The organism is Streptomyces sp. NPDC030991, assembly GCF_055571235.1.
The window spans coordinates 1-47,757 of sequence record NZ_JBVIFR010000037.1 but is presented as its reverse complement, the minus strand read 5'-3'; the positions used below and the strand labels follow the sequence as shown (position 1 = coordinate 47,757).

Sequence of the window (47,757 nt, the reverse complement as noted above, 5' to 3'; positions counted from 1 at the left end):
GGGGGGAGGAGGAGGGGGGGCGCAAAAAGGGGGGAGGGCGAACCGGTGGAGAAAACACAACAGGCGCCAGGGGGGGGGGGGGGGGGGGGGCGGAACGGGGGGGGCCCCCCCCCACCGGCCTTTCCGCTCCCCCCGAAGGTGCCCTCCGGCCCCCTTGACTTGACCTTGAACTGTCATGAGTCTGGCGGCTGTTCGCTTCTGTGGCAGCACGCCACGACCGCGGCAGACAACTGCAAGGGGGGCTCATGAGACGAAGAGCGAGATCGATCCTCGCTGTCGGAGCACTTGTCCTGGGGCTGGGAGGGGCCGTACTCGCGCCCGTCGCCCAGGCGCAGGACGGAAGTTCAGCGAGCCAGGACCCCGGCGCGGACGCCGTCAAGGTGTTCCGCGCCGAGGTGTCGAAGGAGCAGGTGCCCCTGCTTCTCCAGGCGGGCCAGGACGCCCATGAACTCAGCGAACAGGTGCCCGCGAAGGGCACCGCGGAAGTCGAGGTCTACTTCACCGACCGGCAGGCCGACGCGCTGCGCGGCAAGGGCGTGAAGGTCACCGAGCACCGGCTGCCGGCCTCGGCGCGGGCCCGGGTCGCGGCGGCGGGCGACGGCGTCTTCCGCCCGTACAGCGGCAAGGGAAATCTCCAGGAGGAGATCGTCCGCACCGGCCAGGAGCACCCCGGCCTCACCAAGGTCGTCTCCATCGGCAAGACCGTCCAGGGCCAGGACATCCTCGCGCTGAAACTCAGCAAGGGCGCCAAGAAGGTCAAGGACGGCGCCAAACCCTCCGTGCTCTACATGTCCAACCAGCACGCGCGCGAGTGGATCACCCCGGAGATGACCCGCCGCCTCATGCACTACTACGTGGACAACTACGCCAAGGACCGGCGCGTCAAGAAGATCGTCGACTCCACGGAGCTGTGGTTCGTCCTCTCGGCCAACCCCGACGGCTACGACTGGACGCACAAGGCCGCCGCCAACCGCCAGTGGCGCAAGAACATGCGGGACAACAACGGCGACGGCGCCTACACCACCGGCGACGGCGTCGACCTCAACCGCAACTTCGCCTACAAGTGGGGCTACGACGACGAGGGCTCCTCCCCGCGCCCGGCCAGTGAGACCTACCGCGGTACGGGACCGAACTCCGAGCCCGAGACCGGGGCGGTCGACGCGTTCGAGAAGCGGATCGGCTTCGACTACGCCATCAACTACCACTCCGCCGCCGAACTGCTGCTCTACGGAGTGGGCTGGCAGGTCGCCACACCGACCCCGGACGACGTGCTCTACAAGGCGCTCGCCGGCACCCCGGAGAACTCCGCGATACCCGGCTACCACCCGCAGGTCTCCTCCGAGCTCTACACCACCAACGGCGAGGCCGACGGGCACGCGGCCAACGTGAACGGCGTCTCGATGTTCACCCCCGAGATGAGCACGTGCCAGACGGCCTCGAACGTCGACCCGAACGATGCCTGGCGACCCCAGGACTGCGCGTCGATCTTCACGTTCCCGGACGACGAGAAGCTCATCCAGGACGAGTTCGCGAAGAACGTTCCCTTCGCCCTCTCCGTCGCGGAGACCGCGTCCCACCCGGACCAGCCGTCGTCCTCGGTCGGCCTGGAGGCGCCCGACTTCACCCCGGCGACCTTCTCCACCTCGTACGCGCGCGGTGGGGACCAGGAAGTCTCCGTCGTCGCCCGTAAGTCCGTACGTGACAAGGAGCTGAACTACCGCATCAATGGCGGTCGTTCGCAGGACGAGGAATTGCGCGCCTGGAAGGGCGGTGAGACCTACGGGGGCGAGGACAATCTCCACTTCGACGCCTATAGGGCGAAGGTCGAGGGCGCCGATGTCGGCGACAAGGTAGAGGTGTGGTTCACCGGTCGCACGAAATCCGGAAAGCGCGCTTCCAGTGACCACTTCACGTACACCGTCGCCGCGCGCCCCAAGGCGGACACTCTCGTCGTGGCGGAGAACGACGCCACCGGTCGGCGAACAGCGGCCTATGTGGACGCGCTCAAGGCGGACGGCCGCAAGGCCGCCGTCTGGAACGTCGCCACGCAGGGCGTACCGGACGCGCTCGGAATCCTCGGACACTTCAAGACGGTCGTGCACTACACGGACGCCGACCGCCCGGGACTCGCCACGCAACTGGCCCTGCGCGACTACCTCAACGAGGGCGGCAAGCTGATCGAGGCGGGCGAGAAGGCGGGCGGCTCCGTCGCCATCGGCTCCACCACGACCAACGACTTCAGCCAGTACTACCTGGGCGCCTACTCCCGCACCGCGGCACCGGTCGCCAGCCGCTTCGACGGTTCCGGCGAGCTCGCCGGGGTCGCGGCGGCCCTCGGCGACGCGCCGGGCAACCCGCTCGACGGCGCCGGTCTGTTCGAGGCCACGTCGGCCACCCTGCCGCAGTTCGAGAGCGCCGGGGCCGGCCAGTACGAGGGCGCGGGCATGGCCGCCGCCGTGCACACCGACGACGCCTACAAGCGGCTGACCCGCACCATCGACCTCAGCGGCGTCTCCGCGGCCGACGGACCGTCCCTGCGGACGCAGTTGTTCTGGGACACCGAGACCGGCTACGACCACGTGATCCTGGAGGCGCACACGGTCGGCGCCGAGGACTGGACGACCCTGCCGGACACGGGGGGCCTGACCACGAACGCCGTACCCGCCGAGTGCGAGGCCGGCTTCCTGATCGAGGACCACCCGGCCCTCAGGCGCTACCTGACGCCCGACGGGGCGGCCTGCGCGAACACCGGCACCTCCGGGGCCTGGAACAGCCTCACGGGCTCCTCGGAGGACTGGAAGACGGTCACCTACGACCTGAGCGCCTACGCCGGCAAGTCCGTCGAGGTCTCCCTCAGCTACGTCTCCGACCCCGGCAGCGGCGGCGAGGGCGTACGGGCGGACAACCTCTCCGTCGTCATCGGCGGCCAGGCCACCGGGACCGAGGGCTTCGAGACGTCCCTGGGCGTCTGGCAGGTCCCCGGGCCTCCGCAGGGCAGCCCCGCCGCCGTGGAGGACTGGGCGCTCGCCAAGGACCTGTTCACGACATACGGGGCGATCAGCACCCCGGACACGGTTCTCCTCGGATTCGGACTGGAACACGTCACGACGCCCGCCGATCGAAATGCGCTCATCAGAAAGGCGCTGCGCTCAATTAGCGACTGATCGGCTCTGAAATACCCGGGAAATATGCGGCGGCCCGTACGTTACTGGCGAGTACGGGCCGCTGTGTCCTGCATAGGGCCGCTCGATGTCACCCCAAGCCCTTATGGGAGGTAGGGTCGGGAGCGGTCGGGGACATCCCAATACATCTCGCCGGCGTCGAATCCGGCGTACCAACGAGGAGATCGGTTCGTGACGATCCGCGTAGGCATCAACGGCTTTGGCCGCATCGGTCGTAACTACTTCCGCGCGCTGCTGGAGCAGGGTGCGGACATCGAGATCGTGGCTGTCAACGACCTGGGTGACACCGCGACCACCGCGCATCTTCTGAAGTACGACACCATCCTGGGCCGTCTCAAGGCCGAGGTGTCGCACACCGAGGACACCATCACCGTCGACGGCCACACCATCAAGGTGCTCTCCGAGCGCAACCCCGCCGACATCCCGTGGGGTCAGCTGGGGGTCGACATCGTCATCGAGTCGACCGGCATCTTCACCAAGAAGGCCGACGCCGAGAAGCACATCGCCGGTGGCGCCAAGAAGGTCCTCATCTCGGCTCCGGCCAAGGACGAGGACATCACGATCGTGATGGGCGTCAACCAGGACAAGTACGACGCGGCCAACCACCACGTCATCTCCAACGCCTCCTGCACCACCAACTGCGTGGCGCCGATGGCCAAGGTTCTCGACGAGAACTTCGGCATCGTCAAGGGCCTGATGACGACGGTCCACGCGTACACGAACGACCAGCGCATCCTGGACTTCCCGCACTCGGACCTGCGCCGCGCCCGCGCCGCCGCCGAGAACATCATCCCGACCACGACGGGTGCCGCCAAGGCCACCGCCCTGGTCCTGCCGCAGCTCAAGGGCAAGCTCGACGGCATCGCGATGCGCGTCCCGGTCCCGACCGGCTCCGCCACCGACCTCGTCGTCGAGCTGCAGCGCGAGGTCACCAAGGACGAGGTCAACGCCGCGTTCAAGAAGGCCGCCGACGACGGCGACCTCAAGGGCTTCCTGACCTACACCGAGGACCCGATCGTCTCCTCGGACATCGTCGGCGACCCGTCCTCCTGCACCTTCGACTCCTCCCTGACGATGGTTCAGGAAGGCAAGACGGTGAAGATCCTCGGCTGGTACGACAACGAGTGGGGCTACTCGAACCGCCTCGTGGACCTGACGGTCTTCGTCGGTGGTCAGCTCTAAGGTTCCAGAGCAACAAGGCAGCTCGATGTGAGCGAAGGTCCGGACCCGCGCGCAGCCGCGCGTCGGTCCGGGCCTTTCGCGCGTCAGCCTCACAGCCTCACTAGGAGTCCAGTCATGAAGACCATCGAGGAACTTCTCGCCGAAGGGGTCGACGGCAAGCGGGTGTTCGTCCGCGCCGACCTCAACGTGCCGCTGGCCGACGGCCTGATCACCGACGACGGCCGCATCCGCGCCGTCCTGCCCACCGTCGAGGCCCTGGCCGGCGCGGGCGCCAAGGTGATCGTCGCCTCCCACCTGGGCCGCCCCAAGGGCGCCCCGGACCCCGCGTTCTCCCTGCTGCCCGCCGCCGAGCGCCTCGGTGAACTCCTGGGCAAGCCGGTCGCGTTCGCCCAGGACACGGTCGGCCCCGCCGCCCACGACGCGGTGAACGGCCTGGAGCCGGGCCAGGTCGCCGTCATCGAGAACCTGCGGTTCAACGCGGGCGAGACGAGCAAGGACGACACCGAGCGCGGCGAGTTCGCCGACCAGCTCGCAGCCCTGGCCGACATCTACGTGGGCGACGGCTTCGGCGCCGTGCACCGTAAGCACGCCTCCGTGTACGACCTCGCGAAGAAGCTGCCGCACTACGCCGGCTACCTCATCGCCACCGAGGTCGGCGTCCTGAAGAAGCTCACCGACGACGTCAAGCGCCCCTACGTGGTCGCGCTCGGCGGCGCCAAGGTCTCCGACAAGCTCGCCGTCATCGACCAGCTGCTCGGCAAGGCCGACCGGCTGCTCATCGGCGGCGGCATGGCGTACACGTTCCTCAAGGCCAAGGGGTACGAGGTCGGCATCTCCCTCCTCCAGGAGGACCAGATCCCGGTCGTCACCGAGTACATGAAGCGCGCCGAGCAGAACGGCGTGGAGATCGTGCTCCCGGTCGACGTCCTGGTCTCCACGGAGTTCCCCGACCTCAAGACCAAGGCCCCGGCCAACCCCACCACCGTCGCCGCGGACGCCATCCCCGCCGACCAGGAGGGCCTGGACATCGGCCCGGAGACCCGCAAGCTGTACGCCTCGAAGCTCGCCGACGCGCAGACCGTCTTCTGGAACGGCCCGATGGGCGTCTTCGAGCACCCCGACTACGCCGAGGGCACCAAAGCGGTCGCCCAGGCCCTCCTCGACTCCCCGGGCTTCACCGTGGTGGGCGGCGGCGACTCCGCCGCGGCCGTCCGTACCCTGGGCTTCGACGAGAAGGCATTCGGCCACATCTCGACCGGTGGCGGCGCCTCCCTCGAGTACCTCGAGGGCAAGACGCTGCCCGGTCTCGCCGCACTGGAGGACTGACCCTTAATGAGCACGCGCACGCCGCTGATGGCGGGCAACTGGAAGATGAACCTCAACCACCTCGAGGCCATCGCCCACGTCCAGAAGCTCGCCTTCGCCCTCGCGGACAAGGACTACGAGGCCGTCGAGGTCGCCGTCCTGCCGCCCTTCACCGACCTGCGCTCCGTCCAGACGCTGGTCGACGGCGACAAGCTCAAGATCAAGTACGGTGCCCAGGACCTCTCGGCGCACGACTCCGGTGCGTACACCGGTGAGATCTCGGGCCAGATGCTGGCCAAGCTCAAGTGCACGTTCGTGGCGATCGGCCACTCCGAGCGCCGGCAGTACCACGACGAGACCGACGAGATCGTCAACAGCAAGGTGAAGGCCGCCTACAAGCACGGCCTGACCCCCATCCTGTGCGTCGGCGAGGAGCTGGACGTGCGCGAGGCGGGCGACCACGTCTCCCACACGCTCGCCCAGGTCGAGGGCGGCCTCAAGGACCTGCCCGCCGAGCAGGCCGAGACCGTCGTCATCGCCTACGAGCCCGTCTGGGCCATCGGTACCGGCAAGGTGTGCGGCGCCGACGACGCGCAGGAGGTCTGCGCGGCGATCCGTGCCAAGCTCGCCGAGCTGTACTCGCAGGACGTGGCCGACAAGGTCCGCATCCAGTACGGCGGTTCGGTGAAGTCCGGCAACGTCGCCGAGATCATGGGCAAGCCGGACATCGACGGAGCCCTGATCGGCGGCGCCTCCCTGGACGCCGAGGAGTTCGTCAAGATCGTCCGGTTCCACGAGCAGTGATTCCCGAGTGGCGCGACCTGTGAGTATGCGCTAGCGGTGATACGTCGTACCCTTGCGGGGCCGAAGCTCTTCTCCATCATGGGCTTCGGCCCCGTCGTCCGAAAAGTTCCGAGGAAGTTGGTCCAGCCGTGGTTATGGGGTTCTCGATCGCCCTGATCGTCTTCAGCCTGCTGCTGATGCTCCTGGTGCTCATGCACAAGGGAAAGGGCGGCGGCCTTTCCGACATGTTCGGTGGCGGCATGCAGTCCTCCGTCGGCGGCTCGTCGGTCGCCGAGCGGAACCTGGACCGGATCACGATCGTGCTCGGTCTGCTCTGGTTCGCGTGCATCGTCGTGCTCGGCATCCTGATGAAGATCAACAACTGACTTCGCCGGCCGGGCCCTGGGCTCGACCCGTCACAACTGCACAGAGCTCACGTAAAGCCCCATGTCCGGTACGCGCCCAACAGCGCCGCCTATCATGGGGCTTGCGTCTAGGGGAGGGCAGGTAACTCCAATCACTGGACGCGCGTTGGGCCTTACGTAGACTGAGGCGCTCCGCGGCGAAGCGAGACGCCGACACGCTTCGCGGCACCATCACGCAGGGAGTTACGACCGTGGCAAGTGGCAACGCGATCCGAGGAAGTCGGGTCGGGGCGGGGCCGATGGGCGAGGCCGAGCGCGGCGAGTCCGCGCCGCGCCTGCGCATCTCCTTCTGGTGCTCGAACGGGCACGAGACGCAGCCGAGCTTCGCCTCCGACGCGCAGGTGCCGGAGACCTGGGACTGTCCGCGCTGCGGCTTCCCCGCCGGGCAGGACCGGGACAGTCCGCCGGACCCGCCGCGCACAGAGCCGTACAAGACGCACCTCGCCTACGTACGCGAGCGGCGCAGCGACGCGGACGGCGAGGCGATCCTCGCGGAGGCCCTCGCCAAACTGCGGGGTGAGATCTAGATTTCGGACCGGCCGGGTGCCCCTCAGGGCGCCCGGCCGGTGCCGTTGGCCGGGCTTCAGGAGCGGCGGCGTGGACGCGCCGCGTGCTCCTCGGAGATGTGTGCCGTGAGCGCGATCGAGGCGGTCGCCCGCTCATAGGTCAGCTGCGCCACGCGCGCGTAGAGGCAGTCGAGGATCAGCAGCGCCGAGTGGCGGGCGCCGAAACTGCCGCGCCGGAAGCTGGTCTCCGCCGCCGTCCAGGTCAGATGCACCGCGGCCGCCTGCGCGACGGGCGAGCGCGGGTCGCCGGTGACCGCGACGGTCGTGGCACCCCGCTCGGCGGCGAGCCGCAGCGGGGCCAGCACCTCGCGGGTGCGCCCCGAGTGGGAGAGAGCGACGGCCGCGTCCGCCGGTGTCAGCAGCGCCGCCGAGGTCTGCGCGGCGTGCACCTCCGTCCAGCCGCGGGCCGGCATGCCGATGCCGAACAGGCGGGCCTCCGTCTCGCGCGCCAGGATGCCCGAGCCGCCCACTCCGTAGACGTCGATGCGGCGCGCCTTGGCGAGTGCCTGGGCCGCCGCCTCCAGGGCGCCGCGGTCCAGCTGGTCGCGGGTGCTGCGCAGCGCCTGGAGGTCCGCGTGGGCGACGACGGAGATCAGGTGCTCCAGATCGTCGTCCGGGCCGATGTCGGGGCCGAGGGGCCGGTCGTGCCCCGTGTGATCGTCCTCGTGGTCCTTCTCGCCCTGCTCCTTGGCGAGTTCGAGCAGCAGCCGCTGGTACGTCTCCAGGCCGAGGGCCTGGCAGAACCGGGTGACGGTGGCCTGCGAGGTGCCGGTGCGACGCCCCAGGTCGGCCGCCGAGATCCCCGCGACCGCGGCGGGGTCGGCCAGCACATATGCGCCGACCTTGCGCAACGATCCGCTGAGCGTGGGCAGTTCGGAGCGGATCCGGGCTGTGATCATGGGGGTCTCTCGGTGCCGGTGGTGTGGGTCTGGGGTGGTGCCAGGGTTCCGGCCGGGCCAGGTCCGGTGGTGCCCGGCGGTATCGGGGTGTTGTCCCGTGCTGAATCTATCAATCATCATGCGGTGTGCTGACTGAATCCATCGTTCGATACGTCGCTCCGCTCACCGTTGGCATCGACGCCGGAGGCACCCGGGTGCGGGCGCGCTGCGTCGACGCGGACGGCCGCGTCGTCGGCATCGGACACGGCGGCCCGGGCAACGCGCTCGGCGTCGAACGCCCCTCACTCGTCCGGCACTTGGCGCAGGCGCTGGAGGCTGCCGTCCCGGTGGGAGTGCGCGGCGCGGTGGCCGGGATCGTCGGCGGCTTCGCCGGCGCGGGGGAGGGCGGCGGCTCGGTGCGCGGGCGCGGCGTCGCCGAGGAGTGCCTGGTCGAAGCGCTGGCCCTGCTGGGCATCGCCGGTGCGGCGCTGCGCGTGTACGGCGATGTGGAGGTGGCCTGCGCCTCCGGTCCGGGCGCCCCGGCCGACGGGCTGGTGCTGGTCGCGGGGACCGGCGCGGCGGCGGCGCGGGTGGCCGGGCGGCGCACGGTGCGCGTCGTGGACGGGGACGGGTGGCTGCTCGGCGACACGGGCAGCGGCTTCTGGCTCGGGCAGCAGGCGTTGCGCGGCGCGCTGCGGGCGGTGGACGGCCGCGCGGAGTGGGGGCCGCTGGTGACGCTGGTGCTCGACCGCGTGGTGCCGGGGCGGGCGGACCCCGCACTCGACTGGGGCGGGCGGCACCGCCTCAAGCAGGCGATAGCGAGCTGGGCCTACGCGCAACGACCGGTCGTACTGGCCGAGTTGAGCCCCCTGGTGGCGTCGGCGGCGGAAGGCGGCGACGCCTGGGCGCGAGCGCTGCTCGACGAGGCCGCCGCACAACTCGGCGACACCGTAAGGACGTTAGACCCCGAGCCCGGGGAATCGCTGGTCGTCACGGGCGGACTCCTCGGCCCTGGTGGCCCCTTGCGGGAGCGGTTGCGCGCGGCCGTGGAGCCGCTGGGACTGCGCTGCACCTCCGTGCCGGACGGGACCGGGGGCGCCGTGGCCCTGGCGCGATTGCTGCTCTCCGAATCGCCGGGGATGCCTTGACGGGAGTCACCCGCCTGGTTCAACCTTTCGCTTCGTAGGGCTTCAATTGAATCAATGAACCGAAGGTGGTCGGGGTCATGACGGAACAGCTGCTCGGCGCGGCCGAGTTGGCGGACCAGGTGCGCGCGCACGTCGAGCGCGCCGTCGCCACGAACAAGGACGGCGTCACCGCCGCGGCCCGCCTCATCGCGGACTGCGTCGCCGCCGACGGCGTCGTGCACGCCTTCGGCACCGGCCACTCGCAGGCGACCGCCCTGGAGATCTCCGGGCGCGCGGGCGGCCTCATCCCCACCACCCGCGTCGCCCTGCACGACCTCGTCCTGCGCGGCGGCGAGGACCGCTCGGTCCTCGCCGACCCGCTCCTGGAGCGGCGCCCCGGGCTCGCCGCCCGCCTCTACGAACTGAGCACCCCGCGCCCACAGGACCTGTTCGTGATCATCTCCAACTCGGGCGTCAACAACTCCATCGTCGACATGGCGCTCCTGGTCAAGGAGAAGGGGCACCCGCTGATCGCCCTCACCTCGCTGGAGCACACCCGCGCGGTCCCCGCCCTGCACACGAGCGGCAGCCGCCTCGCCGACCACGCCGACGCCGTCCTCGACAACTGCGCGCCCACCGGCGACGCGATCCTGCCGCTGCCCGACGGGGCCAGGCTCTGCGGCGTCTCCACGATCACCTCCGCGCTGCTCGTGCAGATGGTCGTGGCCGAAGCCGTGGCCCTGCTGCTCGCCGAGGGCCACGAGCCGCCCGTCTACGTCTCCGCCAACCTGCCCGGCGGCTTCGAGCGCAACGGCCGCCTGGAGGACCACTACGCGGGACGCCTGCACCGCGGCGGCCACTGACCCGCACGGCCGTGCCCCGCCCGGACAGACCGCTCATACCGACCGCTGATCGATTAGGTTGGTCGGAGCAGCGGGGCAAGGCACGTACGCACGTACGAGAGGCGGCTGGAGTCCGAGATGAACGCGTTCGAAGCAGGCACAGAGGGCCGCACGCGGCTCACCCGGACGGCCGAATGGCAGGCGCTGGCCGAGCACCGGAAGCGGCTGGGCGACGTGCAACTGCGCGAGCTGTTCGCCGCGGACCCGGCGCGCGGCTCCGGCCTGGTGCTCGACGTCGGTGACCTGCACCTCGACTACTCCAAGCACCTGGTCACCGAGGAGACGCTGCGGCTGCTGCGCGAGCTGGCCGCCGCGACCGACGTCTTCGGCCTCCGCGACGCCATGTTCCGCGGCGAGAAGATCAACACGACCGAGGACCGGGCCGTGCTCCACACCGCGCTGCGCGCCCCGCGTGACGCGGTGATCGAGGTCGACGGCGAGAACGTCGTGCCGGCGGTGCACGCGGTCCTCGACAAGATGGCCGTCTTCGCCGACAAGGTCCGCTCCGGCGAGTGGACAGGACACACCGGCAAGCGCATCAGGAACATCGTCAACGTCGGCATCGGCGGCTCCGACCTCGGCCCCGCGATGGCCTACGAGGTGCTGCGCTCCTTCACCGACCGCGACCTCACCGTCCGCTTCGTCTCCAACGTCGACGGCGCCGACCTGCACGAGGCCGTCCGCGACCTCGACCCCGCCGAGACGCTGTTCGTGATCGCCTCGAAGACCTTCACCACCATCGAGACGATCACCAACGCGACCTCCGCGCGCACCTGGCTGCTGTCCGAGCTGAAAGCCGGTCAGGAGGCCGTCGCCAAGCACTTCGTGGCGCTGTCGACGAATACCGGGAAGGTGGCGGAGTTCGGCATCGACACGGCCAACATGTTCGAGTTCTGGGACTGGGTCGGCGGCCGGTACTCGTACGACTCCGCCATCGGTCTGTCTCTGATGATCGCCATCGGACCCGACGCCTTCCGCGAGATGCTCGACGGCTTCCACCTCGTCGACGAGCACTTCCGCACCGCCCCCGCCGAGACCAACGTGCCGCTCCTCATGGGCCTGTTGGGCATCTGGTACGGCAACTTCCACGACGCCCAGTCGCACGCCGTACTGCCCTACAGTCACTACCTGTCGAAGTTCACCGCCTACTTGCAGCAGCTCGACATGGAGTCCAACGGCAAGTACGTGCAGCGCGACGGCGACGAGGTCGGCTGGCAGACCGGCCCCGTGGTGTGGGGCACCCCGGGCACCAACGGCCAGCACGCCTACTACCAACTCATCCACCAGGGCACCAAGTTGATCCCGGCGGACTTCATCGGGTTCGCCGAGCCCGTCGCCGACCTCCGGCCGGGGCTCGCGCCCCAGCACGATCTGCTGATGGCCAACTTCTTCGCGCAGACGCAGGCGCTGGCCTTCGGCAAGACGCCGGACGAGGTGCGCGCCGAGGGCGTGCCCGACGAGCTGGTGCCGCACAAGACGTTCAAGGGCAACCACCCCACGACGACGATCCTCGCGAAGTCCCTCACGCCGTCCGTGCTCGGGCAGTTGGTCGCCCTCTACGAGCACAAGGTGTTCGTGCAGGGCGCCGTGTGGAACATCGACTCCTTCGACCAGTGGGGCGTCGAGCTCGGCAAGGTGCTCGCCAAGCGCCTTGAACCCGCCCTGACGGAGGGCGCGGACGTGCCAGGACTCGATACGTCGACCAAGGCGCTCGTAGCCACGTACCGGCAGTTGCGGGGCCGTTCCGGTTAAACGGGTGCGGGGGCGGCGCCCGGCGGGTGAGACTGCCCGTTCGTGACCCAGCCGGGAGGCACCCCTGTGGATCAGCTCATGTCGGCCCTCGCCGACCCCGAACGACTCAAGCTGTACGCGCGCATAGTGCTCGACGAGCTGTCACCGCGCGAGGCCGACTCCCCGGCCGCGCGCAAGCATCTGGGCAGGCTGGTCGCCGCCGGGCTCGTCGAGCGGCTCGACGACGGGTCGCTGCGCGCCGGGCCCGAGGTGTTCCGCCGCGCCCGGACCGCCGAATCCGCCACGGGCGTCCCGCGCCACCTCACCGGCTTCTTCGCCCGCGGCCGGCTGACCGCGATCCCGGTCCGCCCCGCGGTGCGCCACGAACTCCTCGTCCATCTCACGGACACCCTCTTCGACACCGGCCGCACCTACAGCGAGGGCGAGATCAACGCGGCGCTGCTCACGGTCCACGACGACACCGCCGCCCTGCGCCGCTACTGCGTCAGCGACGGCCTGCTCGTCCGGGAGGAGGACGGCACCGACTACCGGGTCCCGCAGCACGCGTAAGGCCCCGCATCCGGGCGGATGCGGGGCCTTACGCGTGTGTCGCCCTAGAGCCGGGCCGGAACTTACGCGACGGCCGGCGGGTACAGCTCCGGCGGCAACTGCGACGCGGCGGCCGCGTCGAGCAGCCACAGCGTGCGCGAGCGACCGTACGCACCCGCCGCGGGGGCCTGGATCTCGCCCGCGCCGGACAGGGCGATCGCGGCCGCCTTCGCCTTGTCCTCGCCGGCCGCGAGCAGCCACACCTCGCGGGCGGCCCGGATCGCCGGGAGGGTGAGCGTGATCCGGGTGGGCGGGGGCTTGGGGGCGCCCCGCACACCGACCACCGTGCGCTCCGTCTCACGGACGGCGGGCAGCTCGGGGAAGAGCGACGCGACGTGCGTGTCCGGGCCGACACCGAGCATCAGGACGTCGAAGGTCGGCACGGGGCCGTGGTCCTCGGGCCCCGCCGCCGTGGCGAGCTCGGCCGCGTACACCTCGGCCGCGGCGTCCGGCTCGTACGGGCCGTCCGACGCGGGCATGGGGTGCACGCGGTCGGGGTCGAGCGGCACCGAGTCGAGCAGTGCCTCCTTCGCCTGCGTGTAGTTGCGCTCCGGGTCGCCGTCCGGCAGGAACCGCTCGTCGCCCCACCACAGGTCGAGGCGGCTCCAGTCGATGGCGTCCCGGGCGGGCGCCGCCGCGAGCGCCGCCAGCAGGCCGTTGCCGTTGCGGCCGCCGGTGAGGACGACGGAGGCGTAGCCGCGGGCCGCCTGGGCGTCGACGATCTTGGTGATCAGCCGGGCCGCGGCGGCCTGCGCCATCAGCTCCTTGTCGCGGTGGACGACGAGCTGGGGTGCCGCGCTCACTTCGCCGCCGCCTTCTTGGCCGGAGCCCTCTTGGCCGGAGCCTTCTTCGCGGGCGCCTTCTTGGTGGCCGCCTTCTTGGCAGGCACCTGTTTGGCGGGCGCCTCCTCCTCGGGGGCTGCCTTCTCCTCCGGGGCCGCCTTCTCCTGCGGGGCAGGAGCCGCCTCCGTCGGAGTCTCCGCGGTCGTCCGCGTCCGCTCGGTGGACTCGGCCAGCCGGTCCACGCCGAACCGCAGCGAGGACGCGTACGTGTCGTCCGGGTCGAGGCGGCGCAGCTCCTCCGCGATCAGCTCGGACGTCTCACGGCGCTTCAGCGCGACCGCCCGGTCCGGCTGGCCCTCGATGGAGAGCGTGGCCAGGATGCCGTCGGCCCGGTCGAGGACGATCGGGCCGCAGGTGGACTCCATACGGACACCGGTCAGGCCGGGACCCGGCGAGAGGGTGCGCCGCACGGGCACGTCGAGCCGGTCCGCGAGCCACATCGCGAGCAGCTCGCAGCTCGGGTTGAACTCCTCGCCCTCGACCTCGACCGACGTGACGTCGCACGCCACCTGGTCCAGGGCGGCGGCCAGCATGGAGCGCCACGGCGTGATCCTGGTCCAGGACAGATCCGTGTCGCCCGGCGCGTAGGACGCCGCGCGGGCCTCCAGCTCGTGGATCGGCTGCTCGGCCGCGTACGTGTCCGTGACGCGGCGCTGGGCCAGCGCGCCCAGCGGATCCTGCGCGGGGTCGAGCGGCGCGTCCACGGGCCACCACACGACCGTCGGGGCGTCGGGGAGCAGCAGCGGCAGGACGACCGACTGGGCGTGGTTGATGACCTCGCCGTAGAGGCGGAGCACGACCGTCTCGCCGGTGCCGGCCTCGACCCCGACCCGCACCTCCGCGTCGAGCCGCGACTTCGTGCGGTCGCGCGGGGAGCGGGCGGCGCGCTTGATGACGACGAGCGTGCGCGAGGGGTGCTCGCGCGACGCGTCGTTGGCCGCCTTCAGCGCGTCGTAGGCGTTCTCCTCGTCGGTGACGATGACGAGGGTCAGGACCATGCCGACGGCCGGGGTGCCGACGGCGCGGCGGCCCTTCACCAGCGCCTTGTTGATCTTGCTGGAGGTGGTGTCCGTGAGGTCGATCTTCATGGCCGGCGCCAGCTCCGTCCGTCTCGTGCGAGCATTTCGTCCGCCTCTGCGGGCCCCCACGTGCCGGACGGGTACTGCGCGGGCTTGCCGTGCGTGTCCCAGTACTTCTCGATCGGGTCGAGGATGTTCCAGGACAGCTCGACCTCCTCCGTGCGCGGGAAGAGGTTGGAGTCGCCCAGGAGGACGTCCAGGATGAGCCGCTCGTACGCCTCCGGGCTGGACTCGGTGAAGGACTCGCCGTAGGCGAAGTCCATCGACACGTCCCGGATCTCCATGGACGTGCCCGGCACCTTCGAGCCGAAGCGGACCGTGATGCCCTCGTCCGGCTGGACGCGGATCACGATGGCGTTCTGGCCCAGCTCCTCCGTCGCCGTGTGGTCGAAGGGGGAGTGCGGGGCGCGCTGGAAGACGACCGCGATCTCGGTGACACGACGGCCCAGACGCTTGCCGGTGCGCAGGTAGAAGGGGACGCCCGCCCAGCGGCGGTTGTCGACCTCCAGCTTCACGGCCGCGTAGGTGTCGGTCTTCGACTTGGGGTCGATGCCCTCTTCCTGGAGGTAGCCGACGGCCTTCTCGCCGCCCTGCCACCCGGCCGCGTACTGGCCGCGGACCGTGTTCTCGCCCAGGTCCTTCGGCAACCGGATGGCGCCGAGCACCTTGGCCTTCTCGGCGACGAGCGCGTCCGCGTCGAAGGAGGCGGGCTCCTCCATCGCGGTGAGCGCCATCAGCTGGAGCAGGTGGTTCTGGATGACGTCACGGGCCGCGCCGATGCCGTCGTAGTAGCCGGCGCGGCCGCCGATGCCGATGTCCTCGGCCATCGTGATCTGCACGTGGTCGACGTAACTCCGGTTCCAGATCGGCTCGAACATCTGGTTGGCGAAGCGCAGCGCCAGGATGTTCTGGACGGTCTCCTTGCCGAGGTAGTGGTCGATCCGGAAGACCTGGTCCGGGTCGAACACCTCGTGCACGATCGCGTTCAGGTCCTTCGCCGAGGCGAGGTCGTGACCGAACGGCTTCTCGATGACGGCGCGCCGCCAGGAGCCCTCGGGCGCGTCCGCCAGGCCGTGCTCCTTCAGCTGCTGCACGACCAGGGGGAAGAACTTGGGGGGGACGGAGAGGTAGAACGCGAAGTTCCCGCCCGTCCCCTGCGACTTGTCGAGGTCCTGGATCGTCGACTTCAGGGTCTCGAAGGCCTCGTCGTCGTCGAAGTTGCCCTGGACGAAGCGCATGCCCTGGATGAGCTGCTGCCAGACCTCCTCGCGAAAGGGGGTGCGGGAGTGCTGCTTGACCGCGTCGTGCACGACCTGGGCGAAGTCCTCGTCCTCCCAGTCGCGGCGGGCGAACCCGATCAGCGAGAAGCCCGGCGGCAACAGACCCCGGTTGGCAAGGTCGTACACAGCGGGCATCAGCTTTTTACGTGACAAATCGCCCGTGACGCCGAAGATCACCAGCCCCGACGGCCCCGCGATACGCGGGAGCCGTCGGTCTGCGGCGTCACGGAGCGGGTTGGCTCCGTGTGCGGTCAAGGTTTCAGCCCTCCGAAGGGGCGAGGCGCTTGAGCTCCGCCTCGGTCGACTTGAGCAGGTCGTTCCAGGACGCCTCGAACTTGTCGATGCCCTCGTCCTCGAGGAGCTGCACGACCTCGTCGTAGGAGATGCCGAGCTTCTCGACTGCCTCGATCTCCTTGCGGGCCTGGTCGTACGTGCCCGCGATCGTGTTCCCGGTGATCTGGCCGTGGTCGCCCGCGGCCTCCAGCGTGGCCTCCGGCATGGTGTTCACCGTGCCCGGGGCGACCAGGTCGTCGACGTACAGGGTGTCCTTGTACGCCTTGTCCTTCACGCCGGTCGAGGCCCACAGCGGACGCTGCTTGTTGGCCTGCGCCTTGTCGAGCGGGGCCCAGCGGTCGGAGGAGAAGACCTCCTCGAACGCCTCGTACGCGAGCCGGGCGTTGGCGAGGCCGACCTTGCCGCGCGCCGCCTTGGCCTCCTCCGTGCCGAGGGCGTCGATCCGCTTGTCGATCTCGGTGTCCACACGGGAGACGAAGAAGGACGCGACCGAGTGGATCTTGGACAGGTCCAGGCCCGCGGCCTTCGCCTTCTCCAGACCGGCCAGGTAGGCGTCCATGACCTCGCGGTACCGCTCCAGGGAGAAGATCAGCGTCACGTTCACGCTGATGCCCCGGCCGATGACCTCGGTGATCGCGGGCAGGCCCGCACGGGTCGCCGGAATCTTGATGAGCGTGTTCGGCCGGTCCACCAGCCACGCCAGCTGCTTGGCCTCGGCGACCGTGGCGTGCTCGTTGTGCGCGAGCCGCGGGTCGACCTCGATCGAGACCCGGCCGTCCTGGCCGCCGGTCGCGTCGAAGACCGGGCGCAGGATGTCGGCGGCGTCGCGGACGTCCGCCGTCGTGATCATGCGGATGGCCTCTTCGACGGTGACCCGTCGGGCGGCGAGGTCGGAGAGCTGCTGGTCGTAACCGTCACCCTCCGAGATCGCCTTCTGGAAGATCGACGGATTGGTCGTGACGCCCACGACGTGCTGCTGGTCGATCAGCTCGGCGAGGTTGCCGGACGTGATCCGCTTGCGCGACAGGTCGTCCAGCCAGATCGCGACGCCCTCCTCGGAGAGGCGCTTCAGTGCGTCTGTCATGGAAATTGCATCTCCTACGTGTCTGGGGGTCCGGGGTTCTCCCCCGGAAGAACCCCGTCGGGCGTCAGCGCTGGACCGCGGCGAGGGATTCCCGGGCCTTGGCCACCACGTTCTCGGCAGTGAAACCGAACTCCTGGAAGAGGACCTTGCCGTCGGCCGAAGCACCGTAGTGCTCCAGCGAAACAATGCGCCCCGCGTCACCGACGTACTTGTGCCACGTCAGACCGATGCCGGCCTCGACCGCGACCCGGGCCTTGACCGACGGCGGCAGGACGCTTTCCCGGTACCCCTGGTCCTGCTCCTCGAACCACTCGACCGAGGGCATCGACACCACACGAGTGGCGACACCCTCCGCCTCCAGGGTCTCGCGCGCCTCGACGGCGAGCTGCACCTCGGAGCCGGTGGCGATGAGAATGAGGTCCGGCGTGGCCTTCGACGCCTCGACCCGAACGTAGCCACCCTTGACGGTGTCCTCGTTCGCGTCGTACGTCGGCACACCCTGGCGGGTCAGGACCAGGCCGTGCGGGGCGCTCTTGCCATAGTCCTTCTTGCCGCGCTTGAGGATTTCGCGCCAGGCGATGGCCGTCTCGTTGGCGTCGGCCGGGCGGACCACGTTCAGGCCCGGGATGGCGCGCAGCGAGGCGATGTGCTCGACCGGCTGGTGCGTCGGGCCGTCCTCGCCGAGGCCGATGGAGTCGTGCGTCCACACGTACGTCACCGGCAGGTGCATCAGGGCCGACAGGCGCACGGCGTTGCGCATGTAGTCGGAGAACGTCAGGAACGTGCCGCCGTAGATGCGGGTGTGGCCGTGCAGCGCGATGCCGTTCATCTCCGCGGCCATGGAGTGCTCGCGGATACCGAAGTGGATCGTACGGCCGTACGGGTCAGCCTCCGGCAGCGTGTTCCCTTCCGGAAGGAAGGACGACGTCTTGTCGATCGTCGTGTTGTTCGAACCGGCGAGGTCGGCGGAGCCGCCCCACAGCTCGGGGATGACCGGGCCGAGCGCCTGGAGGACCTTGCCGGACGCGGCGCGCGTGGCGACACCCTTGCCCGTCTCGAAGGCCGGCAGCTTCTCCTCCCAGCCCTGCGGCAGCTCACCCGCGTTGATGCGGTCGAACTCCGCGGCGCGCTCGGGGTTGGCGGAACGCCACTCCTGGAACGACTTCTCCCACTCGGCCTTGGCCTGGGCGCCGCGGTCGAGGGCCTTGCGGGTGTGGCCGATGACCTCGTCGGAGACCTCGAAGGTCTTCTCGGGGTCGAAGCCCAGCACACGCTTGGTGGCGGCCACCTCGTCGTCGCCCAGCGCCGAGCCGTGCGCGGCCTCGGTGTTCTGCGCGTTCGGGGCGGGCCAGGCGATGATCGAGCGCATCGCGATGAAGGACGGCTTGTCCGTGACCTTCTTGGCTTCCTCGATGGCGTTGTAGATCGCCTCGTGGTCGAGGTCGCCGTCCGGCTTCGCGGCGACCCGCTGGACGTGCCAGCCGTACGCCTCGTACCGCTTGCAGGTGTCCTCGGAGACCGCCGTCTCGGTGTCGCCCTCGATCGAGATGTGGTTGTCGTCCCACAGCAGGACCAGGTTGCCGAGCTTCTGGTGGCCCGCGAGCGAGGACGCCTCGGAGGAGATGCCCTCCTGGAGGCAGCCGTCACCGGCGATCGCGTAGATGAAGTGGTCGAACGGGGAGGTGCCGGGGGCCGCCTCCGGGTCGAAGAGGCCGCGCTCGTAGCGGGCGGCCATCGCCATGCCCACCGCGTTGGCGACACCCTGGCCCAGCGGGCCCGTGGTCGTCTCGACGCCGGTGGTGTGGCCGTACTCCGGGTGGCCGGGGGTCTTGGAGCCCCAGGTCCGGAACGACTTCAGGTCATCCAGCTCCAGGCCGAACCCGGCCAGGTACAGCTGGATGTAGAGGGTCAGGGACGAGTGGCCCGCGGACAGGACGAAACGGTCCCGGCCGACCCAGTCGGCGTCCGCCGGGTCGTGCCGCATCACCTTCTGGAAGAGGGTGTACGCGGCCGGGGCCAGGCTCATCGCCGTACCGGGATGGCCGTTGCCGACCTTCTGTACGGCGTCGGCGGCCAGGACGCGCGCGGTGTCTACGGCCCGCTGGTCCACATCGGTCCACTCGAGGTCAGTGGTGGTCGGCTTGGTGCTCACCCTGGGTCAGGGCTCCTCTCCACATGTCTTGTACCGGTGACGTCGGTCTCACCGGCTGTTGTCGAGCCTACCCCTGCTGGAACAAGCATTCTTTCGAGTCATTCCAGACTGCCGGGACTCCGTGCAATCCGCCTCCTGACAGGGATGGACGCCCTTCCTCACCTGATTACGGAGCCGCTCATCCGGGGGCTCGTCCGAGGCTTCGCGGGCTCATCCGCAGGAGCCTTTCAACACGACCCACCCCCGCGAAGGGCGAGGTATAGGCAACGTCTAGAGTGGCGTGGTACGCGCGAGCCTTTACCGGGACTTCACATCAAGTGGACTGCTTGGGGCTCGCTGGAGTCTTTGTCAGGGGTGTGCGTGACGGCCGTCGAATCCCGTCCAGCGGGAGCGCTGACGAGCAGCAGCAACCAAGGCCGGAGGCCGTTCGGTGCTCGCGTCAAGGCGTTCGTGGCGCTGACCAAGCCGCGGATCATCGAGCTGCTGCTGATCACCACGGTGCCGGTGATGTTCCTCGCCGAGCAGGGTGTGCCCGATCTGAAGCTGGTGCTGATCACCTGCCTCGGCGGCTACCTCTCCGCGGGCGGCGCCAACGCGCTGAACATGTGGTACGACCGCGACATCGACGCCCTCATGGACCGCACGTCGCAGCGGCCGCTGGTCACCGGCATGGTGAGCCCGATCGAGTGCCTGGTCTTCGGCATCACCCTCGCGGTGATCTCCACGCTTCTCTTCGGCTTCGCGGTCAACTGGCTGTCGGCCTGGCTGTCGCTGGGCGCGCTCCTCTTCTACGTGATCGTCTACACGATGATCCTGAAGCGGCGCACGTCGCAGAACATCGTGTGGGGTGGGATCGCGGGCTGCCTGCCCGTCCTCATCGGCTGGTCGTCGGTGACCGACTCCATGTCGTGGGCGCCGGTCATCCTCTTCCTGGTCATGTTCTTCTGGACGCCGCCGCACTACTGGCCGCTGTCCATGAAGGTGAAGGAGGACTACGCGCGCGTGGGCGTGCCGATGCTTCCGGTCATCGCCTCCAACAAGGTGGTGGCGCGCCAGATCGTCCTCTACAGCTGGGTGATGGTCGCCGTCTCGCTGCTGCTGACGCCGCTCGGCTACACGGGCTGGTTCTACACGGTGGTCGCGCTCCTGGCGGGCGGCTTCTGGCTGTGGGAGGCGCACGGGCTGCAGAACCGCGCCAAGGCCGAGGTCACGGGCGGAAAGCTCAAGGAGATGCGGCTGTTCCACTGGTCCATCACCTACGTCTCGCTGCTCTTCGTGGCGGTGGCGGTGGACCCCTTCCTGCGCTGACCGCTCGCAAGCGCCTGCCGATGGGTGGGGTGCGTGGCCCAGGCCACGCACCCCACCCATCGCTTGTTTCGCTACTCGTCGGTAGCATCCTGCTCATGGCAGAGACTCAAGCGGTGGAGACGCCCCGTCGGGCGGCGAAGGACGAGCGCCGGGCGGCCCGGCTGGCCAAGGACATCGGCGCTTTCGCCAAGGCGCACGGCGGCGCCGAGGGGCAGCTGGCGTACCTCGGCGAGCGCGGCACACGCATCGTCCTCGTCGGCGAGGACGGCGGCTGGGGCGACCTCGTGGCCGGCACGTACGAGGTCGCGCAGAAGGCGGTGGAGAAGGCCGGCATCACGGTCCACGAGGACTTCGACGGCGAGTTCGCCGCGAAGGTCGAGACCGGCCCGTACGAGTGGAAGCGCATGGCGGGCATCCAGCTCGGCGGCTGACGGCTGACGGCTGACGGCTGACGGCGGACAGCGGGCGGCGGTCGTTCGGTGGGCATGGGCGCAGGTGTACGACGCGTGGTCGAGCAACACCAGGCGCCCGTTCACCCGTTAGGACTGTAGGAGCACGGTCCATCAACGGGAGCCCCGGATGATCGAAACGCCCTCCCTGGTGGATCAGTACTGCCACGGGGTGCTGCGTACGGAGCTGGGCCTCGGTACTTTCGAGGCCCACCTCGGCCGGGGCGAGGGGCCGCCCGCCTCCGGCACCACCTTCTTCGACACCCAGACCGGCTTCGCGGTCCGCCGCTGGTGCCCGCCCCTGCTCGGTCTGGAGCCGCACTGCGGACCCGCCCGCTATCTGGCCAGGCGCCGCGAACTCGGGGTCATGGAAGCGGGCCGGCGGCTCCTGCGCGGCAGCGGCATCACCACGTACCTGATGGACACGGGGCTGCCCGGCGACCTGACCGGGCCGGCCGAGATGGCCCGGGCCACGGCGGCGGACGCCCACGAGATCGTCCGCCTCGAACTGCTGGCCGAGCAGGTCGCGGACACCTCCGGAACCGTGGAGTCCTTCCTCGCCAACCTCGCCGAGTCGGTGCACGCCGCGGCCGCCGGCGCGGTGGCTTTCACCTCGCTCGCGGGCGTCCGCCACGGACTCGCGCTGGTACCGCAGCCGCCGGGTCCTGGCGAGGTACGGGGCGCGGCGGGCCGCTGGCTCGCGGGGCGCACGGTGGGCGGCCCGCTGACGGACCCGGTCCTGCTGCGCCACCTGCTCTGGATCGCGGTGGCCTCGGGGCGGCCGCTGCAACTGCACGCCGGGCTCGGCGAACCGGGCCTGCGGATCGACCGCACGGACCCGGTGCTGCTGACGGACTTCGCGCGGGCCACGGCGGGTCTGGGCACCGACCTGATCCTGCTGCACGGCTACCCGTACCACCGGCACGCCGCTCATCTGGCCGGGATCTTCCCGCACGTCTACGCCGACCTGGGCCCGGCCCTCGCCCGCACCGGGGCCCGGGCCCCGGCGGTCCTCGCGGAGATCCTCGAACTGGCGCCGTTCGGCAAGCTGCTGTTCTCCAGCGGCGCCCACGGCATCCCCGAGCTGCACGTGGTCGGCGCCCGCCTGTTCCGCGACGCGCTGGCCCGGGTCCTCGGCGCCTGGGTCTCCGAAGGCGCGTGGTCCCTGGGCGACGCGCAGCGGGTGGCGTCGATGATCGCGGCGGGGACGGCGGCCCGGGTCTACGGCCTCGACATCGAGAACGCGGTCGGCTGACCGGCACCCCGTGTGCACCCCGCGTGCCTACGCGGCTCGGCCGACCGAGGCCCTGGGCGCCTCGCGCGCCGCCCGCCGTGCTTCTCGCGCTTCCCGGTGCGTCAGACGGTCGAGAGCGTCGAGTCCGCCTGCGCCGGGACGTCCGCCGCCGACAGCGGGCGCTCCCGCAGCGACAGGACGACGCGTAGGACGCCGATCCAGACCAGCGCCGAGCCGAGCATGTGCACGCCGACGAGGATCTCGGGCAGGTCCGTGAAGTACTGGACGTACCCGATGACGCCCTGGGCGAGCAGGATCAGGAACAGGTCACGGGTGCGGTGCAGCGGACCCTTGGGGGCGTCGACCGCCTTCAGGACGAACCAGAGGGCGAAGGTCAGCGTCACCACGATCCAGGCCAGGACCGCGTGCCCCTTGGCCACCGTCTCCCAGTCGAGCGGCATCCGATGGACGTCGCTGGAGTCACCGGCGTGCGGGCCCGCGCCGGTGACGACCGTGCCGACCGCGATGAGGAGAGCCGAGGCGACGACCAGGAACCAGACGAGCTGCTTGATCGACGTGCCGACCAGCGGGCGAGGCTCCGTGTCGCCCTCGCGGGTGCGCTGCCACATCACCACGGCGACCGTGAGGAGGGCGGTGGTCAGGATGAAGTGGGCCGCGACCGTGTACGGGTTGAGGCCGACCAGGACGACGATGCCACCGAGCACCGCGTTGCCCATGACGATCCAGAACTGGAGCCAGCCGAGCCGGGTCAGCGAGCGCCGCCACGGCTTCTGGGAGCGGGCGGCGATGATGGCCCAGCCGACCGCCGCGCACAGCACGTACGTGAGCATGCGGTTGCCGAACTCGATGGCTCCGTGGAAGCCCATCTCGCTCGTCGCCGCCAGCGACTCGTCGGTGCACTTGGGCCAGGTCGGGCAGCCGAGGCCCGACCCGGTCAGGCGCACCGCGCCGCCGGTCATGACGATGACCACCGTCATGACGACGGCGGAGAGGGCCGCACGCTGGACGGTCCGCTGCGTGGGGGTCCAGTGCTCGGCGATGAAGGCGAGCGGGTTGCGGAGCGCTCGGACGGCGTCGGCGCGGGTCACGTTGGGCACGCGCCCCATCGTAGGGGGCCGCTTGTGCACGCCTTCACGAGGGGGACGTAAGTGGGCCATCTGTGACGCCTGTTACAAGCGCGGCGCTCATTCCCAGCGGAAGAAGCGCCCCGCCGCGCCGAGCCCCACGACCGCCCACACGGCGAGGATGCCCAGGTCGCCCCAGGGCATCGAGGCACCGTCCTGGAGGACGTCGCGCAGGCCGTCGGAGAGCGCCGAGATGGGCAGCAGGTCGAGCACCGACCGGGCGGCGTCGGGGAACTTGTCGAGCGGCACGATGACGCCGCCGCCGACGAGCAGGAGCAGGAAGACCAGGTTGGCCGCGGCGAGCGTGGCCTCCGCCTTGAGCGTGCCGGCCATGAGCAGGCCGAGCCCGGAGAAGGCGGCGGTGCCGAGGACCAGCAGGAGCAGCACGGCGAAGGGGTTGCCGTGCGGGGACCAGCCCAGGGCGAAGGCGATGACCGTGAGCAGGACGATCTGCAGGACCTCGGTGACCAGCACCGAGAGGGTCTTGGCCGCCATCAGGCCCCAGCGGGGCAGCGGCGAGGCGCCGAGCCGCTTGAGGACGCCGTAGCGGCGCTCGAAGCCCGTCGCGATGGCCTGCCCGGTGAAGGCCGTCGACATCACGGCGAGCGCGAGGACGCCCGGCGTCAGGAAGTCGACCGCCTTGCCGGAGCCGGTGTCCACGATGTCGACCGAGGAGAACAGCACCAGCAGGAGGGTGGGGATGACGACGGTGAGAAGGAGCTGCTCGCCGTTGCGGAGCAGCATCTTCGTCTCGAGCGCGGCCTGCGCGGCGATCATGCGGGGCAGCGGAGCCGCTCCGGGCTTCGGGACGTACGTACCGGCGCTCATCCGCGCAGCTCCTTTCCGGTCAGTTCCAGACTGTGTCTTCCCGGGGGCAACCCCCGGACCCCCGGCCGGGGAGGCCGGATCAGTGGCACTCATCCGCGCAGCTCCTTGCCGGTCAGTTCCAGGAAGACGTCTTCGAGAGTGTGCCGCTCGACGGAGATCTTCTCCGGCATCACGCCGTGCTGGGCGCACCAGGAGGTGACCGTCGCGAGCAGCTGCGGGTCGACCTTGCCGGCCACGCGGTAGGAGCCGGCGGTGAGTTCGACGGCGGCGGAGTCGGCGGGCAGGGCCTTGAGGAGGGAGGCCACGTCGAGGCCGGGGCGGCCGGTGAAGCGCAGCGTGTTCTCGGCGCCGCCGCGGCAGAGCTGCTCGGGGGAGCCCTGGGCGATGACCCGGCCGGCGTCGACGATCGCCACGTCGTCGGCGAGCTGCTCGGCCTCGTCCATGTAGTGCGTGGTCAGGATCGTCGAGACACCGTCGGTGCGCAGGTCCCTGACCAGGTCCCAGGTGGCGCGGCGGGCCTGCGGGTCGAGGCCCGCGGTCGGCTCGTCGAGGAAGACCAGCTCGGGGCGGCCGACCACGGCCATCGCGAGGGCGAGGCGCTGCTGCTGCCCGCCGGACAGCCGCCGGTACGTCGTACGGCCGCAGCTGCCGAGCCCCAGGCGCTCGATGAGGGCGTCCACGTCGAGCGGGTCGGCGTGCAGCTTGGCGATGTGGCGCAGCATCTCGTCGGCCCGGGCCCCCGGGTAGACGCCGCCGGACTGGAGCATCACGCCGATCCGGGGGCGGAGCCGGCCGGCTTCCCTGGCCGGGTCGAGGCCGAGGACGCGGACGGTGCCGGAGTCCGGCCGGCGATAGCCCTCGCAGATCTCGATGGTGCTGGTCTTGCCCGCGCCGTTGGGGCCGAGGACGGCCGTGACGCCGGGGCCGGTCTCCAGGTCGAGGCCGTCGACCGCGGTCTTGCCTCCGTACCGCTTCACCAGACTCGTGATCCGGACGACGGGATCGCTTCGCATGGTGGGCAAGTCTAGGGAGGGGCCGCGGGCCCGGGGCGGCCGGGTCGACACCGCCCCGCCCCGCCGTCCCTCTTCCGCGCCGCTCTAGCGGTACGGACGGTGGACGGGGAGCCAGGTCCGCGCGTACGCCACCGCGTCGGCCAGCGGGAACAGGCGCGTCTGCGCGGCGCCGGTCCGGCCGACGACGATCGGGGTGTCCCGCTCGAAGGCGGCGCCGAGCTCGTCGAAGCGGTCCGCGCTGATCGCCACCTCGGTGACGTGCTCCCAGCCCGCGAGGCCCGGCCGCCCCGCGTCCACCAGGTCGTGGGGGACCCGGTACTCGGCCAGGTGGAAGCCGGTGCACGTGCCGTACCCCGTGCCGAGCATCAGCACGCGCGCCCCGCGTTCCTCCAGACGGCCCAGTGGGCTGCGCTCTCCCAGGCGGCAGTTCTCGGCGTGCCCCCCGACGATCTCCGCGGCGCCGGGGCCGAGTGCGGCGAACGAGGTCAGGGGGTGCGCGCTGCGCAGGGCGCCGGGCCAGGTGCGGACGGTCTCGGGGAGCACGCCGACGGAGCGGGAGGGCGTGGTCAGCGGGTCGTAGACGGGCATGGTCGCCCGGACCGTCTCCCACCACTCCACCGGCACCGGCGGGTCGCACCAGAGCGCCGGGTCGGAGAGGTCCCCGGACTCGGTGGGCACGACCAGCGTGCCGTTCTCGCCGAGCGCGTCCAGGAGGGCGTGGACGACGGCGACCGGGCCGCCGTTGACCCAGCCGAGGCTGCTGAGCGAGGAGTGCACGAGCAGGGTCTCGCCGGGCTCGACACCGAGCGCGCGCAGGTCGCACGCGAGCGAGGCGCGGGTGACGAGTGGGCCGGTCGGAAGGGGTGCGGGCATGGTCGGCAGTGTCCCGGCGGGGCTCTCCGGGCGCCAGGCAATTACCGGCCCGACCGGCGGGGCGCCGACCGATCGGAGATCGTTTCCGCAGGTCACGCCAGGTATTTACTTAGGTCTGCCTAAGTGATGTACGGCACCGACACCGATCACCGCTGCGCTTGTCAGGCTCTGAGGAATTACGCAACAATGGCGTTGTGAAAAACGTCGGCGAGGCTCAGGAGGCACCCATGGGGGCCCCTCAGGAAGAGCTCGCGACCGGTGAGCGTTCGACACGCAACCGCGTCGCGCGCTCCATCCTGGACCACGGCCCGTCCACCGTCGCCGATCTGGCCGGACGCCTCGGCCTCACCCAGGCCGCCGTCCGCCGCCACCTCGACGCCCTCGTGGCCGACGACGTGGTGCAGGCGCGGGAACAGCGGATCTACGGAGCGCGTACGCGCGGCAGGCCCGCCAAGGTGTTCGCCCTGACCGACTGCGGCCGCGACGCCTTCGACCAGTCCTACGACAAGCTCGCCGCGGACGCGATCCGCTGGATCCAGGAGCAGGCCGGCGGGGACGAGGCGATCGTCGCCTTCGCCCGGGCCCGGCTCGCCGCGCAGGCCGCCGAGTACCGCGAGGCCGTCGAGGGCGCACCGCCCGGCGGCCGGACCGCAGCGCTGGCCAAGGCGCTGAGCGCGGACGGGTACGCTGCTACGGCGCGCAGCGCGCCCCTCCCGCAACAGGGCGAGCAGCTCTGCCAGCACCACTGCCCGGTCGCCCACGTCGCCGAGCAGTTCCCGCAGCTGTGCGAGGCCGAGACGGAGATGTTCTCGCAGCTCCTCGGCACGCACGTGCAGCGGCTGGCCACCATCGCTCACGGCGACGGCGTCTGCACGACGTTCATCCCGCAGAGCAGCCTCAAGAACACCCCGAAGACCGATACCAACGCATCTGCAAGCACCGCCGGGAGGAACCCCGCATGACGCTCCCCATCGAGGAGACTGCCCACCCCGAGCTCGAGGGTCTGGGCAAGTACGAATACGGCTGGGCGGACTCGGACACGGCTGGTGCCTCTGCCAGGCGCGGTATCAACGAGGACGTCGTCAAGGACATCTCGTCCAAGAAGTCCGAGCCGGAGTGGATGACCAAGCTCCGCCTCAAGGGCCTCAAGCTGTTCGGCAAGAAGCCCATGCCGAACTGGGGCTCGGACCTCTCCGGGATCGACTTCGACAACATCAAGTACTTCGTGCGCTCCACGGAGAAGCAGGCGGAGTCCTGGGAGGACCTGCCCGAGGACATCAAGAACACGTACGACAAGCTCGGCATCCCCGAGGCGGAGAAGCAGCGCCTCGTCGCCGGTGTCGCGGCCCAGTACGAGTCCGAGGTCGTCTACCACCAGATCCGCGAGGACCTGGAGGAGCAGGGCGTCATCTTCCTCGACACCGACACCGCCCTGAAGCAGCACCCGGAGCTCTTCAAGGAGTACTTCGGGACCGTCATCCCGGCCGGCGACAACAAGTTCGCCGCGCTGAACACCGCCGTGTGGTCGGGTGGCTCCTTCATCTACGTGCCCAAGGGCGTGCAGGTCGAGATCCCGCTCCAGGCCTACTTCCGTATCAACACGGAGAACATGGGCCAGTTCGAGCGGACGCTGATCATCGTCGACGAGGGCGCCTACGTCCACTACGTCGAGGGCTGCACCGCGCCGATCTACAAGTCGGACTCGCTGCACTCCGCGGTCGTCGAGATCATCGTCAAGAAGGGCGCCCGCTGCCGTTACACGACCATCCAGAACTGGTCGAACAACGTCTACAACCTGGTCACCAAGCGCGCCGTGGCGTACGAGGGCGCGACCATGGAGTGGATCGACGGCAACATCGGCTCCAAGGTCACCATGAAGTACCCGGCCGTCTACCTGATGGGCGAGCACGCCAAGGGCGAGACGCTCTCCATCGCCTTCGCGGGCGAGGGCCAGCACCAGGACGCCGGTTCCAAGATGGTCCACATGGCGCCGAACACGTCGTCGAACATCGTGTCGAAGTCCGTGGCGCGCGGCGGTGGCCGCACCTCCTACCGCGGTCTCGTCGAGATCGGCGAGGGCGCCCACGGCTCCAAGTCGAACGTGCTGTGCGACGCGCTGCTCGTCGATACGATCTCCCGCTCCGACACGTACCCCTACGTCGACGTCCGCGAGGACGACGTCTCCATGGGCCACGAGGCGACCGTCTCCAAGGTCTCCGAGGACCAGCTCTTCTACCTGATGAGCCGCGGCCTCAGCGAGTTCGAGGCCATGGCGATGATCGTGCGCGGCTTCGTCGAGCCGATCGCCAAGGAACTGCCCATGGAGTACGCGCTCGAGCTCAACCGGCTGATCGAGCTGCAGATGGAGGGCTCGGTCGGCTGATCCAGCCACCCGAACCACCCGTCAAGCCACTTACGTAAGAAAGCGAGCGCTACGACAGCCATGGCTGAGGCTCAGAATCTCCCGGCCGGATCCACGACCGCCGGAACCATCGCGGTGGCCGCCGAGTCGACCGTCGCCACGCGCATGAGCGCGCCCCCCTCCGTCGACGTGCGGGACTTCCCCGTCCCGCACGGCCGTGAGGAGGAGTGGCGGTTCACGCCGCTGGAGCGGCTGCGCGGGCTGCACGACGGCACCGCCGTCGCCACCGGCACCGGCGTCAAGATCGACGTGGAGGCGCCGGCCGGCGTCACCGTCGAGGCCGTCGGCCGGGACGACGCCCGGATCGGCAAGGCCGGCAAGCCCGTCGACCGCGTCGCCGCCCAGGCGTACTCGGCGTTCGAGCAGGCCTCCGTCATCTCCGTGCCCAAGGAGACGGTGCTCACCGAGCCCATCCGGATCCGCGTGCACGGCGAGGGCGGTGTGGCCTACGGCCACCAGGTCATCGAGCTGGGCGCGTTCGCCGAGGCCGTCGTCGTCATCGACCACACCGGTGACGCGGTGCTCGCCGCCAACGTCGACTACCTGCTCGGCGACGGCGCCAAGCTCACCGTCGTCTCCGTCCAGGACTGGGACGACAAGGCCGTCCACGTCGCCCAGCACAACGCGCTGGTCGGCCGCGACGCCTCCTTCAAGTCCGTCGTCGTCACCTTCGGCGGCGACGTGGTCCGTCTGCACCCGCGCGTGCGGTACGCGGCCACCGGTGGCGAGGCCGAGCTGTTCGGCCTCTACTTCACCAACGCGGGCCAGCACCAGGAGCACCGCCTCCTGGTCGACCACAACACGCCGCACTGCAAGTCGAACGTCGTCTACAAGGGCGCGCTCCAGGGCGACGACGCGCACGCCGTGTGGATCGGTGACGTCCTCATCGAGGCCACCGCCGAGGGCACGGACACGTACGAGATGAACCGGAACCTGGTTCTGACCGACGGCGCCCGCGTCGACTCCGTGCCCAACCTGGAGATCGAGACCGGCGAGATCGTCGGCGCCGGTCACGCCTCCGCCACCGGCCGCTTCGACGACGAGCAGCTCTTCTACCTGATGGCCCGCGGCATCCCCGCCGACGAGGCGCGCCGCCTCGTCGTGCGCGGCTTCTTCGCCGAGCTGGTCCAGCAGATCGGTGTCCCGGACATCGAGGAGCGCCTGCTCGCGAAGATCGCGACCGAGCTGGAGGCCACCGTCTGATGTCGGCCTTCGTACGCGTCTGTGGGCTGAGCGAGCTGGAGGACTCCACCCCCAAGCGGGTGGAGATCGACGGCACGCCGGTCTCGGTCGTGCGCACCGAGGGCGAGGTGTTCGCGATCAACGACATCTGCAGCCATGCGAACGTGTCGCTCTCCGAAGGCGAGGTGGAGGACTGCCAGATCGAATGCTGGCTGCACGGCAGCGCCTTCGACCTCCGTACCGGCAAGCCGTCCGGCCTTCCCGCGACGCGCCCCGTCCCCGTATACCCCGTACAGATCGAAGGGGACGACGTGCTCGTCTCCCTCTCCCAGGAGTCCTGAGGCACCCATGGCAACGCTTGAAATCCGAGACCTGCACGTCACCGTCGAGGCCGACAACGCCACGAAGGAGATCCTCAAGGGCGTCGATCTCACCGTGAAGCAGGGCGAGACGCACGCCATCATGGGCCCGAACGGCTCCGGCAAGTCGACCCTCGCCTACTCCATCGCGGGTCACCCCAAGTACACGATCACGCAGGGCACCGTCACCCTCGACGGCGAGGACGTCCTGGAGATGTCCGTCGACGAGCGCGCCCGCGCCGGCATGTTCCTCGCCATGCAGTACCCGGTCGAGGTCCCCGGCGTCTCCGTCTCCAACTTCCTGCGCTCCTCGGCCACCGCGATCCGCGGCGAGGCACCCAAGCTGCGTACCTGGGTGAAGGAGGTCAAGGCCGCGATGGAGACGCTCCAGATGGACCCGGCCTTCGCCGAGCGCAACGTGAACGAGGGCTTCTCCGGCGGTGAGAAGAAGCGCCACGAGATCCTCCAGATGGAGCTCCTCAAGCCGAAGATCGCGATCCTCGACGAGACCGACTCCGGCCTCGACGTCGACGCGCTGCGCCAGGTCTCGGACGGCGTCAACCGCGTCCGGGAGACCGGCGAGGTCGGCACCCTGCTGATCACGCACTACACGCGCATCCTGCGCTACATCACGCCGGACTTCGTGCACGTCTTCTCGGCGGGCAGGATCGTCGAGTCCGGCGGCCCCGAGCTGGCCGACACCCTCGAGGCCGAGGGCTACGAGAAGTACACGAAGGGTGGCGTATCCGCGTGACAGTGGCCCACCAGGGGCTTTCCGGCCTCCTCGACACCGAGGCGATCCGCAAGGACTTCCCGATCCTGGATCGCACGATCCACGACGGCAAGAAGCTCGTGTATCTGGACAACGCGGCGACCTCGCAGACGCCGCGCCAGGTCCTCGATGTGCTCAACGAGTACTACGAGCAGCACAACGCCAACGTCCACCGCGGCGTGCACGTCCTCGCCGAGGAGGCCACCGCGCTGTACGAGGGCGCGCGTGACAAGGTCGCCGCGTTCATCAACGCGCCCAGTCGCGACGAGGTCATCTTCACGAAGAACGCCTCGGAGTCGCTGAACCTCGTCGCCAACATGCTGGGCTGGGCCGACGAGCCGTACAAGGTCGATCACGAGACCGAGATCGTCATCACCGAGATGGAGCACCACTCCAACATCGTTCCGTGGCAGCTGCTCTCGCAGCGCACCGGCGCGAAGCTGAAGTGGTTCGGCCTGACCGACGACGGCCGGCTCGACCTGTCCAACATCGACGAGGTCATCACCGAGAAGACGAAGATCGTCTCGTTCGTCCTCGTGTCGAACATCCTCGGTACCCACAACCCGGTCGAGGCCATCGTGCGCCGCGCCCAGGAGGTGGGCGCGCTCGTCCTCATCGACGCCTCGCAGGCCGCGCCGCACATGCCGCTGGACGTGCAGGCGCTCCAGGCCGACTTCGTGGCCTTCACCGGCCACAAGATGTGCGGCCCGACCGGCATCGGCGTGCTCTGGGGCCGGCAGGAGCTCCTGGAGGACCTGCCGCCGTTCCTCGGTGGCGGCGAGATGATCGAGACCGTGTCGATGCACTCCTCCACGTACGCTCCGGCGCCGCACAAGTTCGAGGCGGGTACGCCGCCGATCTCGCAGGCCATCGGCCTCGGCGCGGCGATCGACTACCTGAGCGCGATCGGCATGGAGAACGTGCTGCGTCACGAGCAGGCGCTCACCGAGTACGCGGTGAAGCGGTTCCAGGAAGTCCCGGACCTGCGGATCATCGGCCCCACGACGGCCGAGGAGCGCGGTGCCGCGATCTCCTTCACGCTCGGTGACATCCACCCGCACGACGTGGGCCAGGTCCTCGACGAGCAGGGCATCGCCGTGCGGGTCGGGCACCACTGCGCACGGCCGGTCTGCCTGCGGTACGGAATTCCTGCGACCACGCGAGCGTCGTTCTATCTGTACTCCACGCCCGGCGAGATCGACGCTCTGGTCGACGGCCTGGAGCACGTACGGAACTTCTTCGGTTAGGGAGCGCTGGCGTGAAGCTGGATTCGATGTACCAGGAAGTCATCCTGGACCACTACAAGCACCCGCACGGGCGGGGCTTGCGGGACGGCGATGCCGAGGTGCACCACGTCAACCCCACCTGCGGCGACGAGATCACGCTGCGGGTCAAGTACGACGGCGAGAAGATCGAGGACGTCTCGTACGAGGGCCAGGGCTGTTCCATCAGCCAGGCCTCGGCCTCCGTGCTGAACGACCTGCTGGTCGGCAAGGAGCTGTCGGACGCGCGGAAGATCCAGGAGACCTTCCTGGAGCTGATGCAGTCCAAGGGCAAGATCGAGCCGGACGACTCGATGGAGGAGCTGCTGGAGGACGCGGTCGCGTTCGCCGGTGTCTCCAAGTACCCGGCCCGAGTCAAGTGCGCCCTCCTGAGCTGGATGGCGTGGAAGGACGCGACGGCTCAGGCCTTCGCGGAGGAGGCGAGGACCGCATGAGCGAGAACACCGCTGTCGAGATGAAGCCGGCCTCCGAGGAGGAGGTCCGTGAGGCGCTGTACGACGTCGTCGACCCCGAGCTGGGCATCGACGTCGTCAACCTGGGCCTGATCTACGGCATCCACATCGACGACGCGAACATCGCGACGATCGACATGACGCTGACGTCCGCGGCCTGCCCGCTGACCGACGTCATCGAGGACCAGGCCAAGTCCGCCACCGACGGCATCGTCAACGAGCTGCGGATCAACTGGGTCTGGATGCCGCCGTGGGGCCCGGACAAGATCACCGACGACGGCCGGGAGCAGCTTCGGGCGCTCGGCTTCAACGTCTGAGACAGACGGCGCCGCTCACTACGGCGACCGGTACGGCGATCGGCCCCGGCGGGATTCCCGCCGGGGCCGATCGCCGTACCGGCCCGCGGTGTTCGGCTGCCGTACGCGTGATCGATACGCGGCGTTGGCCCGCGGAGCGGAACCTTCCCGTCGACATCAGGTCGACGAAGGAGCCCCCGTGCCCGCTGTGCCGCACCATTCCCCGCGCCCACGCCGCGCGGCCGTCGCCGTTGCCGGTGGTCTGCTCACGCTGGCCGTCGTCGGTGGCCACGTCCCGGCCGTCGCCGCCGGGTCGGCCACGCCGACGATCTCGCTGTCGGCCGCCTATCTCGGCGGAGCCGTCGGCGGGACGGCCGAACCGACGGTCACCGTGAAGGTCGCGCAGAGCGGAACCGACGCCTCCACGCTCACCGTCACCGCGACCGCCAGCAGCAGAACGTCCGTCGCCCAGCCCGCCGACGTCACCGTCAGCGGCACCGGAGCCGGCCGCACCGTGTCCGTCGCCGCGCGCGGTCAGGGGTACACCGACCTGACGCTGAAGGTGACGGGCAGCGGCGGCGCATCGGCCACCACCAAGCTGCACTTCGCGGCGTCCGCGGCCGTGCGCGACGCCGCCGACGCCCGGTACCTCACCGGCTCCAGCGACGCCTCCGCCGCCGTCGACGTGGGCGGCGGCTACGTCGTCGTGGCCGACGACGAGTCCAACGTGCTGCGCCTGTACGACGGTTCGGTCTCCGGAGCGCCGGTGCGGACCTGGGACTTCTCCGGCGCCCTCGGCGTCGACAAGGAGGTCGACATCGAGGGAGCCACCCGCGTCGGCGACCTCGTCTACTGGACCGGATCGCTCGGCAACAACAAGGACGGCGAGTACAAGGCCCCCCGCAACACCGTCTTCACGACCTCGGTGAGCGGCAGCGGAGCCGCCACGCAGCTGGCGTACGCGCACTCCTACAAGAAGCTGCGCGAGGGGCTCGTGGCGTGGGACGAGGACCACGGGGACCGGTACGGGTTCGCCGCCGGGACCGAGGACGGGCAGGCGCCCAAGCAGATCGACGGGTTCAACGTGGAAGGGCTGGAGTTCGCGCCCGGGTCCACCTCCACCGCGTACCTCGGTTTCCGCGCGCCGCTCGTGCCGCCGAAGGGCGGGGGCAAGGGGCTCATCGTGCCCGTCAGCAACTTCGACAAGGTGCTCGCGAGCGGATCCGCGCCGGTGTTCGGCACGCCCATCGAGCTCGACCTGGGCGGGCTCGCCGTCCGCGACATCCGGAAGAACTCCGCGAACCAGTATCTGATCCTGGCCGGAAGCTGGGCCGCCGACGACAACTCCGATCCGTACGCCCTGTACGCGTGGGACGGTGTCGCGGCCCACGCGCCCGTCAGGACCGCCGACCTGCCGACCGGCGACCCCGGCGGCTGGGAGTCGATCGTCTCCGTGCCGAACCTGTCCGTGCCCGGTCAGCGCGCCCAGCTCATCACCGACAACGGCTCGGCCGACCTGTACGGGGACGGCACCGAGGCCAAGGACCTCGACCACGCCGAGTGGAAGAAGTCACGGGCGGCCCTGTTCACCGTGGACTGAGGCGCCGCCGGATCCGTACGGGATTCTCAGGCGGCCGCGGGCGTGCGCTCAGCGGCGGACGTGAGCCAGGGCCCGTGAGCCGCACCCTGCTGCACCACGGGTCCACCGGTTTGTGTACGGGTGTACGCAACGATATGTACACTCGTACGCATGGGATATCTGCTGCTGGCCGGCGCCATCGCCGCCGAGGTGGGGGCCACCACGGCCATGAAGTACAGCGAGGGGTTCAGCCGGCTCTGGCCCTCGCTGATCACCGTCACCGGGTACGTCATCGCGTTCGCGCTGCTGGCACAGACGCTGAAGACCGTGCAGGTCGGCACCGCGTACGCGATCTGGGCCGGGGCCGGCACCGCCCTCATCGCCGCGATCGGCATGATCTTCCTCGGTGAGGGGCTGAACCCCGCCAAGGCCGCCGGGATCGTGCTCGTCATCGGCGGCGTCGTGCTCCTGAACATGGGCGGGGCGCACTGATGGCCCGGCGCTACGATCCCGAGCGGCGGCAGCGGATCATCGACGCCGCGATCCGGGTCGTCGGGGAGAAGGGGATCGCCGGGCTGAGCCACCGCAGCGTCGCCGCGGCGGCCGATGTGCCGCTGGGCTCCACGACGTACCACTTCAAGACGCTCGACGAGCTGATGGTCGCCGCGCTGCGGCAGACCAACGAGGGGTTCGCGAAGGTCGTCGCCGGACATGCCGGGCTCGTCGACCCCGGCAGCGACCTCCCCGGGGAGCTCGCCGCGGTGCTCGGCGAATGGCTGGCGGGGGACCGGGTGGGCGTGGAGCTGGAGTACGAGCTGTACCTCGCCGCACTGCGCAGGCCCGCCCTGCGCCCCGTCGCCGCCGAGTGGTGCCAGGAACTGGCCGAGGTCGTCGCCCGCCGCACCGACCCCGTCACCGCGCGGGCGCTCGTCGCCCTCATGGACGGGATCTCGCTGCAAGTGCTGCTGACCGGCGGGGAGTACGACGCCGGGTACACACGGGAGATGCTGGCGCGGCTCGTGCCGTAGCTCCACCGGCGCGCCAAAGTGCCGCCCTCCGACGGGTCGCGACGGGTCGCGGCGGGGGCCGCCCGGGAGCTGAGACGGGGGCGCCGCCGGTTCGCCTCGGCGGGGGCGGGCCGATTAGGTTTGCCTCCATGACCGACACCACCACTGCTTCTCGTTCCACCGGCGCCGTCGCCACCGGCCTCGCCACCGTCACCGCCGACGGCACCGTTCTCGACACCTGGTTCCCCGCCCCCGAGCTGACCGCGGAGCCCGGCCCGGCCGGCTCCGAGCGGCTCTCCGCCGAGAAGGCCGTGGAGCTGCTCGGCGAAGGCGCCGCCAAGGCCGTCGGCCCGGACGCCCGCCGCGGCGTGGAGATCGTCGCCGTCCGTACGGTCATCGCGTCCCTCGACGACAAGCCGCTCGACGCGCACGACGTCTACCTGCGCCTGCACCTGCTCAGCCACCGCCTGGTCAAGCCGCACGGCGTGAACCTGGACGGCCAGTTCGGCTTCCTCGCCAACGTGGCCTGGACCTCGCTCGGCCCGGTCGCCGTCGACGACGTCGAGAAGGTGCGGCTCAACGCCCGCGCCGAGGGCCTGCACCTCCAGGTCACCTCGATCGACAAGTTCCCGCGCATGACCGACTACGTTGCCCCCAAGGGCGTGCGCATCGCCGACGCCGACCGCGTCCGCCTTGGCGCGCACCTCGCCGAGGGCACCACCGTCATGCACGAGGGCTTCGTGAACTTCAACGCGGGCACGCTCGGCACGTCGATGGTCGAGGGCCGCATCTCGGCCGGCGTCGTCGTCGGCGACGGCTCCGACATCGGCGGCGGCGCCTCCACGATGGGCACCCTCTCCGGCGGCGGCAACGTCCGCATCGTCATCGGCGAGCGCTGCCTCGTCGGCGCCGAGGCGGGCGTCGGCATCGCGCTGGGCGACGAGTGCGTGGTCGAGGCCGGCCTCTACGTCACCGCGGGCACCCGCGTGACCATGCCCGACGGCCAGATCGTCAAGGCCCGCGAACTCTCCGGCGCCTCGAACATCCTCTTCCGCCGCAACTCGGTCACCGGCACCGTGGAGGCCCGGCCGAACAACGCGGTGTGGGGCGGCTTGAACGAGGTTCTGCACAGCCACAACTGACCCCCGCCGCACCAGGGGATCGGCCCCGGCTCACGACGCGCTGACCAGCGTGTCGTGGGCCGTTCGCAGTTCGGCGGTCATGGCTGGGCCCGCGGGGCGCAGCGGGGCGCGGGGCGGGCCGCCGCCCGGCAGGCCGAGTTCGGTGAGGAGCGCCTTCGCCGTCACGGTGCCCGGCAGGCCCGCGTTCATCATCAACTCCGTCAGCGGGATGGTGAATCGCTGGTGGCGGGCGGCGAGGGCGGTGTCCCCGGCGTCGTACGCGTCGATGATCGCCCGGAAGGCGCCGGGTACGACGTTGGCCACCGTCGACACGTAGCCCGCGCCGCCGAGGGCGTACAGCGCGAGGACGTACTCGTCGCAGCCCGTGTAGTAGGCGAGGTCCGACGCGGCCATGACCTTCTGGGTGCCGAGCAGGTCGTACGCGCAGTCCTTCACGGCGACGACGCGGGGGTGCCCGGCCAGGCGCAGCATGGTGTCCGGCTCGATGCGGGTGCCGGTGCGGGCGGGGATGTCGTACAGCATCACCGGCAGGTCCGTCGCGTCCGCCAGCGCGCGCAGATGCGCTTCGACGGCGTCCTGCGGCGGCCGGCTGTAGTACGGAGCTGTCACCAACAGGCCGTCGGCGCCCGCCTGTTGGGCCTGCCGGGCGAGGTCGACGGTGTGCCGGGTGTCGGGCGTGCCGACGCCGGTGAGGACGGACGCCCGCCCATCGGCGGCTTCCCGGACCGCGCGCACCAGGTCCGCCTTCTCGGCGTCCGTCGTCGTGGGGGACTCGCCGGTCGTGCCGGACAGGACGAGGCCCTCGCACCCCTCGGTGACGAGCCGGTCTGCCAGCTTCTGCGCGGCGTCCGGATCGAGGGCGCCGTCCGCGGTGAAGGGCGTGACCATGGCGCACAGGGCGCGGCCGAAGGGGGAAGCCGAGGTGTGCCCGGAGGCGGTGTCGCTCATGGGAGCAGTGTCGGCCGCCGCACCGTGAAGCTCCACTTAAATCTGCTACGAGGTGGGGCGGAGCAGGGCTGAAGGTTACGGGAAAAGAGGGGTGGCTTCCGGTCTTTTTCTGCGGTTTTTGGCCGATAGCGGGCCTTCAGGTGGCGCGCCCGGACTCCGATGAACTCACAGACGGTGCCGACCAGTTCATAAGAGGTTCGTGGTGCGAGACGTGGTGACCGCCCTGGCCATGCCCCTGCTGATGTGTGCGAGCGGGATCTACGCGGCGGGCGACGCGTGGTGGCGGCACAGACGCCGGGGCGGCCAGGACCCCGCGGAGCGGGCGGTCGCCGTGGCCGAGGCGATGGTGGCCGACGAGTACGCGCTGCTCGTCGCCGACGGTCCGGACGCCGAGCCCCGGGCGCTCCTCGTACGCCGCCCCGAGCGGCCGTAGCCGTCGGCCCGAGCAGCCGTAACCGTCGGCCCGAGCCGCCATAGCCGGCCCGGGTGCCGGGCCCACGCTGGGTCGGCACCCGGGACGCGGAGAGTCCCTACGGGCGCAGGCGCAGCACCTGCGGGTCGTGGTCGCTGATCTGGTCGTGGAACTCGCTGTTGATGTGCACGCTGTCGTAGCGGAACGTGTTCTTCCGCCGGATCGAGGGGCTGATCAGGATCTGGTCGAGGACCTGGCTGTTGCCCTGGTAGTCGTAGGTGTACCGCTCACCGCGCGGCAGTGACTTGATCGCCGACCAGAGCGCACCGCCGTCCTCAAGGCGCTGCGCCGTCCCGGAGAACTCGAAGTCGTTGATGTCACCGAGCGCGATGACGTCGGCGTCGCGCTCGACCTTGAGGACGGACTTCACGAAGGAGTTCACGGCCGTCGCCTGCGCGTGGCGCTGCGTCTCCGAGCTGCGCGCCGGCGGCTGGTACTGCGAGGTCAGACCCTGGTCGCCGCCCTTCGACGCGAAGTGGTTGGCGATGACGAAGACGGTCCTGCCGCGGAAGGTGAACTCGCCCGCGAGCGGCTTGCGGCTGTTGGTCCAGGCCGCGTCCGCCGGATCGACGCGGCCGGGGGAGGCGGTGAGTGCGGCCTTGCCGTGGCTGCGGACCACCCCCACCGGCGTCGTGGCGTCGCCGCCCGCGCGGTCCGTGAACGAGACCCGCTCGGGGTTGAAGAGGAAGACCTGGCGGATGTTGCCGCCGGGCTCGCCGCCGTCGGCGCCGTCGGTCGGGTCGATCGAGCGCCAGTCGTAGCGCGGGCCGCCCGCCGCGACGACCGCGTCGATCAGCTTGGTGACCGTCACGTCGGCGGCGACCGTGCCGTCGTTCTTCGCGCCGTTGTTGTCCTGTATCTCCTCCAGGGACACGATGTCGGGCGACTTCAGGTGGTCGACGACGGCTGCCGCGTGCTCCTCGAAGGTGGCGTCGGCCGGGTCGAGGTTCTCGACGTTGTACGTCGCCACGGCCAGTTCGCCCGACGTCTGGGCCCGGGTCGTCTCCCGGCCCGGCCCCGTCTGCTTGGTCGTGCCCAACTCCCGTGCCACCAGGGTGTATCCGCCGAACTGGTTGAAGTCGAGCGGGCCCTCGGTGCGGCCGGCCAGGACGTCACCGACATCGGCCGCGGGGAAGTCGGCGGCGGCGCCGAGCGACTGGATCTGGAGGCGGCCGGTGTTCTGCGAGGTGTACGAGCCGTACCGGGTGCCGCCCCGGACGGTCGGGTTCTCGCCGGGCTTGACCGTGACCCACAGCTCCGCGTACGGGTCGGTGGCGGTGACCACGCGGGAGGAGCCGATCCGTATGTTCTGGCCCTCCAGGGACTCGTAGTAGTCGAGGGCGTACTTCCTGGGCCGGAGCGGCAGGTTGTTGACCGAGCCGTTCGCCGCCGGGTCGCCCGCGGGCGCGTAGGCGGCCGGGACCGACTTCGCGCCGACCGTCGTGACCGGCACGGGATTGCCGGACGAGACCACGCTCACCGTCGGCTTGGTGATCTCGGTGAGCGACTGGTTGCCGGACGAGGCGCCGCCGGGCACGTACTCCGACACCGTGCCCGAGACCGTCACCGCGTCGGCGACCCGGACCGTCGGGGCGGAGCCCGTGAAGACGAAGACGCCCTCGCTGGTGGCCGGGTCGTCGTCGGGCGCCGTGTCCTGGAGCCAGAAGCCCCGGGACGAGCCGTACGTTCTGACGCCGGTCACCACACCGACGACGCCGGACACCTGCGTGCCGGCGAGCGGGGACGTCCGGGTGGCGCCCTGGATGTCGTGGACGGCGACGGTGGCGGCGTGTGCGGGGCCCGTCACGACGACGGCGTATGTGGCGCAGCAGGCCGTGGTGACGGCGAGCGCGGCGAGGCGGGAGCGGGAGAACGGGGAGTGCGCGGGCTTGCTCGGCAAGGGGATCCCTCCGGGGACGTGCGAGTGGCGAGCGCCGGGACGAGGGTGGCTCTCTGGAGCCTGCTAGGGCCTTCTACGGCCCTGTACGGCTATTGGTGGCCTTGCACGGCCACCGCGGCCTGATACTGCTTTCTACGCGCGTCAATCTCTGTCCTGAGCCCGGGAGTTGTCAAGGTTTCGCGGATGTCTCCCGGGCGACCGAAACCTGACGGGTACATGAACTGGGCGGCAAGCGGTCAAATCCGTCTAGGCTGAGCGGTCGCAACGTATGCCCTTGAGGAGAACCAGCCGATGTCAGACAGCTCCCCCCTGCCCCCGGTCCGGCTGCCCGCCGAAGCGGAGCTGGCGCGGGACGCCCTCGCCACCCCCCTCCTGTCGCGCGCGGTGCGGCTCGCCCGCTGGGCCGGGCCCGGCACCCGGGTGGGCGCCGGCGGTGAACTCGTCGAGGAGCAGTTGCCCGCCGCCGCGGCCGAGCTGGGCCTGAGCGGCGACGAGGACGGTGCCGCGTACGCGAGCGAGGCGTGGAACGTCGCCGTGGACACCGGTCTGCTGGAGATCGTGGACGAGGAGGAGGGCACCGTCACCGTCGGCGCGGAGCTCGCCACCCTCGCCGCCGGCAGCCCCTCGGACGTACTCGGCCTGTGGCTCGCCGCGCTCGACACCTCGCTCGCCGACGCCGCGGTGCCCGACCTCGACGACCTGATGGGGGCCATGGAGGAGGGCGGCGAGATCGACTTCTCGCAGCTCGACTGGGACCCCGAGGCGGAGACCGAGTTCCTGGAGGGCGTGCTCGGCAATCTGTACCTGCTGACCGTCACCGAGGGCGGCGCGGGCGACGGCCCCGTACCGCTGCCCGCGCTCGCCGCGTCGATGATCGTGCCCGACGACATGGGGGAGCCCACCGACGACATCCTGGAGCAGGTGTCGGACGCGATGATGCGCCTCGACGACCAGTTCCGGCTGCTCGAACCGGTCGGCCTCGTGGAGTTCCAGCCGGTCGACGAGGCGCTGATGGCCGACGCCGACGAGGAGCCCGCCGAGCCCGTCGACGAGGCCGACGTCGCCCGGTACGGCATGGTGCGGCTCACCCCGCTCGGCCTGTTCGGGATCCGCTCGCGGCTGCTGGAGGCCGGGGTGGCGGCGCCCGCCGTCGGTGACCTCGTTGACAAGGGCGCCGACGCGCTCCTCGACGGCACGTCCACGTTCCCGCAGGCGGCCGCGCAGGCCGAGATCGAGCAGTGGCTGGCGCGGCGCGAACCGCTGGGCGCGGCACGGGAGTTGCTCGCCGCGGCGCGCGGCGTGGACGAGAGCGCGCCGCTGCGCCGGCTCCGCTGCCAGCAGGCGCTCTCGCTGGTCGGCGCCGAGGCCGAACCGGCGCTCCGCGAGGTCCTCGACGACGCCGAGCTCGGCGGCCTCGCCCGGGTCTGGCTCGCCGAGCACGGCGCGGTGGACATCCCCGCGCCCTCGCAGGACCTCGTCTTCTGGCTGACGGTCGACACGATCGCCGCGCAGCTCTCCCTCGAGGGCAACTCGGACGAGCTCCAGGCCCTGGTCGAGGGGCTCGCCGAGCAGCACAGCGGGTTCTTCTCGGCGGCATGGCGGGTGGAGCACCCCGCGACGGCCGACGTCCTGGAGGCGATGGGCCGCCTCCACCCGGACAAGAAGGTCGCCAAGGAAGCCCGCAAGGCCGCCTTCAAGGCCCGCTCGGCGCAGGGCTGACCCACACACAGCCGAAGAACACACAGCCGAAGAGGCCGGGCCCCGCTGCCGCAGCGGGCGCCCGGCCTCCGCGTGGAACGGGCGGTTCACGCACGGATCAGCACAGGTGGCGTCTGACCGCGAGGTGGTCAAGGCGTCCCGCGCGATATCCCGCCAGCGGGCCCCTGGACGTAGAGCGGCGTTCAACTCCCGTTCAGGCGCGGACGGGAACGTGTGGCCGAAACCGGGTCCGCGACCCCTCCCCACCCGGCCCCGCCACCGTTCACCGTCAGCAGGAGACAGCCACCATGTCACTCTCTCGCAGGGACTTCGCCAGACACTCCGCCGCCACCGGCGCGGGCGTCGCCCTGGCAGGGTCAGTCGGCGCCCTCGCCACGGCGCCGGGCGCGCTCGCCGCCACCGACGACGGCGCCGGGACCGCCGGGCACGGCCACGGCCACGGCCGGCACGGCGAGCACCACGGCGCGGGCTACGGTCCGCTGCGCTCCGACCCCAAGGGCATCCTCGCGCTGCCCGCCGGGTTCTCGTACAAGATCATCACGTACTGCGGGAGGACCAAGCTGGAGTCCGGCGAGTTCACGCCCTCCAACCACGACGGCACCTCCACCTTCGAGGGCCCGCGCGGCACCACCCTCCTCGTCAACAACCACGAGCTGGCCGGCGCCCGCGCCGACTGGCCGCACCCGGTGCCGCTGACCGAGGGCCTCGTCTACGACCCGATGGCGGCCGGCGGCTGCACGGTCGTCGAGGTGCGCCGCGGCGGCGAGGTCGCCGAGTGGGTCGGCATCGCCGGCACCGCCACCAACTGCGCGGGCGGCAACACCCCCTGGGGCACCTGGCTGACCTGTGAGGAGACCGAGGACAAGGCGGGCAAGAACGGCTTCACCAAGGACCACGGCTACGTCTTCGAGGTCGACCCCGCCGACCGCCGCGCCAACCGGTCCCCGAAGCCGATCAAGGCCCTGGGCCGCTATGCCCACGAGGCCGTCGTCGTCGACCCCAAGCGAGGCCACCTGCTGCTCACCGAGGACGCCTCGGGCCCCAACGGCCTGCTCTACCGCTGGGTCCCGCCGCACGGCTTCCACCACGGCCGCGGCAGGCTGCGCACCCTCGCCGACGACGCGGGCGTGCTCCAGGCCTTCAAGTGCTTCGACTCCGGCGGCCGGTTCGTCGACGACCTGTCCCGCGCCACGAAGATCGGCACGGTCTACGGCGTGGACTGGGTGGACGTCCCCGACCGTGACGCCAGGACGGTCTCCACGCGCAAGCAGTTCAAGGACGGCGAGGTCACCCGCGCCCGCAAGCTGGAGGGCATGTGGTGGGCGGACGGCGGCGCCTACGTCGTCGCCTCGTTCGCCCGGGGCGAGAGCCCCGTCGCGCACGACGGCCAGGTCTGGTTCTACGACCCCAAGCGCCGCACGCTCACGCTGAAGGTGCTGCTCGGCGTCAACTCCGACCCGTCGGTCGACGGCGCCTTCGACGGCCCGGACAACATCACCGTCTCCCCGTACGGCGGTCTGGTCATCGCCGAGGACGGCGAGGGCGTCCAGCACCTGTTCGGCGCGACCGAGCGCGGCACCACGTACCCGATCGCGCGCAACGAGCTGAACATCGGTACCGAGGAGGAGCCGGAGTACAGCGAGTTCACCGGCGTCACCTTCTCGCCGGACGGGCGCACCCTGTACGCCAACATCCAGACGCCCGGCATCATGCTGGCGATCACCGGCCCCTGGAAGCGCCAACGCTGACGCCCAGCTGACGACCGGCCGGTGACGACGGGCACTGACGACCGGGCGGCGGCGACGGCCACCGCCCGGTCGTCACCGCTTCGTCGTCCCCGCTTCGTCGTCACCGGCCCGGCGGCGTCCACCGCGGCAGCGCCCCTCGCGCGGGGTCACCGTCGTCCTCCGCCGCCTCCGCGATCCGCAGCCGCACCGACTCCTCGTGCCCGTCGAACAGCTCGGCGGCCTCCGGCCCCAGCCACCACGGCCGGTCGGCGGCGCGGACGCCGCACCAGCCGAGGACCTCGGAGACGGCCGGGCGCGCTTCGGGGTCCTTCGCGAGGCAGCGGGCCAGGAAAGCGGTCCACTCCGCGTCGGGCAGGCCGACCAGATCCGGCTCCTCGTGCAGCGTGCGGTCCACGATCTTCGGCGCCGTGCCCGCGCCGTGCGGATTGCGGCCGGTCGCCGCGAGCACGAGCAGGGCGCCGAGCGCGAACACATCGCAAGGGGCGGCCGGCTCGGTGGCGCCCGTGAGCTGCTCGGGCGCCAGGAAACCGGGGGAGCCGGCCGGCTCCCCGCCGGCCGGGGCGGCCTTGGCGAAGTCCAGGACGCGGGGGCCGTCCCTGGTGACGAGGACGTTCGCGGGCTTCAGGTCGCGGTGGACGAGGCCCGCGTTGTGGATGCCGGTGAGCGCAAGGGCCAGGGCCGCGCCGAGCGCCGCGAGGTCGTCGGACCCGAGCGGGCCGAAGCCGGCCACCGCCTCCGAGACGGAGGGCCCGGCGCAGTACTCGACCGCCATCCACGGCGCCCGCGCGTCCGGGTCGGCGTCGAGCACCGCCGCCAGGAACGGGCCCCGGACGGTCCGTGCCGCCCGCGCCTCGTCCCGCAGCCGCTCCCGGAGCGCGGCCTCGTCGGGGAGGCCGGGCCGCAGCGTCTTCACGACGACGAGCGGGCCGGAGTCCGACTGCGCCAGAAACGTCCGGCCCGTGCCGCTCTCTCCGAGCAGCGCGACCGCCCGGTACTTCCCGAACCCGAACCGGTCCATCGAACTCCTCCACCGCATGGTTCACCCTGCTGGTCACCGCGGTGCCAGTCTCCCGCGCGGCCTTCTCGGCGCTCCGACCGGCCCCGGCGAAAGCCCGGCGGACGGGCGCTCAGCCCAGCGGGTCCACCGGCGGCGCCTCCCGCTCGGCGGCGATCCGGTGCACCCGCCGCCGCACCGCGAACCAGCCGGCCGTCAGCGCGAGCGCGACGGGGACGAGCAGCAGCACCGTGTCACGGCCCGCGCCGTCCGTGTCGAACCACATCATCACGAGCACCGCGAGCAGGAAAGCGATCGTCGTCAGCTCGATCCACGGCGACGCCCACAGCCGGAACGCGGGCCGCTGGACGTACCCCTGCTTCGCCCGCCGTACGAAGACCAGATGGCAGAGCATGATCATGCTCCAGGTGGAGATGACGCCGAGCGAGGCGACGTTGGTGACGATCCCGAAGGCGTCGTCGGGCAGCCACGCGTTGAGCGCCACCCCGAGCAGCGCCACCGTCGACGTCAGCAGGATGCCCGCGTAGGGGACGTGGCTGCGGCTCATCCGCGCGGTGAAGGAGGGGGCTGATCCGGCCATCGCCATCGAGCGCAGGATGCGCCCGGTCGTGTAGAGGCCGGAGTTGAGGGAGGACATCGCGGCCGTGAGCACGACCAGGTTCATGATGCCGCCCGCCGCCGGCACCCCGATCCTCGACAGGACCGTCACGAACGGGCTCTGGCCCGCCGAGTACGCCGTCCACGGCAGCAGCAGCGTCAGCATCACGATCGAGCCGACGTAGAAGATGCCCACCCGCCACATGATCGAGTTCACCGCCTTCGGTACGACCGTCGCCGGATCGGCGGTCTCCCCGGCCGTCACGCCGACCATCTCGACGGCCGAGTACGCGAAGATCACCGTCTGCGTGATGAGGACGACGGGCAGCACGCCCATCGGGAACCAGCCCCCGTGGTCGCTGATGAGCGACAGGCCCGGGGCCTGCCCCGCGATCTCCTCGCGCGAGGTGAGGAAGAAGATGCCGATCAGCAGGAACAGCACGATCGCGGTGACTTTGACGATGGCGAACCAGAACTCCATCTCGCCGAAGCTCTTCACCGAGATCAGGTTCACGGTGAGCACGACCGCCAGCGCGATCGCCGCGAGCACCCACTGCGGGACGGAGGTGAACATCGACCAGTAGTGCACGTACAGCGCGATCGCGGTGATGTCGGCCATCCCGGTGGTCGCCCAGTTCAGTACGTACATCCAGCCCGCGACGTACGCGCCCTGCTCGCCCAGGAACTCACGGGCGTAGCTCACGAACGAGCCCGAGGAGGGCCGGTGCACGACGAGTTCGCCGAGGGCCCGCACGACGAAGAACGCGAAGACACCGCACACCGCGTACGCGATCGCCAGCGCGGGCCCGGCCTTGGCGAGGTTCCCGCCCGCGCCGAGGAAGAGCCCCGTGCCGATCGCGCCGCCGATCGCGATCATGCTGATGTGACGCGGCTGGAGCGCCTTGCTGTACCCGAGGTCGCCCGCGTCGGAGACGCCCTCGGCGGTCGTGGGATCGTCCGGCGGAGGGCCGTGGGAGGAGTCTTTGCGCAGGTTCACGCCGGGAACTCTCGCACTGCCGCCGCGCTCCGACCGGCGCAGCGGCAAGCGGCCCCGCGTGGTGTCGCCCTTACGGGTGAGGTAGTCCGATCGACGGGTCAACGCCGCGGTGGCCGCCGCCCCCGGACCGTCGGCACGCGCAGGAATCCGGCGAGCAGGGAGAGCCCGGGCGTGGAAGAAAAAGCTTGGGTAAGGGAACGGTAAAGCGGAGTCGCTCGTTACCTCTGGCATGACAGCTATGACCCCAGGTTCGAACATCCCGCTCACGGCGCAGCGTGTGGCGGTGGACGTCTCGGCCCCCGTGCGGCTCGACGTGTCGGGCCTGCTGCTCACCGCCGACGGCAAGGTGCGCTCGGACGACGACTTCATCTTCTTCAACCAGCCCGCTGGCCCCGGCGTGACCTACACGTCGGGGGGTGGCACGAGCCCCGACTCGATCACGGTGGACACCGCTGCCGTTCCGGCGGGCATCGAGAAGATCGTCGTCACCGCGAGCCCGGACGCCGCGGGCCAGACGTTCCAGGGCATCGAGCCCACGGCCACCATCCGGGACGCGGCGGACGGCTCGGCCCTGGCCACGTTCACACCCCCGCAGCTCGGCGCGGAGACGGCGCTGGTCGTCATGGAGATCTACCTGCGCAACGGCGCGTGGAAGGCCCGCGCCGTCGGCCAGGGCTACGCCGACGGGCTGGCCGGCATCGCCACCGACTTCGGCGTCTCGGTCGAGGAACCGGCCGCGCCCGCCGCCCCGCCGGTCGCGGCCCCGGCTGCCTCCCCGGCCGCCGCCATGCCCGCCCCGACCACCCCGCCGGTCGACCCGCGCCTCGCCCCGCCGCCGCCCGCCGCGGCCCCGGTCGCCGCGCCCGCCGCCCCGGCGCCGGCCTCGGGCAAGATCAACCTGGACAAGGGGCGCGTCTCCCTCCAGAAGAACCAGACGGTGTCCCTGGTCAAGGGCGGCAAGCCGCTGCTGAGCCAGGTCAAGATGGGCCTCGGCTGGGAGCCCGCGTTCCGGGGCAAGGACATCGACCTGGACGCGTCGGTCATCGCGTACGGCCCGCAGCGCAACCACGTCGACAGCTGCTACTTCGGCAAGCTCTCGATCGTGAACGGCGCGATCAAGCACTCCGGTGACAACCTCACGGGTGAGGGTGCCGGGGACGACGAGGTGATCGTCGTCGACCTGGGCCGCCTGCCGCAGGACGTCACGGGCCTGGTCTTCACGGTGAACTCGTTCACGGGCCAGAAGTTCACCGAGGTCGCCAAGGCGTACTGCCGCCTCATCGACGCGGCGAGCGGCGAGGAGCTGGTCCGCTTCGACCTGACGGGCGCGGAGCCGCAGACCGGTGTGCTGATGGCGAAGCTCATCAAGCAGTTCTCCGGCGAGTGGGAGATGACGGCGATCGGCGAGTTCGTGAAGTCGCGCACGGTGCGCGGCATGGTCAAGCCCGCCGCCAAGGCGCTCTGACGGCGGGCGCCGGGCGCCGCTCTCGGCGCCGGTTGCGGGGGGGGGGGGGGGGGGGGGGGGGGGGGGGGGGGGGGGGGGGGGGGGGGGGGAGGGGGGGGGGGGGGGGGGGGGGGGGGGGGGGGGGGGGGGGG

The 47,757-nt window shown here is 70.7% G+C and carries 43 protein-coding genes; 29 read left to right on the top strand and 14 right to left on the bottom strand.

Annotation, left to right across the window (positions count from 1 at the left end; translation table 11 throughout):
* The first annotated feature begins 245 nt into the window (after positions 1-245).
* The 6 genes from ACZ45E_RS38175 (at position 246) to ACZ45E_RS38150 (ending at position 7,404) form a co-directional block, all read left to right on the top strand.
* Positions 246-3,164, top strand: coding sequence for a M14 family metallopeptidase (locus ACZ45E_RS38175; RefSeq protein WP_468230648.1), 2,919 nt, complete (start codon positions 246-248; stop codon positions 3,162-3,164).
* Positions 3,165-3,353: 189 nt separating this feature from the next.
* Positions 3,354-4,364 carry a type I glyceraldehyde-3-phosphate dehydrogenase gene (gap, locus tag ACZ45E_RS38170; RefSeq protein ID WP_468230646.1) on the top strand — a complete coding sequence of 337 codons (1,011 nt, stop codon included), beginning with the start codon at positions 3,354-3,356 and terminating at the stop codon, positions 4,362-4,364.
* 114 nt (positions 4,365-4,478) lie between these two features.
* Entirely contained in the window at positions 4,479-5,690 is a 1,212-nt protein-coding gene (locus tag ACZ45E_RS38165) for a phosphoglycerate kinase (protein ID WP_468230644.1), read from the top strand.
* A 6-nt stretch (positions 5,691-5,696) separates the two neighbouring features.
* Positions 5,697-6,473 carry a triose-phosphate isomerase gene (gene tpiA / locus ACZ45E_RS38160; RefSeq protein WP_468230642.1) on the top strand — a complete coding sequence of 259 codons (777 nt, stop codon included), beginning with the start codon at positions 5,697-5,699 and terminating at the stop codon, positions 6,471-6,473.
* 134 nt (positions 6,474-6,607) lie between these two features.
* Positions 6,608-6,838, top strand: coding sequence for a preprotein translocase subunit SecG (gene secG / locus ACZ45E_RS38155; RefSeq protein WP_324766249.1), 231 nt, complete (start codon positions 6,608-6,610; stop codon positions 6,836-6,838).
* 230 nt (positions 6,839-7,068) lie between these two features.
* Complete coding sequence (locus tag ACZ45E_RS38150) at positions 7,069-7,404, top strand: RNA polymerase-binding protein RbpA (protein WP_072483070.1); 336 nt, start codon at positions 7,069-7,071, stop codon at positions 7,402-7,404.
* 56 nt (positions 7,405-7,460) lie between these two features.
* Here the strand turns inward: ACZ45E_RS38150 and ACZ45E_RS38145 are convergent, their stop codons facing one another.
* Positions 7,461-8,342 (bottom strand): MurR/RpiR family transcriptional regulator, encoded by an 882-nt coding sequence (locus ACZ45E_RS38145; protein ID WP_468230639.1) that lies wholly within the window; start codon positions 8,340-8,342, stop codon positions 7,461-7,463.
* 125 nt (positions 8,343-8,467) lie between these two features.
* Between ACZ45E_RS38145 and ACZ45E_RS38140 the strand changes: the two genes are divergently transcribed.
* The 4 genes from ACZ45E_RS38140 to ACZ45E_RS38125 all read left to right on the top strand — a co-directional run bounded on the left by ACZ45E_RS38140 (position 8,468) and on the right by ACZ45E_RS38125 (position 12,651).
* Positions 8,468-9,469, top strand: coding sequence for an N-acetylglucosamine kinase (locus ACZ45E_RS38140; protein WP_468230636.1), 1,002 nt, complete (start codon positions 8,468-8,470; stop codon positions 9,467-9,469).
* A 77-nt stretch (positions 9,470-9,546) separates the two neighbouring features.
* Positions 9,547-10,311 (top strand): sugar isomerase domain-containing protein, encoded by a 765-nt coding sequence (locus ACZ45E_RS38135; RefSeq protein WP_468230633.1) that lies wholly within the window; start codon positions 9,547-9,549, stop codon positions 10,309-10,311.
* Positions 10,312-10,428: 117 nt separating this feature from the next.
* A complete protein-coding gene (gene pgi / locus ACZ45E_RS38130) occupies positions 10,429-12,102 on the top strand; it encodes a glucose-6-phosphate isomerase (RefSeq protein ID WP_468230631.1) in 1,674 nt (557 codons plus the stop codon).
* Positions 12,103-12,168: 66 nt separating this feature from the next.
* Positions 12,169-12,651 carry a DUF2087 domain-containing protein gene (locus ACZ45E_RS38125; RefSeq protein ID WP_468230628.1) on the top strand — a complete coding sequence of 161 codons (483 nt, stop codon included), beginning with the start codon at positions 12,169-12,171 and terminating at the stop codon, positions 12,649-12,651.
* A gap of 62 nt (positions 12,652-12,713) precedes the next feature.
* Here ACZ45E_RS38125 and pgl read toward each other — a convergent pair whose 3' ends face one another.
* The 5 genes from pgl to tkt all read right to left on the bottom strand — a co-directional run bounded on the left by pgl (position 12,714) and on the right by tkt (position 19,421).
* Positions 12,714-13,493, bottom strand: coding sequence for a 6-phosphogluconolactonase (gene pgl / locus ACZ45E_RS38120; protein ID WP_468230626.1), 780 nt, complete (start codon positions 13,491-13,493; stop codon positions 12,714-12,716).
* The gene (gene opcA, locus ACZ45E_RS38115; RefSeq protein WP_468230623.1) at positions 13,490-14,620 is read right to left on the bottom strand and encodes a glucose-6-phosphate dehydrogenase assembly protein OpcA; all 1,131 of its coding nucleotides are present in this window, start codon (positions 14,618-14,620) and stop codon (positions 13,490-13,492) included. Before opcA ends, pgl begins: the two co-directional genes overlap by 4 nt.
* The gene (gene zwf, locus ACZ45E_RS38110; protein ID WP_468230620.1) at positions 14,617-16,146 is read right to left on the bottom strand and encodes a glucose-6-phosphate dehydrogenase; all 1,530 of its coding nucleotides are present in this window, start codon (positions 16,144-16,146) and stop codon (positions 14,617-14,619) included. Before zwf ends, opcA begins: the two co-directional genes overlap by 4 nt.
* Positions 16,147-16,150: 4 nt before the next feature.
* Positions 16,151-17,269: a transaldolase gene (tal, locus tag ACZ45E_RS38105; RefSeq protein WP_468230617.1), complete on the bottom strand. Its 1,119-nt coding sequence runs from the start codon at positions 17,267-17,269 to the stop codon at positions 16,151-16,153.
* Positions 17,270-17,333: 64 nt separating this feature from the next.
* Complete coding sequence (tkt, locus tag ACZ45E_RS38100; protein ID WP_468230614.1) at positions 17,334-19,421, bottom strand: transketolase; 2,088 nt, start codon at positions 19,419-19,421, stop codon at positions 17,334-17,336.
* Positions 19,422-19,871: 450 nt separating this feature from the next.
* On the opposite strand from tkt, the gene ACZ45E_RS38095 reads away from it, so the two are divergent.
* The 3 genes from ACZ45E_RS38095 to ACZ45E_RS38085 all read left to right on the top strand — a co-directional run bounded on the left by ACZ45E_RS38095 (position 19,872) and on the right by ACZ45E_RS38085 (position 22,433).
* A complete protein-coding gene (locus ACZ45E_RS38095; RefSeq protein WP_468230654.1) occupies positions 19,872-20,729 on the top strand; it encodes a heme o synthase in 858 nt (285 codons plus the stop codon).
* A gap of 95 nt (positions 20,730-20,824) precedes the next feature.
* Entirely contained in the window at positions 20,825-21,160 is a 336-nt protein-coding gene (locus tag ACZ45E_RS38090) for a hypothetical protein (RefSeq protein ID WP_468230611.1), read from the top strand.
* 148 nt (positions 21,161-21,308) lie between these two features.
* On the top strand, positions 21,309-22,433 hold the full coding sequence (locus tag ACZ45E_RS38085) for an amidohydrolase family protein (protein WP_468230609.1): 1,125 nt from the start codon (positions 21,309-21,311) through the stop codon (positions 22,431-22,433).
* 101 nt (positions 22,434-22,534) lie between these two features.
* On the opposite strand, the gene ACZ45E_RS38080 is transcribed toward ACZ45E_RS38085, so the two are convergent.
* From ACZ45E_RS38080 to ACZ45E_RS38065, 4 genes are all read right to left on the bottom strand, one after another.
* The gene (locus ACZ45E_RS38080) at positions 22,535-23,539 is read right to left on the bottom strand and encodes a COX15/CtaA family protein (RefSeq protein WP_468230608.1); all 1,005 of its coding nucleotides are present in this window, start codon (positions 23,537-23,539) and stop codon (positions 22,535-22,537) included.
* Positions 23,540-23,617: 78 nt separating this feature from the next.
* Positions 23,618-24,385, bottom strand: coding sequence for an ABC transporter permease (locus ACZ45E_RS38075; protein WP_468230606.1), 768 nt, complete (start codon positions 24,383-24,385; stop codon positions 23,618-23,620).
* 89 nt (positions 24,386-24,474) lie between these two features.
* On the bottom strand, positions 24,475-25,398 hold the full coding sequence (locus ACZ45E_RS38070) for an ABC transporter ATP-binding protein (RefSeq protein WP_468230603.1): 924 nt from the start codon (positions 25,396-25,398) through the stop codon (positions 24,475-24,477).
* An 84-nt stretch (positions 25,399-25,482) separates the two neighbouring features.
* Complete coding sequence (locus tag ACZ45E_RS38065; protein WP_468230600.1) at positions 25,483-26,271, bottom strand: AAC(3) family N-acetyltransferase; 789 nt, start codon at positions 26,269-26,271, stop codon at positions 25,483-25,485.
* 194 nt (positions 26,272-26,465) lie between these two features.
* On the opposite strand from ACZ45E_RS38065, the gene ACZ45E_RS38060 reads away from it, so the two are divergent.
* From ACZ45E_RS38060 to dapD, 12 genes are all read left to right on the top strand, one after another.
* The gene (locus ACZ45E_RS38060) at positions 26,466-27,233 is read left to right on the top strand and encodes a helix-turn-helix transcriptional regulator (protein ID WP_468230597.1); all 768 of its coding nucleotides are present in this window, start codon (positions 26,466-26,468) and stop codon (positions 27,231-27,233) included.
* On the top strand, positions 27,230-28,654 hold the full coding sequence (gene sufB / locus ACZ45E_RS38055; protein WP_468230595.1) for a Fe-S cluster assembly protein SufB: 1,425 nt from the start codon (positions 27,230-27,232) through the stop codon (positions 28,652-28,654). The genes ACZ45E_RS38060 and sufB overlap by 4 nt, the downstream gene beginning before the upstream one ends.
* A gap of 60 nt (positions 28,655-28,714) precedes the next feature.
* Positions 28,715-29,896, top strand: coding sequence for a Fe-S cluster assembly protein SufD (gene sufD, locus ACZ45E_RS38050; RefSeq protein ID WP_468230592.1), 1,182 nt, complete (start codon positions 28,715-28,717; stop codon positions 29,894-29,896).
* A complete protein-coding gene (locus tag ACZ45E_RS38045) occupies positions 29,896-30,216 on the top strand; it encodes a non-heme iron oxygenase ferredoxin subunit (RefSeq protein ID WP_468230589.1) in 321 nt (106 codons plus the stop codon). Before sufD ends, ACZ45E_RS38045 begins: the two co-directional genes overlap by 1 nt.
* A gap of 7 nt (positions 30,217-30,223) precedes the next feature.
* Positions 30,224-30,988, top strand: coding sequence for a Fe-S cluster assembly ATPase SufC (gene sufC, locus ACZ45E_RS38040; protein WP_468230587.1), 765 nt, complete (start codon positions 30,224-30,226; stop codon positions 30,986-30,988).
* Positions 30,985-32,253, top strand: coding sequence for a cysteine desulfurase (locus ACZ45E_RS38035; protein WP_468230584.1), 1,269 nt, complete (start codon positions 30,985-30,987; stop codon positions 32,251-32,253). The genes sufC and ACZ45E_RS38035 overlap by 4 nt, the downstream gene beginning before the upstream one ends.
* 11 nt (positions 32,254-32,264) lie before the next feature.
* Positions 32,265-32,723 carry a Fe-S cluster assembly sulfur transfer protein SufU gene (gene sufU, locus ACZ45E_RS38030; RefSeq protein WP_468230582.1) on the top strand — a complete coding sequence of 153 codons (459 nt, stop codon included), beginning with the start codon at positions 32,265-32,267 and terminating at the stop codon, positions 32,721-32,723.
* Positions 32,720-33,058: a metal-sulfur cluster assembly factor gene (locus tag ACZ45E_RS38025; RefSeq protein WP_338695301.1), complete on the top strand. Its 339-nt coding sequence runs from the start codon at positions 32,720-32,722 to the stop codon at positions 33,056-33,058. The genes sufU and ACZ45E_RS38025 overlap by 4 nt, the downstream gene beginning before the upstream one ends.
* A gap of 178 nt (positions 33,059-33,236) precedes the next feature.
* A complete protein-coding gene (locus ACZ45E_RS38020) occupies positions 33,237-34,637 on the top strand; it encodes a hypothetical protein (protein ID WP_468230579.1) in 1,401 nt (466 codons plus the stop codon).
* A gap of 150 nt (positions 34,638-34,787) precedes the next feature.
* Positions 34,788-35,108 (top strand): DMT family transporter, encoded by a 321-nt coding sequence (locus ACZ45E_RS38015; protein ID WP_468230577.1) that lies wholly within the window; start codon positions 34,788-34,790, stop codon positions 35,106-35,108.
* Positions 35,108-35,644: a TetR/AcrR family transcriptional regulator gene (locus ACZ45E_RS38010; RefSeq protein WP_468230574.1), complete on the top strand. Its 537-nt coding sequence runs from the start codon at positions 35,108-35,110 to the stop codon at positions 35,642-35,644. Before ACZ45E_RS38015 ends, ACZ45E_RS38010 begins: the two co-directional genes overlap by 1 nt.
* A 128-nt stretch (positions 35,645-35,772) precedes the next feature.
* A complete protein-coding gene (dapD, locus tag ACZ45E_RS38005) occupies positions 35,773-36,765 on the top strand; it encodes a 2,3,4,5-tetrahydropyridine-2,6-dicarboxylate N-succinyltransferase (RefSeq protein WP_468230571.1) in 993 nt (330 codons plus the stop codon).
* Positions 36,766-36,795: 30 nt separating this feature from the next.
* Here the strand turns inward: dapD and dapA are convergent, their stop codons facing one another.
* Positions 36,796-37,713 carry a 4-hydroxy-tetrahydrodipicolinate synthase gene (gene dapA, locus ACZ45E_RS38000; RefSeq protein ID WP_468230568.1) on the bottom strand — a complete coding sequence of 306 codons (918 nt, stop codon included), beginning with the start codon at positions 37,711-37,713 and terminating at the stop codon, positions 36,796-36,798.
* Between the two features lie 211 nt (positions 37,714-37,924).
* Here dapA and ACZ45E_RS37995 point away from each other — a divergent pair, with 211 nt between their 5' ends.
* Positions 37,925-38,146, top strand: a complete 222-nt coding sequence (locus tag ACZ45E_RS37995) for a hypothetical protein (RefSeq protein ID WP_468230566.1) — start codon at positions 37,925-37,927, stop codon at positions 38,144-38,146.
* A gap of 97 nt (positions 38,147-38,243) precedes the next feature.
* Here the strand turns inward: ACZ45E_RS37995 and ACZ45E_RS37990 are convergent, their stop codons facing one another.
* The gene (locus tag ACZ45E_RS37990) at positions 38,244-40,085 is read right to left on the bottom strand and encodes an endonuclease/exonuclease/phosphatase family protein (protein WP_468230563.1); all 1,842 of its coding nucleotides are present in this window, start codon (positions 40,083-40,085) and stop codon (positions 38,244-38,246) included.
* 291 nt (positions 40,086-40,376) lie between these two features.
* Here ACZ45E_RS37990 and ACZ45E_RS37985 point away from each other — a divergent pair, with 291 nt between their 5' ends.
* Positions 40,377-41,804, top strand: coding sequence for a hypothetical protein (locus tag ACZ45E_RS37985; protein ID WP_468230561.1), 1,428 nt, complete (start codon positions 40,377-40,379; stop codon positions 41,802-41,804).
* A gap of 287 nt (positions 41,805-42,091) precedes the next feature.
* Positions 42,092-43,552 carry an alkaline phosphatase PhoX gene (locus ACZ45E_RS37980; RefSeq protein WP_468230559.1) on the top strand — a complete coding sequence of 487 codons (1,461 nt, stop codon included), beginning with the start codon at positions 42,092-42,094 and terminating at the stop codon, positions 43,550-43,552.
* Positions 43,553-43,652: 100 nt separating this feature from the next.
* Here the strand turns inward: ACZ45E_RS37980 and ACZ45E_RS37975 are convergent, their stop codons facing one another.
* Together ACZ45E_RS37975 and ACZ45E_RS37970 are read right to left on the bottom strand one after the other, a co-directional pair.
* Positions 43,653-44,570, bottom strand: a complete 918-nt coding sequence (locus ACZ45E_RS37975; protein WP_468230556.1) for a serine/threonine-protein kinase — start codon at positions 44,568-44,570, stop codon at positions 43,653-43,655.
* A 109-nt stretch (positions 44,571-44,679) separates the two neighbouring features.
* On the bottom strand, positions 44,680-46,155 hold the full coding sequence (locus ACZ45E_RS37970) for an amino acid permease (RefSeq protein ID WP_468230651.1): 1,476 nt from the start codon (positions 46,153-46,155) through the stop codon (positions 44,680-44,682).
* Between the two features lie 244 nt (positions 46,156-46,399).
* On the opposite strand from ACZ45E_RS37970, the gene ACZ45E_RS37965 reads away from it, so the two are divergent.
* On the top strand, positions 46,400-47,626 hold the full coding sequence (locus ACZ45E_RS37965; RefSeq protein ID WP_468230553.1) for a TerD family protein: 1,227 nt from the start codon (positions 46,400-46,402) through the stop codon (positions 47,624-47,626).
* The last annotated feature ends 131 nt before the right edge of the window (positions 47,627-47,757 follow it).

Excerpts from the sequence above, each read along its gene's own strand:
- ACZ45E_RS38175 (WP_468230648.1), top strand. The coding sequence starts at position 246 with ATGAGACGAAGAGCGAGATCGATCCTCGCTGTCGGAGCACTTGTCCTG.
- ACZ45E_RS38165 (WP_468230644.1), top strand. The coding sequence starts at position 4,479 with ATGAAGACCATCGAGGAACTTCTCGCCGAAGGGGTCGACGGCAAGCGG.
- tpiA (WP_468230642.1), top strand. The coding sequence starts at position 5,697 with ATGAGCACGCGCACGCCGCTGATGGCGGGCAACTGGAAGATGAACCTC.
- secG (WP_324766249.1), top strand. The coding sequence starts at position 6,608 with ATGGGGTTCTCGATCGCCCTGATCGTCTTCAGCCTGCTGCTGATGCTC.
- ACZ45E_RS38145 (WP_468230639.1), bottom strand. The coding sequence starts at position 8,342 with ATGATCACAGCCCGGATCCGCTCCGAACTGCCCACGCTCAGCGGATCG.
- ACZ45E_RS38135 (WP_468230633.1), top strand. The coding sequence starts at position 9,547 with ATGACGGAACAGCTGCTCGGCGCGGCCGAGTTGGCGGACCAGGTGCGC.
- pgi (WP_468230631.1), top strand. The coding sequence starts at position 10,429 with ATGAACGCGTTCGAAGCAGGCACAGAGGGCCGCACGCGGCTCACCCGG.
- opcA (WP_468230623.1), bottom strand. The coding sequence starts at position 14,620 with ATGAAGATCGACCTCACGGACACCACCTCCAGCAAGATCAACAAGGCG.
- tal (WP_468230617.1), bottom strand. The coding sequence starts at position 17,269 with ATGACAGACGCACTGAAGCGCCTCTCCGAGGAGGGCGTCGCGATCTGG.
- ACZ45E_RS38090 (WP_468230611.1), top strand. The coding sequence starts at position 20,825 with ATGGCAGAGACTCAAGCGGTGGAGACGCCCCGTCGGGCGGCGAAGGAC.
- ACZ45E_RS38085 (WP_468230609.1), top strand. The coding sequence starts at position 21,309 with ATGATCGAAACGCCCTCCCTGGTGGATCAGTACTGCCACGGGGTGCTG.
- ACZ45E_RS38080 (WP_468230608.1), bottom strand. The coding sequence starts at position 23,539 with ATGGGGCGCGTGCCCAACGTGACCCGCGCCGACGCCGTCCGAGCGCTC.
- ACZ45E_RS38075 (WP_468230606.1), bottom strand. The coding sequence starts at position 24,385 with ATGAGCGCCGGTACGTACGTCCCGAAGCCCGGAGCGGCTCCGCTGCCC.
- ACZ45E_RS38070 (WP_468230603.1), bottom strand. The coding sequence starts at position 25,398 with ATGCGAAGCGATCCCGTCGTCCGGATCACGAGTCTGGTGAAGCGGTAC.
- ACZ45E_RS38065 (WP_468230600.1), bottom strand. The coding sequence starts at position 26,271 with ATGCCCGCACCCCTTCCGACCGGCCCACTCGTCACCCGCGCCTCGCTC.
- sufB (WP_468230595.1), top strand. The coding sequence starts at position 27,230 with ATGACGCTCCCCATCGAGGAGACTGCCCACCCCGAGCTCGAGGGTCTG.
- sufD (WP_468230592.1), top strand. The coding sequence starts at position 28,715 with ATGGCTGAGGCTCAGAATCTCCCGGCCGGATCCACGACCGCCGGAACC.
- ACZ45E_RS38045 (WP_468230589.1), top strand. The coding sequence starts at position 29,896 with ATGTCGGCCTTCGTACGCGTCTGTGGGCTGAGCGAGCTGGAGGACTCC.
- sufC (WP_468230587.1), top strand. The coding sequence starts at position 30,224 with ATGGCAACGCTTGAAATCCGAGACCTGCACGTCACCGTCGAGGCCGAC.
- ACZ45E_RS38025 (WP_338695301.1), top strand. The coding sequence starts at position 32,720 with ATGAGCGAGAACACCGCTGTCGAGATGAAGCCGGCCTCCGAGGAGGAG.
- ACZ45E_RS38015 (WP_468230577.1), top strand. The coding sequence starts at position 34,788 with ATGGGATATCTGCTGCTGGCCGGCGCCATCGCCGCCGAGGTGGGGGCC.
- ACZ45E_RS38010 (WP_468230574.1), top strand. The coding sequence starts at position 35,108 with ATGGCCCGGCGCTACGATCCCGAGCGGCGGCAGCGGATCATCGACGCC.
- dapD (WP_468230571.1), top strand. The coding sequence starts at position 35,773 with ATGACCGACACCACCACTGCTTCTCGTTCCACCGGCGCCGTCGCCACC.
- dapA (WP_468230568.1), bottom strand. The coding sequence starts at position 37,713 with ATGAGCGACACCGCCTCCGGGCACACCTCGGCTTCCCCCTTCGGCCGC.
- ACZ45E_RS37985 (WP_468230561.1), top strand. The coding sequence starts at position 40,377 with ATGTCAGACAGCTCCCCCCTGCCCCCGGTCCGGCTGCCCGCCGAAGCG.
- ACZ45E_RS37980 (WP_468230559.1), top strand. The coding sequence starts at position 42,092 with ATGTCACTCTCTCGCAGGGACTTCGCCAGACACTCCGCCGCCACCGGC.
- ACZ45E_RS37975 (WP_468230556.1), bottom strand. The coding sequence starts at position 44,570 with ATGGACCGGTTCGGGTTCGGGAAGTACCGGGCGGTCGCGCTGCTCGGA.
- ACZ45E_RS37965 (WP_468230553.1), top strand. The coding sequence starts at position 46,400 with ATGACCCCAGGTTCGAACATCCCGCTCACGGCGCAGCGTGTGGCGGTG.